The organism is Quadrisphaera sp. KR29 (genome assembly GCF_052644995.1).
Genome location: NZ_JBQXXG010000020.1, coordinates 1 through 57671 on the forward strand (window position 1 = coordinate 1; position 57671 = coordinate 57671).

Genomic DNA, 57671 nt, shown 5'->3' on the forward strand with positions numbered 1-57671 from the left:
CGGGGTGAGGGGGTCGACCCCCGGGCGGGGGCGGTCTACGCTGGGCCGGTCGCGACTGGCGAAGGTGGGCAACCACCGGGGAGCGGCGGGGAAGCAGCCGATCGGGTCGTCCGCCTGGGCCCGCTCGCCACGAGTGCAGACCGCCCGCAGACCGCCAGAACCCGCGAGGAGCGCCCCGTGACGCAGACCGCCCTGCCCGCCCAGTCCCTCACCGACGCCCCGCTGGCCGAGGTGGACCCGGAGATCGCCGCCGTGCTCGACGGCGAGCTGCGCCGCCAGCAGGACACCCTCGAGATGATCGCGAGCGAGAACTTCGCCCCGCGCGCGGTCCTGCAGGCGCAGGGGTCGGTGCTGACCAACAAGTACGCCGAGGGCTACCCGGGCCGGCGCTACTACGGGGGCTGCGAGCAGGTCGACATCGCTGAGGAGCTCGCGCGCGACCGCGCCAAGGCCCTCTTCGGCGCCGAGCACGCCAACGTGCAGCCCCACTCCGGCGCCACCGCCAACGCCGCGGTCATGCACGCGCTCATCCGCCCCGGCGACACCATCCTCGGCCTGGAGCTGGCGCACGGCGGGCACCTGACGCACGGCATGAAGGCCAACTTCTCCGGCCGCCTGTTCGACGTGGCCAGCTACGGCGTGGACCCCGAGAGCTTCCTCGTGGACATGGACGTCGTGCGCCGGGTCGCGCTGGAGCGCCGCCCCAAGCTCATCATCGCCGGCTGGTCGGCCTACCCCCGCCACCTCGACTTCGCCGCCTTCCGCGAGGTCGCCGACGAGGTCGGCGCCCTGCTCATGGTCGACATGGCGCACTTCGCCGGCCTGGTGGCCGCCGGGCTGCACCCCAGCCCGGTGCCCCACGCCGACGTCGTCACCACGACGGTGCACAAGACGCTGGCCGGCCCGCGCTCGGGGCTCATCCTCAGCCGCGCCGAGCACGCCAAGAAGATCGACTCCGCGGTGTTCCCCGGCCAGCAGGGCGGCCCGCTCATGCACGTCGTCGCCGGCAAGGCGGTCGCCTTCAAGATCGCCGCCAGCGAGGCGTTCCGCGAGCGCCAGGAGCGGACCCTGGAGGGCGCGAAGATCATCGCCGACCGGCTCATGCAGCCCGACGTCGACGCCGCGGGGGCCTCGGTGCTCACCGGCGGCACCGACGTCCACCTCGACCTGGTGGACCTGCGCCGCTCCGAGCTCGACGGCCAGCAGGCCGAGGACCGCCTCCACGCGGCCGGCATCACCGTCAACCGCAACGCCGTCCCCTTCGACCCGCGCCCGCCGATGGTCACCTCCGGCCTGCGCATCGGCACCCCCGCGCTGGCCACCCGCGGCTTCGGCGCGAGCGAGTTCACCGAGGTCGCCGACATCATCGCCGGCGCGCTCGACCCGCGGGCCGACGTGGCGCCGCTGCGCGAGCGCGTCCGCACCCTGACCGAGGCCTTCCCCCTCTACCCCGAGCTGCCCCCGGCCAGCGCCGCGCCCGCCGGCGCCGGCGCCTGATGCCGGCGCAGCTGCTCGACGGCAGGGCCGCTGCGGCGGCGGTCAAGGCCGACCTGCGCGAGCGGGTGGCGCGCCTGGCCGCCGCCGGGCTGCGCCCGGGCCTCGGCACGGTGCTGGTGGGTGAGGACCCGGGCAGCCAGGTCTACGTCGCCGGCAAGCACCGCGACTGCGCGGAGGTGGGCATCACCTCCCTGCGCGAGGACCTGCCCGGCGATGCGACCCAGGCCGACGTCGAGGCCGCCGTCGCGCGCCTCAACGCCGACCCGGCGTGCACCGGCTTCATCGTGCAGCTGCCGCTGCCGGAGGGGCTCGACGAGCAGCGGGTCCTCGAGCTCGTCGACCCCGCCAAGGACGCCGACGGGCTGCACCCCACCAACCTGGGGCGCCTCGTGCTGCGGCTGTCCGGGCCGCTCGACTCACCGCTGCCGTGCACGCCGCGGGGCTGCCTGGACCTGCTGGAGCGGGCCGGCGTGCCGCTGCGCGGCGCGCACGTCGTCGTCATCGGGCGCGGCACCACGGTGGGGCGCTCGATCGGGCTCCTGCTGACCCGGCGCGGCGTCGACGCGACCGTGACCCTGACGCACACCGGCACCGAGGACCTCGGCGCGCACGTCCGCCGCGCCGACGTCGTGGTGGCCGCCGCTGGCTCGCCGCACCTGGTGACCGCCGACGTGGTCAGGCCCGGTGCCGCCGTCCTCGACGTGGGCGTCACCCGCGTCCTGGACGGGGAGACGGGGAAGACCCGCCTCCTGGGCGACGTCCACCCCGACGTCGCCGAGGTCGCCGGGCACCTGTCCCCGAACCCCGGTGGCGTGGGCCCGATGACGCGGGCGCTGCTGCTGGCCAACGTCGTGGAGTCCGCCGAGAGGGTGCTCGCCGCCCGCTCCTGACCCCGGCCCCCGTCCGTGATCATGGTCCCCCGCACGCGGGAGGTGCCCCCAGATCGGCCACCCCGGCGGTGGCCGATCGCCCATGATCACGGGGAGGTGGGGGAGGGGCGCCACCAGGCGGTGGTGTCCGGAGGCAGGACGACGGCGGGCCCGCCCGACCGGCCGGCGTCCTGCCCGGTGCTGGAGAGCTCCGGGCGGGAGGTCAGCAGCACCTCGGCGCCGGCGGGCAGCTGCGCCGGCCCGTCGAAGGCCACCCAGCAGCGCAGGTCCTCCCCGGCCGCTCCGCGGCGGCGGAAGGCCAGCACGGCGGCGGGCGCGTCGTCGTCCCACTCCAGCGGCCCGGCGCCGGCCCACAGCCGGCGGCGCAGGGCGAGCGAGGCCCGGTACAGCGACAGCACCGAGCCCGGGTCGCCCTCCTGCACCGCGACCGCGAGCCGCCCCCAGCCCTGCGGCTGGGGCAGCCACGTGCCGGCGACCGGCTCGGCGCCCGTCCACGGCAGCGGGACGCGGCACCCGTCGCGGCCCGGGTCGGTGCCCCCGGAGCGGTGGAAGATCGGGTCGACGCGGGCGGCGGCCGGCAGGTCCTCCACCTCCGGCAGCCCCAGCTCCTCGCCGAGGTAGACGTAGAGCACCCCGGGCAGCGCCGCCACCAGCAGGTGCGCCGCTCGCGCCCGCCACCGGCCGAGCTCCAGGTCGGGCACCGAGTGCGGCCACCGGGCCCGCTCCCACTCGTTGCCGCCCTTCTCCTCCGGCTGCTCGCGGGCGTACCGGGTCACCTGGCGCACGACGTCGTGGTTGGTGAGCACCCACGAGCTCGGCGCGCCCGAGGTGGCCGAGAACGCCAGCTCGCGCTCGACGACGCGGCGCCACGGGCCCTCGCGCCAGGCCACGTGCAGCGGCTCGAAGGCGAACGCGGAGTGCAGCTCGTCGGGGCGCACGTACAGCGGCAGCCGCTCGCGCCGCGCCACCCACGCCTCGGCCACGAAGACCCGCGGCGGGTCGTAGGAGTCGGCCAGCGCCCGCCAGGCGCGGTAGACCTCGTGCACCTCGTCCTGGTCCCAGCCCGGGTGGGCCTCGGTGCGCCGGTCGGCGCCCTCGGCGTCGGGCAGGCCGGGCGCCTTGGCCAGGCCGTGCGCGACGTCCACGCGGAACCCGTCCACGCCCCTGTCGAACCAGAACCGCAGCACGCCGAGCAGCTCGGCGCGCACCTCGGGGTTGCCCCAGTCCAGGTCGGGCTGCTCGGGGGCGAACAGGTGCAGGTACCACTCGCCCGGCTCGCCGGTGGCCGGGTCGAGCGAGCGGGTCCACGCCGGCCCGCGGAAGGAGGAGTCCCAGTCGTTGGGGGGCTCGGTGCCGCCCTGTCCGCGCCCGGGCCGGAAGAGGTAGCGCGCCCGGGCCCGCTCGTCGCCGGCCAGGGCCGCGCGGAACCACGGGTGGGCGTCGGAGGTGTGGTTGGGGACGACGTCGAGCAGCACCCGCATCCCCAGCGCGTGCGCCTCGTCGACGAAGGCCTGCGCCTCCTCCAGCGTCCCGTAGGCGCTGTCGACGTCGCGGTAGTCGGCGACGTCGTAGCCGGCGTCCACGCCCGGGGAGGGGTACCAGGGGTTCACCCACACCGCGTCGACGCCGAGCGCCGCCAGGTGGCCCAGGCGCGCGCGCAGGCCCGCGAGGTCGCCGACCCCGTCGCCGTTCCCGTCGGCGAAGCTGCGCAGCAGCACCTGGTAGACGACCGCCGTGCGCCACCAGCCGTCCTCCGCGGCGGCCCGGGCGCCGGTCTCCGCGCGGCTCACGAGGCCGGGCCGAAGAAGGCGTCGAGCACCCGCTCGGTGGCCCGGCCGTCCTCCAGCGAGCACCACCGCTCGCGGAACGCCGCGTACTGCGCCTCGAACGCCGCGGCCACGCCCGGCAGGTCGCCCAGGGCCTCGGCGAGCTCGTGCGGCTGCGCCAGCAGGGGACCGGGCCCCTCGCTGCGCAGGTCGAAGGTGAACCCGCGCAGCACGTCGCGGTACCTCTCGAGGTCGTGGGCGTAGAGCACCACCGGGCGCCCGGTGACCGCGAAGTCGAACATCGCCGAGGAGTAGTCGGTGACCAGCGCGTCGGCCGCCAGGTACAGCTCGGCGACGTCGGGGTAGGCCGAGGCGTCGACCACCCGCGGGTCGCGCGAGAGGGTGAGCCGGTCGGCGACGTAGTAGTGCAGCCGCAGCACGAGCACCACGTCGTCGCCGAGGGCGTCGAGCAGCTCGGGCACGTCGAAGCCCAGCGGCAGGTCACCGGTGCCACCCGCCTCGTCGTCGCGGTAGGTCGGGGCGAGCAGCACCGCGGTTGCGCCCTCGGGGATGCCGAGCTGGGCGCGCACGGCGCCCCGGCGCTCGCCGGCGTCGGGGGCCGACAGCACGTCGTTGCGCGGGTAGCCGGTCTTGAGCACCTCGCCGTCGTAGGCGAACGCCTCCCGCAGCAGCCGCGTGGCCTCCGGGCTGGGCGTGACGAGCGCGTCCCAGCGGGCGATGTCGGCGTCGAGCTCGGCCAGCACCTCCTCGGCGGGCAGCCAGGCGGCGCTGCGGTGGATGCGCTTGAGCGGCGTGCCGTGCCAGGTCTGCAGGAAGCGCGGCCCGCCGCCGGGGCGGCCGGTCGGCCAGGGGTCGAGGGTGATGTGGCAGTTGGCGACGACGACGTCGGCGCTGGCGAGGGCCTCTTCGCACGCGGCGCTGCGGACCGGCACGGTGCGCACGCCCTCGGGGAAGGCGCTCGCGTGGCGGGGGTCGGCCATCCACACGTGCTCCCAGCCGGCGGACTCGTCGAGGCCGCGGGCCAGCAGGCCCTCGTGCAGGGCGCGGGGGTTGTCGGCGTAGCGGCCGTTGAAGGCGTTCCACACGACGGTGGTCGCGGCGGTGGCGGGTGGCACCCCGCGATGCTGCCCTGGTGGGCCGGTGACCGCTCCGCCAGCCCCCTCCTCCTCCCGTGATCATGGGCCTCCGCCACCCCCGGGGGTGGCGGAGGCCCATGATCACGGTAGGAGGAGGGTCAGGTGGCGGCGCCGCCGGTGACCTTCCAGGAGGCCAGCCGCAGCGCGGGGACGACGACGCGCGCGGTGCCCGCCGCCCCGAACGTGAGCGCCCGCGGCAGCGCCTCGGCCTCCGACCCGACGGTCACCGCCCCAGGAGCCAGCGCCTCCAGGTAGGACTGCGTGAAGCGCAGCACGCCCACCGGTCCGACCACCTCGCCGTCGCGCACGAGGAAGGTGCCGTTGCGCGTCAGGCCCGTCCACACCGACCGCTTCGCCTCGGCCAGGCGGGTGTACCAGAGGTCGCACACGAGCAGCCCGTGCTCCAGGCCCGCCACGAGGTCGTCCACCGAGCCCCCGCCGCCGGGGGAGAGCACCGGGGCGTGGGCCACCGGGCCCCAGGTGTCGCTGGCGTCGTGCGCGCCCGCCGTCGCGGGGAGCCCCGGGTGGCGGGTCCCCAGCGCCGCCGCGGTGCGCCGGTCGGTGGTGACGGCCTGCGGCACGCCGTCGCGCACGAGCTCCGTGCGCCGGGCGGGGGTGCCCTCGGTGTCGAACGGCAGGGCCGTGGAGGCGGGGTCGAGGGGGTCGTCCAGCAGGGTCAGCGCGGGGTCGAGCTGCTGCTCGCCCAGGCGCACCCCGCTGGTGCCCTCCACGAGGCCGCGCCCGCTGAAGGAGGAGCTCAGCAGCCCGGCGACGACGTCGAGCACCGCGGAGGCCTCCAGCACCACCGGCAGCTCACCGCGCCGCAGCGGCTGGGCGGGAGCGGCCTGCGCCCGCGCCCTGCGCGCGGCGCGGGCGCCGAGGGCGGCGGCGTCGAGGTCGGCCAGCGAGCGGGCGGCGGCCCGGCCGACGCCGTCGGCGCGGAAGGACGCGTCTCCTGCGCGCCCGGGGGCGCCGTCGAGGGCGGGGGCGGGCAGGGCGCGGGCGATGCCGTCGACCACGGCCCCCGTGGACGCGGCGCGGGCGTGCAGCCCGGCGGTGTCGGCGACCGCGCTGGTCAGCAGCGTCGTCTGGGCGTAGCCGGCGGTCTCCAGGCCGCCGGCCGCCTCGACGAACGCGGCCACGAGCGCGGCGCGCTCGGCCGGGCCGGCGCCGGCGGTGGCGTCGTCGGGCCCGGCGCCGGTGGCCGCGGGGACCGGTCCGGTCAGCCCGGGCCAGGTGGCGTCGCGCGGGCTCAGCCGCGCGGCGGCCAGCGCCGCGGACACCAGGTCCGCGAGCGCCGTCGTCGTCGTCCTCGTGGTGGAGACCGACGCGCTGCGGCCGCCGTCGAGGGCCACGCGCAGGTGGACGGTGGTCCTGTCGTCCTCGGTGTTCTGGTGGATCCCGGACCCGGCGAAGCGGGTCAGGGCCAGGCGGTGGTGGTCGGCGCGGACGGTCGCCTCCACCGGCCCGGCGGCCGCGCCGCCCTGCTCGCGGACCTCGCCGAGCACCCTCTCGACGACGGCGTCCAGGTCGTGCCGGCCACCCGTGCGCTGGGCGCTCATCCGCGCACCCCCACCCGCACGCCGGTGAACCGGGCGGGGGCGGCCCCGTGGCCGGTGTGCCCGACCTGGCCGGGCTGGCCCTTGCCGCAGTTGGGCGTGCCCCAGGCGCGCCACTCGCCGGGCTCGCGGCCGGCCAGCATGTCCAGGCTGTTCCAGAACACCGGGCCGGTGCCCGTGTAGGAGGGGTTGCGCAGCATCCGGCCGCGCTTCCCGGCCTTCACCTCCCAGCCGACCTCGCAGCCGAACTGGAAGTCGAGCCGCTTGTCGTCGATCGACCAGGAGCGGTTGTGCTCCATGAGCACGCCGTCGTCGGTGGCGGCGATGATCTCCTCCAGCGAGTGCGGCCCGGGCTCCAGGCCGACGTTGGTCATCCGGACCATGGGCAGGCGGCCGTAGCCGTCGGCGCGCACGGAGCCGGCGTGGTCGTAGCCGGCCAGCGCCGCGGAGTCGCGCCCGGCCAGCACGCCCGTCCAGATGCCGTTCCGGACGGCGTCGCGCGGTGCGGCGGGCGTGCCCTCGTCGTCGTACCCGAAGGAGCCGAGCGCCCCGGGGATGGTCGGGTCGATGGTGATGGTCATGAGCTCGGAGCCGAAGCGCAGGTCGCCGAGCCGTGACAGGTCCAGCCAGGAGGTGCCGGCGTAGGCGGCCTCCCACCCGAGGATGCGGTCGAGCTCGATGGCGTGGCCCACCGACTCGTGGATCTGCAGGCTCATCTGCTCCCCGCCGAGCACGAGGGTGGTCTCCCCGCTGGGGCACAGCGGCGCGGTGAGCAGGGCCGCGGCCTCCTCGGCGATGCGGTCGGCGTGGGCGGGCAGGTCGAGCTCGTCGACCAGCTCCCAGCCCCGGGTGCCGTACTGCCCGCGGAAGGCGGGGTAGGAGCGGCGCTGCACCTCGTGCTCGCCGAGGGCCAGGCAGTGCATGCCGGCGCCGGTCTCACGCACGTGCTGCCCCACGCGGGCTCCCTCGGAGGAGACGTAGGCGGTGCGGGTGTCCCACGCCGCCGACAGGGCCTCGGCCACGCCGATGGCGGGCCCGCCGGCCTGCTTCATCGTCCGGGTCACGCCCACGAGGAGGTCGGCCTTCTCGGCCAGGGAGACCTCGAAGGGGTCGCGCGCGCAGCCGCTGGCCCAGCCGCCGCGCTGCGGCGGGACCGGCAGCAGCTCGACGCCGCGCTGACCGGCGCCCGGCGCGCGGACCGCGGCGCTGGCCCGGGCGACGGCGACGGCGCGCTCGCCGGTGGCGCGGGCGTCGCGCTCTCCGGTCGGGTCGGCCAGTGCGGCGAAGCCCCAGCCGTCACCGACCAGCGCCCGCACGCCGAGGCCGGCCTCGGTGGTCTGGGACAGCTGGCGCAGGTCGCCGTCGCGGGCGGTCAGCGCCTCGTGGCGGCGGTCGACCACGCGGGCGTCGGCGAAGCGCGCGCCCGCGGCGAGGGCGGCCTCGACGGCGGCCGCGGCCAGGTCGAAGGCTGCCGAGGGGACGGCGGCGGGCGGGTCAGCGGTGGCGGTGGGCGGCGGCGTCGCCGTGGTCGAGCCGGCGGGGCCGGACGGGCTGGCTGTGCTGAGCATCGCGCTCCACCCTGCCCCCGCGGTCCCGGCGCGGCACCCCCGCCCCCACCCGCACGCCCACCGTGATCATGGCCGATCGGCCACCCGGCGAGGTGGCGGACCCGGGGGCACCTCCCGCGTGCGGGGGACCGTGGTCACGGAGGGGGGAGGGTGGTGCAGGGGACGGCGAGCCGGTACGGCTGGTGGGCCAGCAGCGGGCCGAGGGCCCGCCGCAGCCGCGACAGCTCGGCCCGCACGGTCACCGTGCGGCCCGCGTCGCCGAAGACCTCCGCCGCCAGCTGCGCGGCGCTCAGCCCCTCCGGGTGCGCCGCCAGCGCCGCCACCAGCTCCGCGTGCCGCGGGGTGAGCCGGTGCTCCCACGCGCCGTCGTCGCCGGCGACCCGCAGCCGCGCGGGGCGCGAGCGCAGGTCGAGGACCACCGACGCGGCGCTCCCGCCCTCGCCGTCCTCGACGCCCCCGCCTCCCGGGCGGCCCGCGGGCCGCAGCAGCCACCCGCCCGGCAGCGCCTCGGCGCTCCAGCGGCCCAGCGCGGGCAGCCACAGCTCACCGGGCTCCAGCCCGGCCGGCAGCCACACCCGGCCCGGCACGTCCACCCCGCGCGCCGCCGCCGTCGCGCCGTCGGGGGCGACGACGACGGCGGGCCCGCCCACGCGCGCCAGCACCGGACCCGCCACCTCGCGCAGCACCGCCAGGCGGGCGTCGGACTCGGCGCGCAGCTCCAGCTCCACCAGGCGCGCGACGGCGTCGACCAGCGAGACCGTGCTCTGGTGCACGGTGTGCGCGGGCCCCGACAGGTCCACGACGCCCAGCGGCGCGCGGGTGACGGGGTCGTGCAGCGGCGCCGCCGCGCACGTCCACGGGGTGTGCGACTCGGCGTAGTGCTCCGGGCCGAAGACGTGCACCGCCTCACCGGTGACGATCGAGGTGCCGATGGCGTTGGTGCCCACGCTGGACTCGTCCCACGCCGAGCCCTCGACGAAGCCGAGCCTGTCGGCGCGGTGCCGCACGTCCGGGCCGCCCTCGCGCCACAGGACCCGGCCCTCGTCGTCGGCGACCACCATGATCTGGCCGGCGGCCTCCGCCGCGGGCAGCAGCCGCGTGCGCAGCAGCGGCATGAGGGGCTCCAGGCCGCTGGCGGCGCGGCGCCGGGCGAGGTCGCCGCCGCCCAGCGGGGGCACCTCGGGCGCGTGGCCGGGGTCGAGCCCGCGCCGGCGCGCCCGCCGCCACGACGCGCCGATCACCGTGCGCACCGCCTGCGGCGGCTCGGCGCCGGACAGCGCCCGCAGCCTCACGCGGTGCAGCGCCCGGGCGTGCTCGCGCGGGTCGCTGCCGGCGGGCAGCGCGCTCTGGCCAGCGGTGTGCGTCACGGGACCTCCGGTGCGGCGCGCCAGCTCCTCCTCGACCCGGCCGCGCAGCAGCACCAGCCTGGGGCCGGGGGCCGCCGCGCGTCCAGGGGCTGCACGCGGGGCTGCAACCCCCGCTGCAACCCCTGCGCCGCGCACCGCGGCAGGAGCAGCCTGCCGGTGTCGCCGCCGGCAGCGGAGCCGGCGGCAGCCCACCCCCGGGAGGCGCTCACCGATGAGCCAGACCCTCGACCGCCCCGAGCTCGACGTCAGCGAGCAGGCCGCCCCCGCGGCACCGAGCGCGCAGCAGCGCGCCGAGGCCTGGCTCGCCGCCTTCGAGGAGGCGCTCGGGCGCGCCGACGCCGACGTGGTCGCCGCGCTGTTCGCCACCGACTCCTACTGGCGCGACCTGGTGGCCTTCACCTGGAACATCACCACCGCCGAGGGCCGCGGCCAGGTGGCCGAGCGGGTGCGCGCCACGGCCGAGCGCACCGGCGCCCGCGGCTTCGCGACCAGCGAGCCCGCCGCCGACGCCGCCGCGCCGGACGGCCGCCCGACGGTGGAGGCGTGGATCACCTTCGAGACGGCGGTCGGCCGGGGCAAGGGCCTGCTGCGGCTCGTGGAGGAGGACGGCGACGACGGCGCCCGGCACGACGTGGCGTGGACGCTGCTCACCACCCTGCACGAGCTCAAGGGCTTCGAGGAGCACCAGGACGGCCGGCGCCCGCGCGGCGCCGAGCACGGCGTGCAGCGCGACAGGTCCAGCTGGCGCGAGCGCCGGGAGGCGAGCGTGGAGGGCTGGGGGAAGGACCGCCAGCCGCACGTCCTCGTCATCGGCGGGGGACAGGGCGGCATCGCGCTCGGCGCGCGCCTGCGCCAGCTGGAGGTGCCCGCGCTCGTCGTCGACGCCCACGAGCGGCCCGGCGACCAGTGGCGCGGCCGCTACAAGAGCCTGTGCCTGCACGACCCGGTCTGGTACGACCACCTGCCCTACCTGCCGTTCCCGCGCAACTGGCCGGTGTTCGCGCCCAAGGACAAGATCGGCGACTGGCTCGAGATGTACGTGCGGGTGATGGAGGTGGACTACTGGGGCTCCACCCGCGTGGTCTCCGCCGCCCGCGACGAGGAGTCCGGCACCTGGGAGGTCCACCTCGAGCGCCGCCACCCAGCCGCCGACGGGACCGGTGAGCAGACCGAGCACCTCGTCCTGCGGCCCACCGAGCTCGTGCTCGCCACCGGCATGTCCGGCAAGCCGAACGTCCCGTCCTTCCCCGGCGCCGAGACCTTCCAGGGCGACCAGCACCACTCCAGCGCCCACCCCGGCCCCGACGCCTACCGCGGGAAGAAGGCGGTGATCATCGGGGCCAACAACTCCGCGCACGACATCGCCGCCGCCCTGTGGGAGCACGGCGCGGAGGTGACGGTGGTGCAGCGGTCCTCCACGCACATCGTCAGGTCCGACTCGCTCATGGAGGTGGGGCTGGGCGCGCTGTACTCCGAGGAGGCGCTCGCGAACGGCGTCACCACGGAGAAGGCCGACCTCGTCTTCGCCTCGCTGCCCTACCGGATCATGCACGAGTTCCAGATCCCGCTGTACCAGGAGATCGAGCGGCGCGACAGGGACTTCTACGACCGGCTCGAGGCCGCCGGGTTCTGGCTGGACTTCGGCGACGACGGCTCGGGCCTGTTCATGAAGTACCTGCGCCGGGGCTCGGGCTACTACATCGACGTGGGCGCCAGCGAGCTCATCGCCGACGGCAGCGTGGCCGTGGTGCACGAGCCGGTGCGCGAGCTGGTCGAGGACGCCGTGGTGCTCGACGACGGCACGCCGGAGGGGAAGCGGCTCCCGGCCGACCTGGTCGTCTACGCCACCGGGTACGGGTCGATGAACGGCTGGGCGGCCGACCTCATCTCCCCGGAGGTCGCCGACAGGGTCGGCAAGGTGTGGGGCCTCGGGTCGGACACCACCAAGGACCCCGGCCCGTGGGAGGGCGAGCAGCGCAACATGTGGAAGCCCACCCAGCAGGAGGGGCTGTGGTTCCACGGCGGCAACCTGCACCAGTCGCGGCACTACTCGCTGTACCTGGCGCTGCAGCTCAAGGCTCGCTACGAGGGGCTGGACACCCCGGTGCACGAGCTCGCGCCCGTGCACCACACCCGCTGATGCGGGCCGCGCGCTGGCACGCCCGCGGCGACGTGCGCGTGGAGGAGGTGCCCGATCCCGAGCTGGTGCCCGGGTCGGTGGCCATCGACGTGGCCTGGTGCGGCATCTGCGGCACCGACCTGCACGAGTACACCGAGGGGCCGATCTTCATCCCGCCGCCGGGGCACCCGCACCCGGTCTCGGGGGAGAGCGCCCCGCTGGTCATCGGCCACGAGTTCTCCGGGGTGGTCTCGGCCCTGGGCGACGGCGTGGACGACCTGCGCGTGGGGGAGTCGGTGGTGGTCGAGCCGTACATCCTCCGACCCGGCACCCCCACCGGCGACGACGACAGCTACCAGCTGAGCCCTGACATGAACTTCATCGGGCTCGGCGGGCGCGGCGGCGGGCTGGCCGAGCGCATCGTGGTCGAGCGCCGCTGGGTGCACCCCGTCGGCGACGTCCCGCTGGACCAGGCGGCGCTCGTGGAGCCGCTCGCGGTGGGCCACCACGCCTACCGCCGCAGCGGCGCGCGCGCCGGCGACGTCGCGCTGGTGGGCGGCGCCGGGCCGATCGGGCTGCTGCTCGCGGCGCTGCTCCAGGCGGAGGGGCTGAGGGTGCTGCTCACGGAGGTCAGCGAGGCCCGCAAGGCCAGGGCTCGCGACACCGGGGTGGCCGAGGAGGTGCTCGACCCGCGGGAGGGGTCCGTGGCCGAGCGGGTCCGCGAGCTCACGGGCGGGCGCGGCGCTGACGTGTGCTTCGAGTGCTCCAGCGCCCAGCCGGTGCTCGACACGCTCATCGACGCCGTCAAGCCCGGCGGGGTGGTGGTCAACGTCTCGATCTGGGGCCACCGCGCCGAGCTCGACATCCAGTCGCTCGTGCTCAAGGAGGTCGACCTGCGCGGCACCATCGGCTACGCGGGAGACCACCCGGCCACGATCCGGCTGGTGCAGGAGGGCAGGGTCGACCTGGCGCCGTTCATCACCCACCGCATCGGTCTGGACGAGCTGGTGGACGTCGGCTACGACACCCTGCTGCACCGCACCGAGACGGCGGTGAAGATCCTCGTCAGCCCCACCTCCTGACACTCCCTCGTGATCATGGGCGACCGGCCACCAGGTGGCCGACCGCCCATGATCACGGTCGGAGGGAGAGCCAGGCGTCAGGCGGCGGGGGCGGGGGTGAGGGAGCGGGCCACGGCGGCGTCGACGGGCTCGTCGCCGGCCATGACCTCCAGCACCGGGCCCTCCTCGGCCGGCAGCAGGGAGGTCGCGCGCAGCAGCGCGGCGAGCACCGCGGCGACGTCGTCCCGGGAGACCTGCCCGCGCGGCAGGGAGCGCTCCAGGGAGACGGTGCCGGTGCCCGGCTCGTCGGTCAGGCCCCCCGGACGCAGCACGGCCAGCTCGAAGGCGCCCGAGGAGGCCCGGGCGAGCAGCTCCTCCTCGGCGGCGAGCTTGGCGCGCAGGTAGGCCGTGAAGACCTCGTCGACCCCCTCGGGCGCCGCGCCGTCGCGCACGGCGTCGACCCCGTAGGAGCTCACCAGCACGTAGCGGCCCACGCCCGCCGCCTGCGCGGCGTCGGCGAGCAGCACCGCGGCCGCCCTGTCGACGGTGTCCTTGCGCTCCACGCCGCTGCCCGGGCCCGCGCCCGCGGCGAAGACGACCGCGTCGGCGCCGCGCACGGCGCCCGCCACCTCCGCCACCCCGGCGGACTCCAGGTCGACGACGACGGCGCGCGCGCCGTCCGCCTCGACGTCCGCGGCGTGGTCGGGGTTCCTGATGAGGCCCACCACCTCGTCGCCACCGGCGACGAGCAGGCGGGTGAGGCGGCGGGCGATCTGCCCGTGGGCTCCGGCGACGGCGACGATCACCCGGTCAACCCTGCCCCGGCGGCCGCGCTCCCGCCTCTCAGGCGAGGGCCCGCAGGAAGGCCTCGGCCACCGGCACCGCCGTGCTGCCACCGCTGGCGCCGTCCTCCACGAGCACCGCGAACGCCAGGTCGCCCTGGAAGCCGATGACCCACGCGTGCGTGGGCGGCGGGTCTCCGGAGCCGTACTCCGCCGTGCCCGTCTTCGCGCTCACGGGGGCGCCGGGCACGTCCGCGAGCGCGCTGGCGGTGCCGGAGGTGGCCACCTGGCGCATGAGGTCCCGCACGACGGCGAGGCGCGCCGCGTCCGGCTGCGGCGCTGCGCCGGCCGGGGCGTCGGCGGCGTCGGGGGCGGGCGCCGGGTCGAGCACCAGCCGCGGCGCCGTCCAGCTGCCGCGCGCGATGGTCGCGGCGGCCACCGCCATCGCCGCGGGGCTGGCCAGCACCGTGCCCTGCCCGATCGAGGCAGCCGCCCGGGCGACGTCGTCCTCGTCGGCGGGCACGGACCCGGTGAACGCGCTGACGCCGAGCCCGGCGTCCCAGCCGCCCCCGAGGCCGAGGGAGGCCGCCGCGGTCGGCAGGTCCTGGGCGCCCAGGCGCTCGGACAGGGCGACGAAGGCGGTGTTGCAGGACTGGGCGAAGTCGGTGGAGAAGGGGACGTCGCCGAGGGCCCCGCCCTCGAAGTTGCGGAAGCTGCGCCCGTCCACGGTGGCCGTGGCCGGGCAGGGCACCACCTCGGACGGGTCCAGCCCGCCCGCCAGCAGCGCGGTGGTCGTGACGGCCTTGAAGGTCGAGCCGGGCGGGTACTGCCCGTCCAGCGCCCTGTCCGCACCGGTCGCGGGGGTGTTGGCGACCGCGAGCAGGTCACCGGTCGGCACGTCGACGGCCACCAGCGCCGCCGCGGGCTCGGGGTCGCTGCTGCGCGCGGTGGCCAGCGCGCCGTCGGCGGCCTGCTGCACCCGCGCGTCCAGGGAGAGCTGCACGGCCCGCCCGGCCACCGGCTCGGAGGTGAAGAGCGGCCGCGGCCCGCCCTGCCCGCCCTCGGCGGGCACCGCCTGCACGGTGGACCCGGCCGTGCCGGCCAGGCGCTCGTCGTAGGTGCGCTGCAGGCCCGACAGGCCGGTGGTGTCCCCGGCGGCGACCCGCCCGCCGCTGGCCTCGACGAGCTCCTGCGTGGCCGGCCCCACCCGGCCCAGCAGGGCCCGGGCGAACGCCGGGGTGGGCGCCAGCGGCAGCGTCGACTCGCGGAACACCGCGCCCGGCAGCGGGCGCAGCTGGGCGCTCACGGCGTCGTAGTCGGCCCGGCGCAGGGTGATGACGGGCACGAAGGCGTCGGGTGCGGCGCTGGTGACCCGCTCGGCCAGGGCGGCGCCGTCCACGTCGAGCAGGTCCGCCAGCTGCGCGGCCAGCCCCGCGGGGTCGGTCGTGCGGCTGGGCTGCACACCCACCTCCACCACGGGGGAGTCCGCGACGAGCGCCGAGCCGTCGCGCCCCAGCACCTGTCCGCGCGCCGCGGCGGTGCGCTGCAGCGCGAGGCGCTCGCCCGCGGCCAGGGTCGGCTCCACCGCGGAGGGCGCGAAGACGGCCCCCCAGGCGCCGTCGTCGTCCTCCGCGGCGGTGGGAGCGAGCTCGGCGCGGGTGGTCGAGGTCCAGCCCTCCCCGACGTCCCAGGTCACCGACAGCTGGGCGGTGGGCGGCTGCGCGCCGGCGTCCACCGCCGTCACGGCGACCCGCGGCCGCAGGCCGTCCATGCCGGCGACCACCGCCGCGTACTGCTCGGCGGCCTCGGGCGCCGGCGCGCCGGCGGCGTCCACGAGCACCGCGCCGCTGAGGTCACCGGCCGCCATGCCGTCCGCCAGCGCCTGCGCGGCGGTGCGGGCGGCCTCGTCGCGGGCCCGCTCGCGCCCCTGCTGCACGACGACGGCGGTGGCGGCCCCGGCCGCCACGAGGGCCGCGGCCACCCCGGAGGCCACCAGCGCGGTGCGCCCGCGGGGACGCCGGCCGGCGCCGGGCCGGCGCTCGCGTCGGGCGGGGTCGGCGGCGGGGTCGGCGGCGCGTCGTCCGGGCACCCGGCCAGTCAACACGGCCACCCGGGCGCCGCGACGGGCTTCGCGGGCACGTGTGGCCCGCGCCCGCAGGGGTAGGGAGGACTCATGACCACCGTGACGAAGAGCATCGACGTCGACGTCCCCGTCCGCCGCGCCTACGACCAGTGGACCCAGTTCGAGTCCTTCCCTGCCTTCATGGGCGGCATCGAGTCGATCCGCCAGGTCGACGACACCCACAGCCACTGGACGACGAAGGTCGGCGGGGTGCAGCGGGAGTTCGACACCGTCATCACCGAGCAGCACCCCGACGAGCGGGTCGCCTGGAAGACCACCGACCCCGACGGCCCCACCCACGCCGGCGTGGTGACCTTCCACCGCCTCGCGGAGTCCCAGACGCGGGTCACCGTGCAGATGGACTGGCAGCCCGAGGGCCTGGTGGAGAAGGTCGGCTCGGCCTTCAACGTCGACGACCACCAGGTCCAGGCGGACCTGAAGAGGTTCAAGGCGTTCATCGAGGACCAGGGCGCCGCCACCGGCGCCTGGCGCGGCGACGTGCCCGCCGGCAACGAGAGCTGACAGCAGCACCGCCCAGGAGGGCCGGTCCCCGAGCGCGGGGACCGGCCCTCCTGGCGTGATCACGGCGTGGGGGAGGATCGGGCGGTGCCCCTGAGCCTCGCCACCGTGAACGTCAACGGCATCCGCGCGGCGGTGCGCCGCGGGATGCCGACCTGGCTGGAGCAGCGCCGCCCCGACGTCCTGGCCCTGCAGGAGGTCCGCGCCGACGACGCCACCCTGGCCGGCCTGCTGGAGGACTCCCTCGGCGGTGGCTGGCACGTGGCGCACGTGGAGCCCACCGACGCGGGCAGCAAGGGGCGGGCCGGTGTCGCCGTCGCCACCCGGCTGCCCGCCGGCGAGCAGCGCACCGCCATCGACGGCCGCTTCGACGGCACCGGGCGCTGGGTGGAGCTGGACGTCGAGACGCCGGCCAGCCCCAGCGGCGTGCTCACCGTGGTGTCGGTCTACGTCCACTCCGGGGAGGTCGGCACCCCCAAGCAGGACGACAAGATGGCCTTCCTGGAGGCCGTCAGCGCCCGCATGGGCGCCCTGCACGCCGCGGCCGAGGCCGGCGGGCCCCAGGCCGTGGTCTGCGGGGACCTCAACATCGCCCACACCGCCCTGGACATCCGCAACGCGAAGGGCAACCGCGGCAAGGCCGGCTTCCTGCCGCAGGAGCAGGCGCACCTGGACGCCTGGGCGGCGCAGGGGTGGGTCGACGTGGCCCGGCACCTGGCCGGCCCGGTCGACGGCCCGTACTCCTGGTGGAGCTGGCGCGGCCAGGCCTTCGACAAGGACACCGGCTGGCGCATCGACGCCCAGTGGGCCACCCCGGGCCTGGCCGGGCGCGCCACCGCCTGCGAGGTGGACCGCGCGGCCACCTACGCCGAGAGGTTCAGCGACCACGCCCCCGTCGTGGCCACCTACGCCGGCTGAGCGGCCCGCTCCGGGGGCCGCCCGGTCCGGCGCGGCGGCGGATGTCGCCCGTCGCTGGGCGCGGCGGCCCCAGCGGGGCTACCGTCGTCGCCATGCCTGAGCGGGCAGCGCGGGGCGGACTGGCGCCGGTCACCCTGCTGGCCGGCGGAGCGCCGGTCGCAGAGCTGACCATGGCGCGCGTCCCGGCCTCGGTCGGGCACGTCCGCCTGCTGGTCGACGACGCGCTGTCCGACCAGGGCGTCACCGACCGGTCGCTGATCGACGCCGCGGTGCTGCTGGCCTCCGAGCTGGCCACCGACGGGGTGCGCCACGGCGCCGGGGAGGACCTCCACGTGGAGCTGTCCCTGGGGCCGCGGCGCGTGCAGCTGACGGTGACCACCGCCGCCGAGCGCCGGCCCGGGGAACCGGTGCCGGCCATCGCCGGTCACAGCCAGCAGCTCCTCGACATGCTCACCAGCGCCTGGGACGTGCGCTGCGGCGCCGGCCAGCGCGTCGCCTGGTACCGCCTGGACCGCTGAGCCACCCGCTGTCCCGGTCCGCCCGGGCGGACCGCCGAGCACGGCGGACATCGCCCGACCGGCTGGCGCTCCCGGCGCGGGCGCGGTTGGGTGCTGGGGGTGTGCGGACTCTCCGGTGAGCTCAGGTTCGACGGCGCCGCGGCCGACGCGGGCGCCGTGCGCTGCATGTCGGAGGTGCTCGCGCCGCGCGGTCCCGACGGCGAGGGGGAGTGGGCCCGCGGCCCGGTGGCCCTCGCGCACCGCCGCCTGGCGATCATCGACCTGTCCGAGGCGGGCGCCCAGCCCATGGTCGACGGGCCGGGGGGCGCCAGCGCCGAGGACGAGCTCGTCGCGGTCTTCAACGGCTGCATCTACAACTACCCCCAGCTGCGCGAGGAGCTGGCGGCGAAGGGGCACCGCTTCCGCTCCACCTCCGACACCGAGGTGATCCTCAAGGCCTACCGCCAGTGGGGCGACGACTTCGTCGACCACCTCGTGGGCATGTTCGCCGTCGTCCTCCACGAGCCCCGCACCGGGCGCGTGGTCATGGCGCGCGACCGGCTCGGCATCAAGCCCCTGTACCTGGCCGAGAGCCGCGGGGCGGTGAGGTTCGCCTCCAGCCTGCCGGCGCTGGTGGCCGCCGGGCGCCGCGACGGGACGCTGGACACGAGCATCGACCCGGTGGCGCTGCACCACTACCTGTCCTGGCACGCGGTGGTGCCCGCCCCGCGCACCGTGCTCACCGGGGTGCGCAAGCTGCCCCCGGCCACCGTGCGCGTCTACGAGCCCGGCTGCGGGCCCGACGGCTTCCGCGACCGCGTCTACTGGCAGCCGACCTACGAGCGCGACCCCGCCAAGGCCGGCTGGTCGGCGCGCGACTGGGAGGACGCCGTGGAGGAGGCGCTGCGCACGGCGGTGCGGCGCCGCCTGGTGGCCGACGTGCCGGTGGGCGTGCTGCTCTCCGGCGGCCTCGACTCCAGCCTCATCGTCGGGCTGCTCGCCGAGGAGGGGCAGAGCGGCCTGGCCACCTTCTCCATCGGCTTCGACGCCGCCGGCGGCCGCGAGGGCGACGAGTTCCAGTACTCCGACGTCATCGCCGCCCACTACGGCACCGACCACCACAAGATCGCGGTCGACAGCCCGTCCCTGGCCGACGCGCTCGGGCACACCGTCGGCGCGATGAGCGAGCCGATGGTCAGCCACGACGTCGTCGCCTTCGACCTGCTGTGCCAGCGGGTCGCGCAGGAGATCCGGGTGGTGCAGTCCGGGCAGGGCGCCGACGAGGTCTTCGCCGGCTACCACTGGTACCCGCCGATGGCGCAGGTGCCGGGGCTGCCGGGCGGTGGCTTCGACGTCGAGGCGGCCACCGACAGCTACGCGCGCGCCTTCTTCGACAGGGGCCCCGACGGGCCCGGCGGGATGGCCTGGCTGGTCGGCGACGGCGTGCTCGACGCGCTGCGCCCGGCGCCCGGCGCGGCCCCGGCCGACCCCTCGCGCGCCTTCGTCGCCGCCCACCTCGGCCGCCCGGGCGCCGCCACGGCCGTCGACGCCGCCCTGCGCCTGGACACCGAGGTGATGCTCGTGGACGACCCCGTCAAGCGGGTCGACAACACCTCCATGGCGTGGGGCCTGGAGGCCCGCGTGCCCTTCCTCGACCAGGACCTCGTGGCCCTCGCCGCCCAGGTGCCCCCGGAGCTCAAGCTCGCCGACGGCGGCAAGGGCGTGCTCAAGGCCATCGGGCGGCGCACCATCCCCCGCGAGGTCATCGACAGGCCCAAGGGCTACTTCCCCGTCCCGGCGCTGACGCACCTGGAGGGCGGGGTGCTCGACCTCGTGCGCGACGCCCTCACCTCCGAGGCCGCCCGCGACCGCGGCCTGTTCCGCGCCTCCGCCGTGGCCGAGCTGCTGGACGCCCCCAACGCCGAGCTGACGCCCCTCAAGGGCAACCGCCTGTGGCAGGTGGGCCTGCTGGAGCTCTGGCTGCAGACGCACGGGGTCCGCTGATGGCGGCCCCCCCGGCGGCGCGCCGCCGCCACCCGGTCGCCGGCCTGCGCACCCGTCCGCGCGGCGGCCACCCGCGCCACGGGACGGACCCCGACGTCGTCCTGGACATGGGCTGGGGCCGGCTGGTGTTCGGCAACACCTTCGCCGAGCCCGGCGGCGTGCTGGAGGCGCTGCGCGACGAGGCCAGCGGCCAGCGCGACATCGCCTGCTACGTGCCCGACCCGCAGGTGCTCGTGGGCACCTCCCCGCACGAGCTGTTCGTCGACCCCTCCTACACCTACCGGCTCGACCTGCACTCCTACCGCCAGCGCCGCGACGCCGTCCGCGACGTCGAGGTCCGCACGGTGCAGGCCCGCGAGGAGCTGGCGCAGGTGAACCGCATCTACGCGCTGGCGCGGATGGTCGAGGCCGACGTGGACGTCATGTGGGCCAACCAGCGCACCCGCACCTTCACCCACCTCGTGGCCCTGGACCGGCGCGCGGGCGGGAGCGCCCGGGTGGTGGGCACGGTGACCGGCGTCGACCACGTCCTGGCGTTCGGCGACCCCGAGGGCGGCGCGAGCCTGTGGTGCCTGGCCGTGGACCCCGACGCCGCGCCGCCGGGCACCGGGGAGGCGCTCGTGCGGCGGCTCGCCGAGCGCTACGCCGCCCGCGGGCGGGCCCACCTGGACCTGTCGGTGCTGCACAGCAACACCGGGGCCATCGCGCTGTACCGCAAGCTCGGGTTCACCCCGACCACGGCCGTCTGCGTCAAGCGCAAGAACCCCATCAACCAGGCGCTGTACTCCCCGCGGCCCTCGGGCCTGGACGAGGTCAACCCCTACGCGCGGATCATCGCCGACGAGGCCCTGCGCCGCGGGCTGCGGGTGGAGGTCACCGACGCGCCGTCGGGGGAGCTGCGGATCTCCTCCGGCGCGCGCAGCGTGCTGACCCGCGAGTCGCTCTCGGAGCTGACCAGCGCGGTGGCGATGAGCCGCTGCGACGACAAGCGCGTCACCTCCCGGCTGCTGGCCCGCGCCGGGCTGGCCGTGCCGCGCGCGGCAGAGGCCACCGGGGACGGCGAGGAGGCGCTGCGCGCCGCGCGCGAGCTGCTCGCCGCCACCGGCGACGTCGTGGTCAAGCCCGCCCGCGGAGAGCAGGGGCGCGGCATCACCGTCGGCGTCACCGACGACGACGCCCTGGTGGCGGCGGTGCGGGCGGCGCTGGCGCACTGCCCGGACGTGCTGGTCGAGGAGCGCGTGGAGGGGGAGGACCTGCGCGTCGTCGTCATCGACCACGAGGTGGTCGCCGCGGCGGTGCGCCGCCCCGCCCAAGTGGTCGGCACCGGCCGGGACACCGTGGCGGAGCTGGTGGCGCGGCACTCGCGGCGCCGCGCGCAGGCCACCGGCGGGGAGAGCACCATCCCGCTCGACGCGACCACCGAGGCCATCGTCGCCGACGCCGGGCACGCGATGACCGACGTCCTGCCCCGCGGGCAGGTGCTGCGGGTGCGCCGCACCGCCAACCTGCACACCGGCGGCACCATCGAGGACGTCACCGACAGGCTGCACCCGGTGGTCGCCGAGGCGGCGCGACGCGCGAGCCGGGTGCTGGGCATCCCCGTCACGGGCCTGGACCTGCTGGTGCCCGACGTCGAGGGGGAGCGGTACGTGGTCATCGAGGCCAACGAGCGCCCCGGGCTGGCCAACCACGAGCCGCAGCCGACGGCGGAGCGCTTCGTGGACCTCCTCTTCCCCGAGACCAGGCGCTGACCGCTCAGGTCCGGTGATCCACAGGCCGAGGGCACGGGGGAAGCCGACCCGAGGTCTCGGAGGACCACACCATGAGCAGGCGCCTGACCGACACCAGCATCACCACGCGGCTCGTGGGCGCCTTCAGCGCCGTCATCGCGCTCTTCGTGACCCTCGCGGCCCTCAGCACCGCCGAGCTCGGCCGGGCCCAGGAGCGGCTCACCGAGGTCGCCGAGGGCGGCGTCGAGGCGCTGATCACCGTCGACCGCGTCTACGCCGGCCAGACCGCCCTCGCCCGCGACCTGCAGGCGCTGCACGTGGCGGTGGTCCGCGAGGGCGCCCGCCCCGGCGGGACCGCGCTGGCGGCCGCCGCGGTGGCCGACAGCGAGCGCGCCCTGGCCGAGGAGTGGGAGGCCTTCCTGGAGGCCGGGCCGGCCGCCCACCCGGTCACCGTCGCGACCGTGGGGCACACCCTCGACGCGTGGGCGGTGGTCCGCCCCGGCGTGCTGGAGGCCGCGGCCGCCGGTGACGCCGCGCTGACCGGCGACCGGCTGCAGGCGACCGGTGCCCTGGTCGCGCTGGTCGGCGAGTTCGTCCTGCAGCTGCAGGACGCCGAGGTGCAGCACGCCGCCGAGCAGCACCGCCTGGGCGTCGAGGCCACCGCGAGGTCCCGCTGGGCGGTGCTGGCCCTGTCCGCGCTGGCCGTGGCCGCCGCCGTGGTGATGGTCGTGGTGCTGACCCGCAGCACCGTCAGGCCGCTGTCGCGGGTGCTGGAGGTGGTCCAGGGGCTCGCGCAGGGCCGGCTCGACCAGCGCACGGGCATCACCGCCAAGGACGAGGTCGGCCGCCTGGCCGCCGCCACCGACGCCTCAGTGGAGCAGCTGGCGCAGGTGGTGCGGGGCATCACCGGTCGCGCGGACGCCGTCAGCGCCGCCTCCGCGGAGCTGGCGGGCGTGGCCGGGGAGCTGTCCGCCGGCGCCGGCGAGTCCGCTGCGCAGGCGCAGGTGGTGGCCGGGGCCTCCCAGCAGATCTCCGCGTCGATGTCGACCATCGCCGCCGCGGGGGAGCAGATGACCTCCGCCATCGGCGAGATCGCCTCCTCCACCTCCACCGCCTCCCGGACCGCCGCCGACGCCGTCGCCACCGCGCACGCCGCGGGCGCCACGGTGGAGCGGCTGGGCACCTCCAGCCGGGAGATCGGCCAGGTGGTCAAGCTCATCACCTCCATCGCCGAGCAGACCAACCTGCTGGCGCTGAACGCCACCATCGAGGCGGCCAGGGCCGGGGAGGCGGGCAAGGGCTTCGCGGTGGTGGCCGGGGAGGTCAAGGACCTGGCCGGGCAGACCGCCCGCGCCACCGAGCAGATCGTGGCCCGGGTGGCCACCGCCCAGGCCGACGCCGCTGACGCGCGCTCGGCCATCGAGCAGATCAGCGAGGTCATCGGGCGCATCGACGCGCTGCAGGCCACGGTGGCCTCGGCGGTGGAGGAGCAGTCCGCGACGACGGCGGAGATGGTCCGCTCGGTCAGCGAGGTCTCCTCCGGCACGCAGGACATCAGCGACGGCATCGCCGGCGTGGCCAGCGCGGCGGGCCGCACCACGGACAGCGCCGGCGCCGCCACGCACACCGCGGACGCGCTCGCGCGCACCGCCCGCGAGCTGCACGAGGCGGTGAGCGCCTTCAGGCTCTGACGCCGTCGGGTCGCCGTCGGGTCGCCGTCGGGTCGCCGTCTGGTCGCCGTCGGGCGTCCTGGCGGCGGCCTCGGCGCGACGCGGCCCGCGGGGCGCCCTAGCGTGGCCGGGCGTGACCGCTGCACCCGCACCGGCAGGCGCTGACGGGCAGCCCCCGCGCGACCTGCCCGTCGACGTCGACCACCTGCGCTCCACGATGCTCGACCTGCTGCTCACCCCGAGCCCGTCGGGACGCACCGACGCGGTGATGCAGCTGGTGGGTGACCACATCAAGGAGCTCGGGCTGCCCTTCGACCTGACGCGCCGCGGGCTGCTGCGGGCGCGCCTGGGCGCGGAGGGCGGCGGCGGTGCGGGGACGGTGCGCCGCGCCGTCGTCGTCCACGCCGACACGATCGGGTGCATGGTCAAGCGGCTCAAGGAGAACGGGCGCCTGGAGGTGGTGCCGGTCGGCACGCACAGCGCGCGCTTCTCCGAGGGCGCGCACGTCACGGTGATGACCGACGACCCCGAGTGCGTCTACACCGGCACGGTGCTGCCGCTGCTGTCCGCGGGGCACGCCTTCGGCGACGACATCGACACCCAGGGCGTCGGCTGGCACCAGGTGGAGGTGCGCATCGACGAGCCCGTCACCGACCGGGAGGGGCTGGAGGCGCTCGGGGTGCAGGTCGGCGACTTCGTCGCGCTCGACGCCGACCCGAGGATCACGCCCGGGGGGTACGTCAAGAGCCGCCACCTGGACGACAAGGCGGGACTGGCGGCGTGCCTGACCGCGCTCAAGGCCCTCGTCGACGCCGGGGTGCGGCCCCGCGTCGGCGCGCAGCTGCTGGTCACCATCGGCGAGGAGGTCGGCTTCGGCGCCACGCACGGCCTGGACCCCGACATCTCCGAGCTCGTCGCGGTCGACAACGCCGTGGTCGCGGCGGGCCAGGCCAGCTCGGAGCACGCGGTCAACGTCGGGATGATGGACATGACCGGCCCGTTCGACTACCACCTCTCGCGCAGGCTGCTGGCCCTGGCCGCCGAGCACGACGTGCCGGTGCGCCGCGACGTGTACCGCCACTACAGGTCTGACGCCGCGCCCGCGCTGGAGGCCGGCATCGAGGCGCGCGCCGCGCTGGTGGGCGCCGGGGTCGACTCCGGGCACGGCCACGAGCGCACGCACCTCGACGGGCTCGTGGCGCTGACGCGGCTGCTGGTGCTCTACCTGCAGACCGACCTCGTGTTCGCCGACTGGGACCGGCACGCCGCCGGGCCGCTGGACGAGTTCCCCTCGGAGTCGGTGCAGCCGGCGCCGCGCGAGCCCGCGCGCGAGGACGCCACCGGCGCCTGACCCGCCCGCCGCTCTACCGCAGCCGAGCGCACGGTTGCGGTTCCGGTGGGGGTGCTAGGCGCAACCGGGCGCCCGGTTGCGATGTCGGTGAGGGCGGGAGGCGCAGACGGGCGCCCGGTTGCGATGTCGGCGAGGGCGGGAGGCGCAGCCGAGCCCCCTGGTGCGGTCATCGGACCGGCTCAGGCGGCCGTCCGCCCCGCGACGGCTCGACGGACGGCGTCCTCCACGGCGCCCGGCTGGCGCATCAGCTCGGCGGTGACGTGCACGACGACCCACCCCGCTTCGCGGAGGGCGTCGAGCCGCAGCCGGTCCTGGGACAGCTGCCCCTCCAGGAGCGTCCGCCACCGGCCTTCGTACTCGATGGCGATCCTGAGGACGACGAGGGCGAGGTCGACGCGTGCGACGAAGCGACCGCCGACGCGGACGTCGTGCTGCGGTGTGACGTCGAAGCCGGCCCGCACGAGCCGCACCCGCACCGCCGACTCCGGCAGGGACTCGGCGCGCGGGTCCACCAGCGCAGCAGCTTCGCGGACGTGCACGACGTCGTCGTCGTGCTGGTCGACCAGCCAGCGACGGAGCCGGGCGACGTCGACGAGCCGTGCCCGCGCCACGGCGTCCAGGTGCCCGACGGCTGCCTCGAGGGGGTGGCGGGCGGCGAGGTCGAAGGCCATGCGTTCTGGCGTGGCGACCCGGAGGCCGCGCCAGGTCGACGAGCCGAGGTGGCCGCTGCTCACGCCGCGCACGAGCACCCCGCGGGGTCCTGGGCGCCGCTGCGCCTGGGGGACCACCACCTCGACAGCATCGCCGCCCTTCAGGAGCGGCACGCCTCGCGCGGTGGCGAGGGACCGGCCGGTCAGGCGCGCCGTGTCCGGCAGCACGAGGAGGGCGGCGCGGCAGTCGAGCACGTGGTCGTGCGTGACGTACCGCGGTGAGTACGCGTCCACGAAGTGGCGGCGCAGGCGCGGGTCACGCAGCTGGGCCGGGGTGAGGACGCCGTGCCCGACGAGCTCGGAGCCCAGGAACACGTCGGGCAGCGCATCTGGCCAGGAGCGACGACGGGGCATGCGCCCACCGTGTCGGCGTCGTCGGTCCCGGTGAGGGGGCGACCGCCTCGCCTGTGGACACCGCCCCCGGCCGCGCTGCCTGTGGGCGGCTCGCAACCAGGCGCCCGGCTGCGGTCCCGGAGGGTGCCCGAACCGCAACCAGGCGCCCGGTTGCGGGAAGGGAGGGGTCCTGAAACGCAACCGGGCGCTCGGTTGCGGGAAGGGAGGGGTCCCGAAGCGCAATCAGGCGCTCGGTTGCGGGAAAGGAAGGAAGCGGAAGACGGCGACCGGGGTCAGCGCAGGCGACGGGCACCGGGGGAGGCCAGCGCCCGCAGGAACGCCGGCTCGGGGTGCCCGGCCTCCAGCGCCGCCGCGCGCACCGCTGCGGCCACGGCCTGCTCGGTGCCGGCGCGCACCAGCGCCACCGCCGAGCCTCCGAAGCCGCCGCCGGTCATCCGCGCGCCCAGCGCGCCGGCGGCCTCGGCCGCCGAGCACACGACGTCGAGCTCGGGGCAGGAGATCTCGTAGTCGTCGCGCATCGAGGCGTGCGAGGCCGACAGCACCGGCCCGACGTCGTCGATGCACGCCACCGCCCCCACGCCGCTGAGCCCCACGCAGCTGCCCTCCGCCGCCGCGGTGAGCAGCGAGACCACCTGGTGCACGCGGGCGGTCTCGGTGAGGACGTGGCGGGTGCGCCGCACCAGCTCCTCGACGCGCTCGGCGCCCTCGCCGGCCTGCGCCGCGGCCGTCCGCAGCCGCGACAGCACCGCCTCGGCCCCCGCCGCCGTCCCGCCGGCCTCGTCCACCGCCTGGGCGAGCAGCCCGTGCCCGAGCAGCTGCGCCGCCCGCTCCGACGCCGCCCGCCGGGAGCCGTACTCACCCCCGGAGTGCCGGTGCGGGGCGCGGGTGTCCATGACCAGCAGCGCCCTGCCGTGCTCGGCCAGCGGCAGCGGCACCTGCGTGACGGCGCCGGTGGCGCTGTCGAGCAGCAGCGCGTGCTCGGCGGTGCACCGCAGCGAGGCCGCCTGGTCCATGCCGCCGGTGGAGGCGCGCGCCACCTCGTTCTCCGCGCGCACGCAGGCAGCGGCCAGCTCGGCGCGGAAGGCGTCGGCGGAGGTCTCCCCGAGCGCCGCCAGGTCGGCCACCGCGAGCGCGACCACGCACTCCAGCGCCGCGGAGCTGGACAGGCCCGCGCCCAGCGGCACCGTGGAGACGACGGCGGCGTCGAGGCCGCCCACGTCGTGACCTGCCTCGCGCAGCGCCCACAGCACGCCGGCGACGTAGGCGGGCCAGCCCTCGGGAGCGCCCGGGCCGACCTCGGACAGGTGGCCCTGCCACACCGACGCCTCCCCGCCGAGGTCCGCCGAGGAGACCACGCGCAGCACGCCGTCGGTGCGGGTGCGCACCGCGGCCACCGTGCTGTGCGGCAGCGCCAGCGGCAGCACCGGCCCGCCGTTGTAGTCCAGGTGCTCGCCGATGAGGTTGACCCGCCCGGGAGCCGACCACACGCCGTCGGCCGCGCCCTCCCAGTGCTCGGCGAACAGCGCCGCCGCCGCCTCGGCGGCCCGCGACGGCGGTACCGCCTCCAGCCAGGTCGGGCCGCCCGACGTCGTCGTCACGAAGCCACCTCCCGCAGCCGGTCGGCGATGCGCTCCGGCGTCGTGTCGTTGATCCAGGCGCCGGCCCCGGACTCCGAGCCGGCCAGGTACTTGAGCTTGCCGGGCTGGCGCAGCACGGAGAAGGCCTGCAGGTGCAGCCGGCCCAGCTGGCGCTCGGGGCCGAGCGGCGCCTGGTGCCAGCCGGCGATGTACGGCAGGGCGTCGACGCCGTCGAAGTACCTGTCCAGCCGCCCCAGCATCTCCGAGTACACGACCGCCAGCTCGTCGCGCTCGCCGTCGTCGAGGGCGGCGAGGTCGGGCACGTCGCGGTGCGGCGCGAGGTGGAACTCCACGGGCCAGCGCGCAGCCGCCGGGACGTAGGCCGTCCAGTGCTCCCCGCGCAGCACCACCCGGGTGCCGGCGCGCTGCTCGGCGGCCAGCACGTCGGCCAGCAGGGAGGTGCCGTGCGCGCGCCGGTGGCGCTCGGCCTGCACGAGCAGCTGCGACGTCCGGGGCGTCGGCGCTGGGTAGGCGTAGACCTGCCCGTGGGGGTGCTGCAGCGTCACCCCGATCTCCTTGCCGCGGTTCTCGAAGACGAAGACCTCACCGGAGCCCGCCACGCCGGACAGGGACGACAGCTCCGCGGTCCGCTCGGCCCACGCCTCCACCACCGTGCGCACCCGTGCGACGGGCAGCGAGGCGAACGTGGCGGAGTGGTCGGCGGTGAAGCACACGACCTCGCAGCGGCCCACCGCCGGGCGCACCGGCCACAGCGCCTCGCCGTCGACGAGGGCCGTCGGCTCCTCGGCCAGCGCCGTGCCGGCACCGGCGTAGGAGGGGAAGCGGTTGGCGAAGACGACGACGTCGTAGTCGGTCTCGGGCACCTCCCCGGGCTCGCGCCCCGGGCGCGCCGGGCACAGCGGGCACAGGTCGGCGGGGGGCATGAAGGTGCGGTCCTGGCGGTGGGCGGCGTGCGCCACCCACTCCCCGGTCAGCACGTCCCAGCGCATCGTCGAGGTGGTCGCGACCGCGGGCAGGTCGCGGGTGTCCACGGCGGTGCGCTCGCGGGCGCCGGACACCCACGGCTCGGTGTCGTCGTAGTAGTGGATGGGCCGCCCGTCGGCCATCCGCCGGTCGGTGCGCCGCACCTGCGCCATCGCCGTCCTCCTGTGGTGGGCCGACGCGCGCCGACCTGCTCGGGCACGCTACTCGTGTTCGGTTCTGCGCGGAAGTGCTCGATCCTGGTGGTCTGACTGCGCATGCACCGCGGGGCCGCCGCGGCCGCCGAGGACGACGACGAGCGCCCCCTCAGGCCAGCGCGGCGTCGCGCTCGGCGATGACCAGGCGCCCCACGCGCGCCGCCAGCAGCTCGCGCGCGGCCGGCGGCAGCCCGTCGTCGGTGACCAGCACGTCGACCTCCTCCAGCCGGGCGATGCTGGCCAGCCCCACCACGTGCCACTTGGAGGAGTCGGCGACCACCACCACGTGGCCCGCGGCGGCCACCAGCGCCCGGTTCGTCTCGGCCTCCGCGAGGTTGGGCGTGGTCAGCCCGGCCTCGGCGTCGACCCCGTGCACCCCGAGCAGCAGGACGTCGACGTGCAGCGAGCGCAGCGCCGCGACCGCCACCGGCCCCACCAGGGCGTCCGAGCGCGTGCGCTCCCCGCCGGTCAGCACCACCGTGCCGCCGCCCCCGCCCAGGGAGCCGCCCGCGCCCAGGCCGCCGCCCGCGCCGTGCCCGCCCGCCGCCCACGCCTCGTGGAGCACCTGCGCCACCGGCAGCGAGTTGGTCACCACCGTCAGGCCCGGCACGTCGACCAGCGCGGAGGCGACGGCGTGCGTCGTCGTGCCCGCCGAGACGGCCACCGAGGAGCCGGGGGCCACCAGCGACGCGGCCGCGTGCGCGATGGCCTCCTTCTGCGGCAGCGCCATCCGCGACTTGGCGGAGAAGCCCGGCTCCTCGGCGCGCGCCGACAGCGCCGTGGCCCCGCCGTGCACCCGGGCCACCAGGCCCTGCCCGGCCAGGATGGTGATGTCGCGCCGGACCGTCATCTCCGATACCCCGAGCGCGCTCACCAGGTCGCTCACGCGCGCCCCGCCGTGGGCGCGCACCTCCTCCAGGATCCGCTCCTGGCGCTGCCGGGCGAGCACCCCCGCAGGCTACGGCCGCCGACCCCGCCCCGCACCGCTCGCGCGCCGCACCGGCGCCTGATCGGCCGCCGTCCGCCCTGGTGGTTCACTGGGACCGTGCCAGCCCGCCTGTTCTCCGGCATGCAGCCGACCGCAGACTCCCTCCACCTCGGCAACTACCTGGGGGCGCTGGTCAACTGGGTGGCGATGCAGGAGACCTACGAGGCGACCTACTGCGTGGTCGACCTGCACGCGCTGACCGTCTCCCCGGACCCGCAGGCCCTGCGCCAGCGCACCCGCGTCACCGCCGCCCAGTACCTCGCGGCGGGCATCGACCCGGAGCGCTCCACCCTGTTCGTGCAGAGCCACGCCCCCGAGCACGCCCAGCTGGCGTGGCTGCTCAACTGCCTCACCGGCTTCGGCGAGGCCAGCCGCATGACGCAGTTCAAGGACAAGACGGCCCGCTTCGGCACCGACGCGCAGAACGTGGGGCTGTTCGCCTACCCGGTGCTGCAGGCCGCCGACATCCTCGTCCACGACGCCGACCGGGTGCCGGTGGGCGAGGACCAGCGCCAGCACCTGGAGCTCACCCGCGACCTCGCCCAGAGGTTCAACAGCCGGTACGGCGACGTCTTCGTCGTGCCCGACGTCCACATCGTCGCGGCCACGGCCAAGGTGAACGACCTGCAGAACCCCGGCGCGAAGATGAGCAAGAGCGCCTCCTCGCCCAACGGGATCATCGAGCTGCTCGACGACCCGAAGAGGACGGCCAAGAAGATCCGCTCCGCGGTCACCGACACCGGCACCGAGGTCCGCTTCGACCCGGTGGCCAAGCCCGGCGTGTCCAACCTCCTGACCATCCACTCCGCGCTGTCGGGCGAGAGCATCCCCGCGCTGGAGGACAGGTTCGCCGGGAAGGGCTACGGCCACCTCAAGGTGGAGGTGGCCGACGTCGTGGTCGCCGCCCTGTCCCCGGTGCGCGAGCGCGCCCTGGAGCTGCTGGCCGACCCCGCCGAGCTCGACGCGCTGCTCGCCCGCGGGGCGCAGCGCGCCCGCGAGCGCGCCTCGCAGGTGCTCGCGCGCGCCTTCGACGCGGTGGGCCTGCTGCCCGCCCCCCGCTGAGGACCGCCCCGGGTGACGACGACGAGGTCAGCGGACGGCGCGGCGCCCCCTGCGGGCGCCGCGGCGCTGACCGGCGTCATGCCCGTGGTCCCGGCCGCGGGGGAGGTGCTCATCGGCGTGGCGATCGCCGTCCCCCAGCCGTGGGCGGCGGAGCTGGAGGGCTGGCGCCGCCGCTTCGGGGACCCGCTGGGCGCCACCGTCCCCGCGCACGTCACGCTCGTGCCGCCCACGGCCCTGCCCCGCGCCGACCTGCCGCGGGTGCGCGAGCACCTGGCGCGCGCCACCGCCGCCACCCACCCGTTCCGCATCGCCCTGGACGGCACGGGCACCTTCAGACCGGTCTCCCCGGTGGTCTACGTGCGCCTGGCCGCCGGGTCGGGGGAGTGCTCCGCGCTGGAGGAGCGGGTGCGCGCGGGCGTGCTGGGCACCCGGCGCCGCTTCCCGTTCCACCCGCACGTCACGGTGGCCCAGCAGCTCGAGGACGACGTCCTGGACCGGGCCTGCGCCCAGCTGTCGGGCTTCGACGCCTCCTTCGACGTCGCGCAGGTCGACCTGTACGAGCTGGGCGCCGACGGCCGCTGGCGCTCGGCGCACACCTTCCGCCTGGGCGGCTGAGGCCCGGCGGGCGCCGCGGCGGGGCCTGGGCCACGATCGACGGCGTGCTTCCCCGCCCCCCGCACCTCCCGCAGCCTGACGAGGCCCGCCCGGCGCGGGCGGTGCTCTGATGGGGGCGGTGCTCGGGCTGTGGCAGCGCTACCAGGCCAGCCACCTGGGACGGGCGCTGGCCCACTACGGCCGCGAGCGCGGGCAGATCCTCGCCGGCGGCCTGGCGTACGTGGCGCTGTTCTCCCTCTCGGCGATCCTCGTCCTGCTCTTCACGGTCTCGGGCAGGGTGCTCGCGGCCAACCCGATGCTGCTCGAGACCGTGGTCGACACCATCAACGGGTACGTGCCCAACCTGCTGGGAGACCCGCAGGCCGGTGCGGCGATCGACCCGCGGAGCCTGCTCGACACCAGCGCGCTGTCGTGGGCCGGGGCGATCACCCTCGTCGTGGCGCTGGTGGCGGGCACGGGCTGGATCGACGCGCTGCGCGAGGGCGTGCGCGCCATGTTCGGGGTGGCCACCGACCAGCGCGCCATCTGGTGGCAGAAGCTGCGCGACCTGGGGATGCTCATCACCCTCGGCCTGGCGGTGCTCAGCTCGGCGGTGGCGTCCATCCTCGTCAACGCCGCGACGCCGTGGGTGCTGGGTCTGGTGGGGCTGAGCCAGACGGGCCTGACCAACGCCCTGGTGCGGGTGCTCGGCATCGCCGTCGTCTTCGCCGCCGACTGGGTGATCTTCGTCATCCTGCTGCGCGTGCTGAGCCGCCTGGCCATCCCGTGGCGCCACCTGCGCTCGGCGGCGCTGCTCGGCGCCGCGCTGTTCGGCGTCCTGAAGGTCCTCGCCGGGCAGGGCCTGGGCTTCCTCACCGGGACCTCCAACCCGCTGCTGGCCACCGCCGGCGTCATCGCCGGCCTGCTGGTCTGGCTCAACATCCTGTTCCGCGTCGTCCTGACGACGGCGGCGTGGGCGGCCACCGACCCCGTCGTCGTCGCGCACCTCACCGCCGACCAGGGCGAGCCGGTGATCGGCCCGCCCGTGGGCCCCGCCGCCGACGCCGCGCTGGCCCGCGCGTCCCTGCCGCACCACCGGCCCTCCTACACCGAGCGGGCCGCCGACCGGGTCCAGGTGGCGGCCGGCGTGGTGCTCGGGGCCTCGGCGGCCACGGGGGCCGCGCTGCTGCTCAGCGGTGCACGGGGCGTGGTTGGTGCGCTGCGCGCGGGCCGCGGGAGCACCCGGTCGGGCTAGGGTGCGCGCGTGGCCTCCGCCCTGACGCTCGGCGCCGAGGAGGAGCTGCACCTGATCGACCTGGAGACGCTGCAGCTCTCCGCCCGGGCCCCCCAGGTGCTCTCGCGCCTGCCGCGGGAAGGCTACTCCGCGGAGATCCAGCGCACCACGGTGGAGACCAACACCGCCGTCGTCGACGGCCTCGACGGCCTGCGCGCCGAGCTGCTGCGGCTGCGCGCCCAGCTGGTGGAGGTCGCGGGGCGCGAGGGCCTGGGGGTGGCGGCGGTGGGCACCGCGCCGCGCTCGACGCCCCCGGACTTCGAGCTGACCGCCACCGGCCGCTACGGCCGCATGCAGGAGCAGTACCGGCTGCTGGTCGACGAGCAGCTGATCTGCGGCACGCAGGTGCACGTGGGCGTGGCCGACCGCGACCTCGCCGTCGACATCGCCCAGCGGATCGCCCCGGACCTGCCGGCGCTGCTGGCCCTCTCGGCCAGCTCGCCGTACTGGAACGGGCAGGACACCGGCTACGCCAGCATCCGCACCACCGTGTGGCAGCGCTGGCCCACCGCCGGGTCCACCGGACCGCTCGCCTCGGCCGCCGCGTACGACGCGCTGCTGGCCGACCTCATCGGCTCCGGCGTCATCGCCGACGCCAAGATGGCCTACTTCGACGTCAGGCCCTCGGCCCACGCCCCCACCCTGGAGCTGCGCGTCTGCGACGCCTGCCCGCTGGTCGACGACGCCGTCCTGGTCGCCGGGCTGTTCCGGGCGCTGGTCCGCGAGGCCGAGCTGTCCGTGGAGCGGGGCGTGGTGCGGCGCGACAGGCCCGTCCCGCTGCACCGCGCCGCCATCTGGCAGGCCGCCCGCGGGGGCCTGCGCGGGCGGCTGCTGGACAGGTCCGAGCACCCGCGCCCGGTGCCCGCCGCCGACGTCGTGCGGGCCCTCGTGGAGCGGCTGGCGCCGGTGCTGGCCGAGCTCGGCGACGAGGAGCAGGTGCGCGCGCTGGCCGAGCGGGCGCTGGCCCGCGGCAACTCCGCGGACCGCCAGCGCGCCGCCCTGGCCGAGACCGGCGACCTCGACGACGTCGTCAGGCTCGTCGTGGAGGAGACCCACGGCCCGGCCGGCGGCCGCCCACCCAGCGCCGCCGCCCTGCACCGCTACCGGGTGCGCGCCGGGGACGAGGCCGTCGCCTCCTCCGCCGAGCCCCGCCCGCTGTACGCCCCGGTGCTGCAGGTGCTGGAGCAGATGGGCGCCGAGGAGCTGCGCCGGCGCGAGCACGCCCGCGACGCCTGGGCCGACGCGCACGGCCTCGGCTCCCGGGTGGACGGCCACCAGCGGCGCTTCTCGGTCGACCTCGTCCCGCGGGTGCTCGGCCGCCACGAGTGGGCCCAGCTGCGCACCGGACTGGAGCAGCGCGCGGTCGCCCTGGAGCGCTTCCTGCGCGACGTGTACTCCGAGCAGCGGGTGCTGGCGGACGGGGTACTGCCGGCCTCGGCGGTGGTCGGTGCGCCGGGCTGGCGCGAGGAGGGCCGTCAGCTGCCGCCCGGCGCCGTGCGGGCCGCCGTCATCGGCTTCGACCTGGTCCGCGGGGAGGACGGCGGCTGGCGGGTGCTGGAGGACAACCTGCGCGACCCCAGCGGTGCCGCCTTCGCCGTGGCCGCGCGCGACCTGCTCGACGCCGTGGTGCCCGAGCTGCCGCGCCCGGAGGGGCTGGCCGCGCCCGCCGCCTACGACGAGCGGCTGCGCGCCACCCTGCTGGCGCGCGCCCGCCCGGGCACCCGCGCCGCGCTGCTGTCCAGCGGCCCGGGCTCGGGCGCCTGGTACGAGCACCAGGCGCTGGCCAGCGGGGCCGGGCTGCTGCTGCTCGGCGCCGGTGACCTCGAGGTGGTCGACGGGCGCGTGCTGGCCACCAGCACCCGGCGGCGGCCCGAGCACGTCGGCGCGCTCTACCTGCGGCTGGACGGCGACCTCGCCGACCTCGTCGACGGCGCCGGCCGCCCGGTCGGCGCGATGCTGCTCGACGCCGCCGCGGCCGGCGCCGTCGTCCTGGCCAACGCCCCCGGCAACGGCGTCGCGGACGACAAGGCCGTCTACCGCGCCGTCCCCGAGCTCATCGCCTACTACCTCGACGAGCGCCAGCTCGTCGAGCAGGTGCCCACCTACCTGCTCGCCGACGCCGGGGAGCGCCGGGCGGCGCTGGAGCGCATCGGGGAGCTGGTCACCAAGCCCGTCGACGGGCACGGCGGCGCCGGCGTGATGATCGGACCCGCCGCCAGCGCCGCGGAGGTGGTCGCCCGGCGCGCCGAGGTGGCCGCCCAGCCGCAGCGGTGGGTGGCGCAGGAGCTCGTGCAGCTCTCGTCGCTGCCCTCGGTGGTCGACGGCGCGCTCGTGCCCCGGCACGTGGACCTGCGGGTCTTCGCCCACGTGGTCGGCGACGGCCGCGACGACGCCCGGGTGGCCGACCTCGCCCTGACCCGCGTGGCTCCCGAGGGCAGCCTCGTGGTCAACTCCTCGCGCGGCGGCGGCGCCAAGGACACCTGGCTGGTGACCGGGCCGTGAGCAGGACGACGACGAGCGCGACGCCCGGGACGGCTGCCGGGGTGCCGGCGGGCGGGGCCGGCGCCGTCGAGGCGGCCGTGGCGCTGGCGGAGGACCTCGTCGGCGCTTGGGGCAGCTGGGCCCCGGTGATGACCCCCGACGCGCGCCGCGTGGCGTTCGTCTCCGACAGGTCGGGGACCCCGCAGGTGTGGGTGCAGGACGTGGTCACCGGGCTGCCCGAGGGCGCCGCCCTGCCGCGCGCGCACCACCTGCCGCTGGGCACCCCCGACCCCGTCGTCGGGGTCAACTGGGCTGCCGACGGCCGCTGGCTGGGCGTGGAGGTGGCCACCGGCGGCGGCGTGCGGACCGAGGTGTGGGTGGCCAGGCCCGACGGGACCGACGCGCGGCGCATCGCCGGCGGCGCCGGGGCGGGGGACGCCGAGCACGCCGCGCTGGGCCCCTGGACCCGCAGCGGTCACCGGCTCGTGGTGACCCTGCCCTCGCCGGGCGCGGGCAGGCCGACGCGCTCCTTCCTCGCCGACCCCGCCACCGGGCGCCTGGACCCGCTGGCCGAGGGCGCCAACACCACCGTGCTCGACGTCTCCCTCGAGGAGCGCTTCCTCGTGCTCAAGGACGGCGAGCGCGGCCACCAGTTCTGCGTGGCCGTGGACAGGCTGGAGGACTCCTCCTTCCCCCTCCTGCAGCCCGGCGCCACCGGCTCGACCGACCGCGCGGTGCTGCGGCCGGCCCCCGAGGGGGACTCCGGGCCGCTGTGGGTCTACCTCGCCTCCGACGTGGGGCTGGCGCGCCGCCAGCTCATCGGGACGGCGCTCGGCCCGCACGGCTTCACCGGCGAGCCGCGGGCGCTGGCCGTGCGCGACGACGCCGAGCTGGAGGGCCTGGACGCCGACGACGCCGGACGCCTGCTGCTGCTCGTGTGGAACGCCGCCGGGCGCAGCGAGCTGGAGCTCTTCGACACCTCCACCCACGCGCGCACGCCGATCACCGGCATGCCCGGACAGGTGGCGGCCGACCCGGTCCTCTCCCGCGACGGCTCCTCGGTGGTGCTCGGCGTGGAGGGCCCGCGCCGTCCCCGCGAGCTGTGGCACGTCGACGTGGCCACCGGCGCGTGGTCGCGCATCACCCACGCCCCCGAGCTGCCCGAGTCCTCGCTGGTGGAGCCGGAGCTGGTGCGCTTCGCCGGCAGGGACGGGCTGCCGCTGACGGGGTGGCTCTACCGGCCGCACCCCTCGTCGTCGTCCTCCTCTGGTGCCTCGACGCACCCGGGACCGGCGGCGCTGTGGCTGCACGGCGGCCCGGAGGCCCAAGAGCGGCCCACCTTCAACCCCCAGCACCAGGCCCTGGCCGCGGCGGGCATCGCGGTGCTCGCCCCCAACGTCCGCGGGTCGTCCGGGTTCGGGCGGGAGTTCGTGCACGCCGACGACGTGGAGAAGCGCTGGGACGCGTTCGCCGACGTCCTCGCCGCGGCCGACCACCTGGTCGCCACCGGGGTGGCCGACCCCGCGCGCATCGCTGTCACGGGGCGCTCCTACGGCGGGTACCTCGTGCTGGCGTCGCTGGCCTTCTCCCCGGGCGCCTTCGCCGCCGGGGTGGACGTGTGCGGCATGAGCGACCTCACGACCTTCTACCGCGACACCGAGCCGTGGATCGGCGCGGTGGCCGTCACCAAGTACGGCCACCCCGAGCGCGACAGGGCGCTGCTGGAGGCGCTCTCACCGCTGCGCGCGGTGGACGCCGTCGACGCGCCGCTGCTCGTCGTCCACGGGGAGCACGACACCAACGTGCCCATCGGGGAGGCCCGGCAGGTGGTGGCGGCGCTGCGGGAGCGGGCGGCCGTCGACGAGTCCGCGCCGCCGGTGGAGTACCTGGAGCTGGCGGGGGAGGGGCACGACTACCGCCGCGCCGACTCGCGCCGCACGCTGCACGCCGCCGTGGTGAGGTTCCTCGCCGAGCACCTCGGCCCCCTCTGACCGCCCCTCTGCATCGCAGCCGAGCGCTCGGTTGCGGTTCTGGAGGGGGTGCGAACCGCAACGAGGCGCTCGGTTGCGGTTGGGGCGGGGATGACGAAGGGCCGCGGCCTCCGGCGAGCGGAGGGCGCGGCCCTGTCGTGCGTGCCCGGCTGAGCGGGCGTCAGACCTTGCGGGTCAGCAGCGCCTGCTTCACCTCGGCGATCGCCTTGGTGACCTGGATCCCGCGCGGGCAGGCCTCCGAGCAGTTGAAGGTGGTGCGGCAGCGCCACACGCCCTCGCGGTCGTTGAGGACCTCCAGGCGCAGGTCGGCGCCCTCGTCGCGGCTGTCGAAGATGAAGCGGTGCGCGTTGACGATCGCCGCCGGGCCGAAGTACTGCCCGTCGGTCCAGAAGACCGGGCAGCTCGACGTGCACGCGGCGCACAGGATGCACTTGGTGGTGTCGTCGAAGCGCTCGCGGTCGTGCGCGGACTGCAGGCGCTCGCGCGTCGGCTCGTGCCCGGAGGTGATGAGGAACGGCATCACCTCGCGGTAGGACTGGAAGAACGGCTCCATGTCGACCACGAGGTCCTTCTCCACCGGCAGGCCCTTGATGGGCTCGACGGTGATGGGCTTGCTCGGGTCGAGGTCCTTGAGCAGCGACTTGCACGCCAGGCGGTTGACGCCGTTGATGCGCATCGCGTCGGAGCCGCACACGCCGTGCGCGCAGGAGCGGCGGAAGGTCAGCGACCCGTCCTGCTCCCACTTCACCTTGTGCAGGGCGTCGAGGATGCGGTCGGTCCCGTGCACCTGGACCTTGTAGTCCTCCCAGTGGGGGGCCTCGTCGCGCTCGGGGTCGTAGCGGCGGATGCGCACCGTGACCTCGAAGCTGGGGACCGCCCCGGGCTTGGACTCCGGGGCGGCGTCGGTCTCGCGAGCCATGCTGCTCAGTACTTCCGTTCCATCGGCTGGTAGCGGGTGGTGACGACCGGCTTGGTGTCCAGCCGCACGCCCTCGTGGCCGTTCTCGTCGACCGCGCGGTAGGCCATCGTGTGGCGCATGTGGTTGGCGTCGTCGCGGTTCGGGTAGTCCTCGCGGAAGTGCCCGCCGCGGCTCTCGGTGCGGTGCAGCGCGCCGGCGCAGATGACGTTGGCCAGCTCCAGCAGGAAGCCCAGCTCCACGGCCTCGAGGAGGTCGGTGTTGTAGCGCAGGCCCTTGTCCTGGACCCGCACGCGGGCGTAGCGCTCGCGCAGGGCGTCGATGTCGGCCATCGCCTGCTTCAGCGTCGCCTCGGTGCGGAAGACCTGGGCGTTGGCGTCCATGGTCTCCTGCAGCTCGCGGCGCAGGACGGAGACGTTCTCGGTGCCGGTGGAGGAGCGCAGGCCCTCGACCATGGCGACGACGTCGGCCTCGGGGTTCTCCGGCAGGTCCGCGAAGGTGTCCGTGGCCAGCGCGTGCGCCGCCGCGGCGATGCCCGCGCGCTTGCCGAAGACGTTGATGTCGAGAAGGGAGTTGGTGCCCAGGCGGTTGGACCCGTGCACCGAGACGCACGCGACCTCGCCGGCGGCGAACAGGCCCGGCACGGCGGTGTCGTTGTCGGCCAGCACCTGGGAGGTGACGTCGGTCGGCACGCCGCCCATGGCGTAGTGCGCGGTCGGGTACACCGGCACCGGCTCGGTGTAGGGCTCCACGCCCAGGTAGGTGCGCGCGAACTCGGTGATGTCCGGGAGCTTGGCGTCGATGTGCGCCGGCTCCAGGTGCGTGAGGTCGAGCAGCACGTAGTCCTTGTTGGGGCCGGCGCCGCGGCCCTCGCGCACCTCGTTGGCCATGGAGCGGGCCACGATGTCGCGCGGGGCGAGGTCCTTGATGGTGGGGGCGTAGCGCTCCATGAAGCGCTCGCCCTCGCCGTTGCGCAGGATGCCGCCCTCGCCGCGGGCGGCCTCGGACAGCAGGATCCCCAGGCCCGCCAGGCCCGTCGGGTGGAACTGGAAGAACTCCATGTCCTCCAGCGGAAGGCCGCGCCGGTAGGCGATGCCCATGCCGTCACCGGTGAGGGTGTGGGCGTTGGAGGTGGTCTTGTAGACCTTGCCGGCGCCGCCGGTGGCCAGCACCACGGACTTGGCGCGGAAGACGTGGATCGTGCCGGTGGCCAGCTCGTAGGCGACCACGCCCGCCGTCGTGCGCACGCCCTCGACGTCGGTGAGCAGCAGGTCCAGCACGTAGAACTCGTTGAAGAACTCCACCTCGTGCTTGACGCACTGCTGGTAGAGCGTCTGCAGGATCATGTGGCCGGTGCGGTCCGCGGCGTAGCAGGAGCGGCGCACGGCGGCCTCGCCGTGGTTGCGGGTGTGCCCGCCGAAGCGGCGCTGGTCGATGCGGCCCTCGGGGGTGCGGTTGAACGGCAGCCCCATCTTCTCGAGGTCCAGGACGGCGTCGATGGCCTCCTTGCACATCACCTCGGCGGCGTCCTGGTCGACGAGGTAGTCGCCGCCCTTGACGGTGTCGAAGGTGTGCCACTCCCAGTTGTCCTCCTCGACGTTGGCCAGGGCGGCGCACATGCCGCCCTGCGCCGCGCCGGTGTGGGAGCGCGTGGGGTAGAGCTTGGTGAGCACGGCGGTGCGGGCGCGCTGGCCCGCCTCGATCGCCGCGCGCATGCCGGCGCCGCCGGCACCGACGATGACGACGTCGTAGCTGTGGACCTGGACCTCAGCCATGGGGAGTCCTCCTCGAGCGGTGTTCAGCGAGCGGTCAGCGGGCGGGGCAGAACTCGGGCAGCAGCGACGGGTCGGCGCCGACCGGGCACGGGTCGAAGGTGAAGATCACCAGCGTGCCGAGCACCACGGTGAGCGTGAACGCCGTGTACAGGCCCATCTTCAGCCAGAAGCGGGTGCCGTTGCGCTCGGCGTAGTCGTTGATGATCGTCCGGACGCCGTTGGTGCCGTGGAGCATGGCCAGCCACAGCATCGCCAGGTCCCAGACCTGCCAGAACGGGGAGGCCCACTTGCCGGCCACGAAGGCGAAGTCGACCTGGTGGATGCCGTCGCCCAGGACCAGGTTGACCAGCAGGTGGCCCAGGATCAGGACGACGAGGAGCACGCCGCTCATGCGCATGAACAGCCACGCGTAGAGCTCGAAGTTGGTCCGGGTGGGCTTGCTGCGCCGGTAGGGCGAGCGCGGCGCGTCGATCGCCTCGGCCGGGCCGGGGGTGGACTGCAGTGCGGTCATCGCGAGGACCCCTCTCTCAGCCGTTGACCGGGGAGAAGATGACGATCATGTGCCGGACCATGAAGGGCACGAACAGCAGCACCCACACCGCCACGACGCCCCAGAAGAGCTGGCGGTGGTAGCGCGGGCCCTTGGACCAGAAGTCGATGAGCATGACGCGGATGCCGTTGAACGCGTGGAACAGCACGGCGGCCACCAGGCCGGCCTCGCCGAGCCCCACGACGGGGTTCTTGTAGCTGTCGATCACCGCGTTGTACGCCTCGGGGGAGACGTTGACCAGGGCGGTGTCGAGCACGTGCACCAGCAGGAAGATGAAGATGAGGACACCGGTGATGCGGTGCCCGACCCACGACCACATGCCCTCGCGGCCCCGGTAGAGGGTGCCTGTGGGCCCTGAGACCGTCGGCATCAGCGTGCGTGCCACGACAGTGCGCCTCCCTGTTCCCTGCCTGGTGGTGGACGGCGCCCCGGCCGGCAGGTCCTGAGCGCTGGCTGGTGCCTCGCTGGGGTCGTGCCGTGACTGCGGCGTCGCTCGCCGAGCCTAGCGCCGCAGGGGGACCGCACCGCGTGGACGACGCCCCGAGGTGACCTACGCCTCACCCCGTTGTGCCAGGCTGGCGGCGTGACCACCAGTGACGCCTCCCACCGCCGGGGCCGCCGCATCGAGGGCTTCGCCGCCGTCGTGCCCGCCGGTGGCGCGGGCACCCGCCTGTGGCCCCTCTCGCGCGCCGGTGCGCCCAAGTTCCTCCACGACCTGACGGGCTCGGGGCGCTCGCTGCTGCAGGCCACCTGGGACCGCCTGGAGCCGCTCGCCGGCGCCGAGCGGGTGCTGCTGGTCACCGGCCGCTCCCACGCCGCGGCGGTGCGCGCCGCGCTGCCGGGGCTGCCGCCGGAGAACCTCCTGCTCGAGCCCTCCGCGCGCGACTCGATGGCCGCCATCGGCCTGGCCGCCGCCGTCCTGGAGCGCCGCGAGGGCCCGCAGGCGGTGCTCGGCTCCTTCGCGGCCGACCACGTCATCGACGACGACGAGGCCTTCGGCGAGGCCGTGGCCCAGGCCGTCGCCGCGGCCCGCACCGGCGAGGTCGTGACCATCGGCATCACCCCCAGCGGGCCCGCCACCGGCTTCGGCTACATCCGCAGCGCCGGGCCGCTGGCCGTCGAGGGCGCGCCCGACGCGCTGCGCGTCGCGGAGTTCGTCGAGAAGCCCGACGCCGCCACCGCCGCCGCGTACGTCGCCGGGGGCCAGCACCGCTGGAACGCCGGCATGTTCGTCGTCGGCGCCGGCCGGCTGCTCGACCACCTGCACGGACAGCTGCCCGCCCTGGCCGAGGGGCTGCGCGAGGTCGCCGCCGCCTGGGACTCCCCGCGCCGCGAGGAGGTCACCGCCGCCGTCTGGCCCGGGCTGGTCAAGATCGCCATCGACCACGCGATCGCCGAGCCGGTCGCCGCCGCCGGCGGGGTGGCCGTGGTGCCCGGCTCCTTCGGCTGGGACGACGTCGGGGACTGGGACTCCCTGGCGACCCTGCTGCCCGGCGCGTCCTCGGGCGTGGCGGTGCTGGGCGAGGAGGCCGGCGTGCTGGGCCTGGCCGCCACGGGCGTGGTGGTGGCCGGCAGCGGCGTGCCCGGGCGCACCGTGTCGGTGCTGGGCGTGCCCGACGTCGTCGTCGTCGACACCCCGGACGCCCTGCTCGTCACCACCCGCGAGCACGCGCAGTCGGTCAAGGGCCTCGTCGGCGCCTGGCGCGAGCGCGGGCGCGAGGACCTGCTGTGACGCGCGCGTGATCCTGCGGTGACCTACCACGTCCGCCGGTCCCCGGAGCGCGAGCCGGCGCGCCCCCGCTCCCTGACCGAGCTCCTCGCGCCGCGCCTGGAGGCCCTGGTCGCCTTCCGGCGGGACGTGCACGCCCACCCCGAGACCGCCCACGCCGAGCACCGCACCACCGCCCGGGTGGCCGAGCAGCTGCGCTCGGCGGGCCTGGAGCCGCGGCTGCTGCCCGGCACCGGGCTGGTGTGCGACGTGGGCGAGGGCCCGCGCGCCGTCGCGCTGCGCGCCGACCTCGACGCCCTGCCGCTCGCGGACGAGACCTCCAGCCCCTGGGCCTCCCGGGTGCCCGGCGTCGCGCACGCCTGCGGGCACGACGTGCACACCGCCGCGGTGCTGGGCGCCGGCCTGGTGCTGGCCGACCTGGCGCGCGCCGGCCACCTGCCCGGCCGCGTCCGGCTGGTCTTCCAGCCCGCCGAGGAGGTCACCCCCGGCGGGGCGCTGGGGGTGGTGGCCGCCGGCGCGCTCGACGGCGTGGAGCGCATCTTCGCCGTGCACTGCGACCCGCACACCGACGTCGGCAGGGTGGGCCTGCGCGTGGGCGCCCTGACCTCGGCCTTCGACCAGGTCAAGGTCGAGCTGCACGGGCCCGGCGGGCACACCTCGCGGCCCCACCTCACCGGCGACCTCGTCTTCGCCCTGGCCAAGGTGGTCACCGAGGTGCCCGCGGTGATGTCGCGCCGGCTGGACCCGCGCGCCGGGGTGTCCCTGGTGTGGGGCCGCGTCAGCGCCGGCGGCGCCGCCAACGCCATCCCGCGCGTCGGGGTGGTCGAGGGCACCCTGCGCTGCGTGCGCCAGGACGCCTGGCAGGACGCCGGGGACCTGCTGCCGCAGGTGGTGCGCGAGGTGGTGGCCCCCTACGGCGTGCGCGCCGACGTCGACCTGCAGCGCGGCGTGCCGCCCGTGGTCAACGAGGCCGTGAGCACCGGGCTGCTGCAGCGCGCGGCCGAGGAGCAGCTGGGCGAGGGCGCCGCCGTGCCGACCGACCAGAGCCTGGGCGGGGAGGACTTCGCCTGGTACCTGCAGCACACCGCCGGGGCGATGGCGCGCCTGGGCACCCGCACCCCGGGCGGTCCCACCCACGACCTGCACCGGGGCGACTTCGAGGCCGACGAGCGCGCCATCGCCCACGGCGCCCGCCTGCTCGCCGCGGCGGCGCTGGAGGGCCTGCGGCTGCCGCCGGCGTGAGGCGCCCGGGTCACGGAACGGTTGCGATCCTCACCCCGGGGCTCGTCGCGGGGGGCGGCGCCCCCCTAGGGTTCCGGGCGACACCGCCCCCCGACGGAGGACAGATCTCGTGAAGAAGAAGCTCGGCTCCCTCGCGGCCGTCGGGGCGATCGCCCTGCTGGCCGCCGGCTGCGGCGAGGCGCCGACGTCGGAGACCGGTGGGGGCGCTGCCTCCGGCAGCGCGTCCGGCGGCGCCTCCGACTTCAAGGCCTGCATGGTCTCGGACGCCGGCGGCTTCGAGGACCAGTCCTTCAACCAGGCCGGCCTGGAGGGCCTGGAGGAGGCCGCCAGCGAGCTCGGCGTGCAGACCGCCACCACCGAGTCGAGCAGCAACGCCGACTACGCCCCGAACATCGCCAGCCTGGTGCAGCAGAACTGCAACCTCGTCGTCGCGGTGGGCTTCCTGCTCGCCGACGCGACCGGCCAGGCCGCCGACGCCAACAAGGACACCCAGTTCGCCCTGGTCGACTCCCAGGTCGACCCGGCCCGCGACAACGTCAAGCCGCTGCTGTTCGACACCGCGCAGGCCGCCTACCTCGCCGGCTACGTCGCGGCGGGCACGTCCCAGACCGGCACCGTGGCCACCTACGGCGGCATCCAGCTGCCCTCGGTGACGATCTTCATGGACGGCTTCGTGGACGGCGTCGCGAAGTACAACCAGGACAACGGCACCGACGTGAAGGTCCTGGGCTGGGACAAGGCCGCGCAGACGGGCTCCTTCACCGGCGACTTCGAGGACGCCAGCAAGGGCCAGAACACCACCCAGAACTTCATCGACCAGGGCGCGGACATCATCCTGCCGGTGGCCGGCCCCGTCGGCGCCGGCACGCTCGCCGCTGCCCGCGCCGCCGGTGACGTCAAGGTCATCTGGGTCGACTCCGACGGCTACAACACCCAGCCCGACTACCGCGACATCATCCTCACCACGGTGGTGAAGGAGATCGGCGCGGCCGTCAAGGACGCGGTGCAGACCGAGGTCGACGGGCAGTTCACCTCCGAGCCCTACGTCGGCACGCTGGAGAACGGCGGCGTCAGCCTGGCGCCGTACCACGACCTCGACGCCGAGGTCCCGCAGGAGGTCAAGGACGGCGTGACCGCCCTGCAGCAGCAGATCATCGACGGGTCGATCACGGTGGAGTCCCCCTCCACCCCGTGACCCGCCCCTGACCGCCCGCCTCACCGCGGGAGGTCGCACTCGGGCCCCCCGGTAGCGTGCCGGGGGGCCCGAACCGTGCGGCGACGTCGCAGGACGGCAGCGGACCGGCAGGCCCACGGGGGCCGGAAGGAGGTGCGGGCGTGGAGCTCGCGCTGGAGGGGATCACCAAGCGCTTCGGGTCGCTGGTGGCCAACGACGCCATCGACCTCGTCGTCGCCCCCGGCGAGGTGCACTGCCTGCTGGGGGAGAACGGCGCCGGCAAGAGCACCCTCATGAACGTGCTCTACGGGCTGTACCGGCCCGACGCGGGCCGCATCCTCGTCGACGGGCGGCCCCTGGAGCTGACCGGGCCCGGGGACGCCATGGCCGCGGGCATCGGGATGGTCCACCAGCACTTCATGCTCGTCCCGGTCTTCACCGTCGCCGAGAACGTCGTGCTCGGCAACGAGCCCACGAAGAACGGCCTGCTCGACCTTGCGACCGCGCGCCGACGCGTGCGCGAGCTGTCGGACCGCTACGGCCTGGCCGTCGACCCCGACGCCCTGGTGGAGGACCTGCCGGTCGGGGTGCAGCAGCGCGTGGAGATCATCAAGGCGCTCGTGCGCGACGCGGAGGTGCTCATCCTCGACGAGCCCACCGCCGTCCTGACCCCGCAGGAGACCGACGAGCTCATCACGATCATGCGCCAGCTCACGGCGGCGGGGACCTCCATCGTCTTCATCACCCACAAGCTGCGCGAGGTGCGGGCCATCGCCGACCGCATCACCGTCATCCGCCGCGGGAAGGTGGTCGGCAGCGCCGACCCCACCGCGCCGGAGAACGAGCTGGCCGCGCTCATGGTCGGGCGCAGCGTCTCCCTCGGCGTCGAGCGCGCCCCCGCGCGGCCCGGGGAGGTCACCGTGCAGGTGCGCGGCCTCGTGGTGCGCGACGCCACCGGCGCCCGCGTGGTCGACGGGGTCGACCTCGACATCGCCCGCGGGGAGGTCCTCGCCGTCGCCGGGGTGCAGGGCAACGGGCAGACCGAGCTCACCGAGGCGATCGTGGGGCTGCAGCCCGACGTCAGCGGCTCGGTCCGCCTCGTCGGGCAGGAGCTGGTGGGCCGCTCCACGCGGCAGGTGCTCGAGGCCGGCGTCGGCTTCGTGCCCGAGGACCGCACCCACGACGGGCTGGTCGGCAGCTTCTCCATCGAGGAGAACCTCGTGCTCGACCGCCACCGCGACGGCGCCTTCGCGCGGGGGCCCGCGATGGACCGCGCCGCGCTGCGCCGCAACGCCACCGAGCTCATCGCCCAGTACGACGTGCGCGCCTCCGGCCCGTCGGTCGCCGCCGGGACGCTCTCGGGCGGCAACCAGCAGAAGGTCGTGCTGGCCCGCGAGCTCAGCCGCCCGCTGCAGCTCTTCATCGCCTCCCAGCCGACGCGCGGCCTGGACGTCGGCTCCATCGAGTTCGTCCACCGGCGCATCGTCGCCGAGCGCGACGCCGGCACGCCGGTGCTCATCGTGTCCACCGAGCTCGACGAGGTGCTCGCCCTGGCCGACAGGATCGCCGTGATGTACCGCGGCAAGGTGGTGGGCGTCGTGCCCGGCGGCACCGACAGGGACGTGCTCGGCCTCATGATGGCCGGCGTCCCCGCCGCCGAGGCCGCGCAGCAGGCCGCCGAGCACCCCAGCGAGGTCGAGACCGCCGCCGCGGAGGCCGACGCCGCCGCCGACCACCCGGACGGGACGCCCACCCGATGAGCAGCACCCAGCCCACCCCGCCCACGGGCGCCACCCCTCCGGCAGCGGCAGGGGGGCCGCCCGCGCCCTCGGCGCCGGACCAGCCGGCGCGCGCGGGCAGCGCCGCCGCCTGGCTGGCCGACGCCCGCTCCAGCACCTGGCTGGTCTCGCTGCTGGCCGTGCTGGTCGCCTTCGTGCTCGGCGGCCTGCTCATCGCCGTCACCGACGAGTCCACGCGCGAGGCGTCGGGGTACTTCTTCGCCCGGCCCACCGACACCCTCGTCGCCGGCTGGGACGCCGCCGTGCAGGCCTACGCCGCGATGCTGCGCGGCGCCGTCATCGACTGGCAGGCGCCGAGCTTCGTGCGCGCCGTGCGCCCCCTGACCGAGACGCTCACGGTCGCGACCCCGCTGATCGCGGCGGGCCTGGCGGTGGCGCTCGCCTTCCGCGCGGGCCTGTTCAACATCGGCGCGCAGGGCCAGATCATCATCGGCGCGCTCTTCGCCGGGGCCGTGGGCTTCGGGATCGACGCGCCCCTGGTGGTGCACCTGCCGCTGGCGGTCCTCGCCGGCGTGGTCGGGGGTGCGCTGTGGGGCGGCCTGGTCGGCCTGCTGCGCGCCCGCGCCGGGGCGTCGGAGGTCATCGTCACGATCATGCTCAACTACGTGGCCCTGCAGCTGCTGAGCTACCTGCTGACCACGCCGTCCTTCCAGCGCGGGGGCTCGGCCAACCCCATCTCGCCGCCGGTGGCCGACTCGGCCGTCTTCCCGCTGCTCCTGGGCTCGCAGTTCCGCCTGCACCTGGGCTTCCTGGTGGTCCTGCTGGCCGCGGCCGCCGTGTGGTGGCTGCTGGAGCGCAGCACCGCCGGCTTCCGCTGGCGCGCCGTCGGCGCCAACCCGGCAGCGGCCCGCACTGCGGGCATCTCGGTGTCGTGGGCCTTCGTCGGGGTGATGCTCGCCTCCGGCGCGCTGGCGGGCCTGGCCGGCTCGGCGCAGCTGCTGGGCACCGAGAAGTCCCTCACCGCCGGCATCGCCGGTCAGATCGGCTTCGACGCCATCACCGTGGCGCTGCTCGGGCGGTCCCGGCCGCTCGGGGTGGTCCTGGCGGGCCTGCTCTTCGGCGCCCTGCGCGCCGGGGGCGTGCTCATGCAGGCCTCCACCGGCACGTCCATCAACATCGTCCTCGTCGTCCAGTCGGTGATCGTGCTGCTCATCGCAGCGCCGCCGCTGGTGCGCACGGTGTTCCGGCTCGACCCGGGCCGCCGCGCCCGCAAGGGGCGGGGCCGCTCCGGCGCCGCCCAGACCTCGCAGGCCGGGAGGGCCGCCGCGTGACCGCCGCACCGACCACCTCGCCCTCTCCGGCCACCGGGCCCGCCGCCGGGCGCAGCGCGCCCGCCGTCGACAGGCCCAGCGCCCGCCCGGTCATCACCTACGCGGTGCTGTCGGCGGTCGCGGTGGCGCTCTTCGCGATCTCCGCCCCCGACGGCACCTCCCGGTTCCGCCTCTCGGGCCGCAGCGACGCCGTCCAGCTGCCCGAGCTGCCGCTGCCGGGCGCGGCGGCCGGCTGGGTGGTGGCGCTGGTCTGCATCGCCATCACCGTGCTGGTCGAGCGGGACCGGCGCGCCGGCCGCCGCACCGGGTGGTGGGCGCCCGCCGTCTTCGGGCTGTTCTGGCTGGTCGGCTTCCTCGTGTGGGTGGTCGCCGGGCAGACGATCAGCCTGGTCGGGCTGCTCGGCGGCGGCCTGGTGCTCTCGGTGCCGCTGGTGCTCGGAGCGCTGGGCGGCGTCGTCAGCGAGCGCGCCGGCGTGGTGAACATCGCCATCGAGGGGCAGCTGCTGGCGGGCGCCTTCGGCGCCGCCGTGGTGGCCAGCGCCGCGCAGAACGCCTACGCCGGCCTGCTCGCCGCACCGCTGGCCGGGGCCCTGGTGGGCCTGCTGCTGGCCGTCTTCGCCATCCGCTACGTCGTCAACCAGATCATCGTGGGCGTCGTGCTCAACGTGCTGGTGGTGGGCCTGACCAGCTACCTGTTCAGCACCGTGCTGTCCGGCAGCTCGGGCCTGAACTCCCCGCCCGGCCTGGCGCCGGTGCGCATCCCGCTGCTCGCCGACATCCCCGTGGTCGGCTCGGTGCTGTTCAACCAGTCCGTGGTCGTCTACCTCATGTACGTGCTGGTGGCCGTCGTGCACGTGGCGCTGTTCCGCACCCGCTGGGGGCTGCGGGTACGCGCGGTGGGGGAGCACCCCAAGGCCGCCGACACCGTCGGCATCGACGTCAACCGCACCCGCTTCACCAACGTCATCCTCTCCGGGGCGCTGGCCGGCCTGGGCGGCGCGATGCTCACCCTCGGCGTGGGCCTCGCCTTCGGCCAGGAGATCAGCGCCGGGAAGGGCTACATCGCCCTCGCGGCGATGATCTTCGGCCGGTACACGCCGGTCGGGGCGCTGGTGGCGGCGCTGCTGTTCGGGCTGGCGACCAACCTGCAGGACATCCTGGCCTCCATCGCGACACCGGTGCCCTCGCAGTTCCTGCTCATGGCGCCCTACCTCGTCACCGTCTTCGCCGTCGCCGGGCTGGTCGGGCGCGTGCGCCCGCCGGCCGCCGACGGCGAGCCCTACGTCAAGCAGTGAGGGAGCCCGCCGTGGCCGGAGCACCGCAGGAGCAGGACGTCGACTGGGACGGCCTGCTGGCCGCCGCCCGCGAGGTCCAGCAGCACGCCTACGCGCCGTACTCGCGCTTCCGCGTGGGCGCTGCCGCGCTGGTCGACGACGGGCGCGTGGTCACCGGGTGCAACGTCGAGAACGCCGGCTACGGGGTGACGCTGTGCGCCGAGTGCGGCCTGGTCTCCTCCCTCGTGGCCGGCGGGGGCGGGCGGCTGGTGGCCTTCGCGTGCGTGGGGGGCGACGACGCCCGGTCGATCATGCCGTGCGGGCGGTGCCGCCAGCTGCTCTACGAGCACGGCGGGCGGACCCTGCTGGTGTCCACGCCGGAGGGCGTGCAGACCATGGCCGAGGTGCTGCCGCAGGGCTTCGGCCCCGAGGAGCTCGAGCGCGGCTGACCGCCGTCGCCGTCGTCCTCCTCGACCGCAACCGGGCGCCCGGCTGCGGTCCGCAGGGGCGCCGGAGCCGCAACCAGGCGCCCGGCTGCGGTTCGCAGGGGCGCCGGAGCCGCGACCAGGCGCCCGGCTGCGCTCAGCAGGGGCGCCGGAACCGCAGCGGGGCGCTCGGTTGCGGGCCGGGCGGGCGCCAGTGGCAGGGTGAGCGCCGTGAGCCAGCCCGCCGACCACCAGCCCGCCCAGCCGTCCGCCCCGAAGGCCGAGCCGCACGACGCCGTCGAGGTCATCGCGGCCAAGCGCGACCGCCAGCAGCTCACGGACTCCCAGATCGACTGGGTGGTCGACGCCTTCACCCGCGGCGTGGTGGCGCCCGAGCAGATGAGCGCGCTGGCGATGGCGGTGCTGCTCAACGGCATGGACCGGCGCGAGACCGCCCGCTGGACCGCCGCGATGATCGCCTCCGGTGAGCGCCTGGACTTCTCGGGCCTGAGCCGGCCCACCGCCGACAAGCACTCCACCGGCGGCGTCGGCGACAAGATCACGCTGCCCCTGGCGCCGCTCGTGGCGGCCTGCGGGGTCGCCGTCCCGCAGCTCTCCGGCCGCGGCCTCGGCCACACCGGCGGCACCCTCGACAAGCTCGAGGCGATCCCGGGGTGGCGCGCGGCGCTGAGCAACGAGGAGATGCTCGCCCAGCTCGAGGACGTCGGGGCCGTCATCTGCGCCGCCGGCTCCGGCCTGGCCCCGGCCGACAAGAAGCTCTACGCGCTGCGCGACGTCACTGGGACGGTGGAGGCGGTCCCGCTCATCGCCAGCTCCATCATGAGCAAGAAGATCGCCGAGGGGACCGGCGCGCTGGTGCTCGACGTCAAGGTCGGCACGGGTGCCTTCATGAAGACCCGCGCCGACGCCGAGGAGCTCGCGCGCACCATGGTCGACCTCGGCACCGACGCCGGGGTGCGGACGGTCGCGCTGCTCACGGAGATGTCCACGCCGCTGGGCCTGACCGCCGGCAACGCGCTCGAGGTCCGCGAGTCCGTCGAGGTGCTCGCCGGCGGCGGCCCGCGCGACGTCGTCGACCTCACCCTCGCCCTGGCCCGCGAGATGCTCGCCGCCGCCGGCCGGGGGGACGTCGACCCCGCCGACGCCCTCGCCGACGGCCGGGCCATGGACGTGTGGCGGCGCATGATCACCGCCCAGGGCGGAGACCCGTCCGCTGAGCTGCCCGTCGCGCGCCACACCCACGAGGTGCGCGCCGGCGCCGACGGCGTCCTGACCCGCCTCGACGCCATGGCCGTGGGCCTGGCCGCCTGGCGGCTGGGCGCCGGCCGCTCGCGCCCCGGCGAGCAGGTGCAGGCCGGCGCCGGGGTGGAGCTGCGCGCCAAGCCGGGCGACGCGGTGCGCGCCGGCGACGTGCTCGCGGTGCTGCACACCGACACCCCGGAGCGCTTCGAGCGGGCGCTCGCCGCGCTCGAGGGCGGCTGGGACGTCGGTGCGGCGGGGACGTCCGCGGCGGCGGCCACCGACGTCGTCCTGGACCGCATCGGCTGAGCGGCTGTGGCTAGCCTGGCGCGCGTGAGCGAGACCGACCCCCTCCCCGCCGAGGCGGACCCCGCCGACCTGGCCGAGCAGCAGCGCGCCGTGGCGCCCAGCGAGGACGCCGACGAGGTCGGCCCGCTGGGCGACGTCGAGGCCTCCGAGGCCGACGTCGTCGAGCAGCGCCTGGCCGTCCCCGACGCCGACGACGACGAGGAGCCCCGCGCGTGAGCGAGCTGCGCGAGCGCCTGGCCCGGGCGCCCAAGGTGGTCCTGCACGACCACCTCGACGGCGGCCTGCGCGCCTCCACCCTGCTGGAGCTGGCCGACGAGATCGGGCACGACCTGCCCGAGTCCACCCCGGAGGCCCTCGCCGCCTGGGTGCAGCGCCAGGCCGACTCCGGCTCGCTGGAGTCCTTCCTGGAGCCGTTCTCGCACACCACGGCGGTGCTGCAGACGCCCCACGCCCTGGAGCGGGTGGCGCGCGAGAGCGTGCTCGACCTGGCTGCGGACGGCGTCGTCGTCATGGAGAGCCGGTTCGCCCCGGAGCTGTCCACCGCAGGAGGCCTGAGCATCGAGGAGGTGCTCGACGCGGTGCTCGCCGGCCTGCACGCCGGTGCCGCCGAGGCCGCCGACGCCGGCCGCCCGATCCGCGTGGGCGCCATCGTCTGCGCGATGCGCCAGGCCGACAGGTCGCTGGAGGCGGCGCGGGCGGCGCTGTCGCGGCGCGACGCCGGCGTGGTCGGCTTCGACATCGCCGGGCCAGAGATCGGCTTCCCGGCCACCGACCACGCGGAGGCGTTCGCGCTGCTGCGCTCGGAGCTGCTGCCCTTCACCGTGCACGCCGGAGAGGCCGTGGGCCCGGAGTCCGTGGCGCAGGCGCTGGCGGTCGGCGCCAGCCGCCTCGGGCACGGCGTGCGCGTGCTGGAGGACGTGACCGTGGGCGACGACGACGGCGCGGGTCACGCCTCGGCGCGCCCGCGCTTCGGCCGGGTGGCGTCCTACGTGCGCGACCGGCAGGTCCCGCTGGAGGTGTGCCCGCGCTCCAACACCCAGACGGGCACGTCGCCGTCGATCGCGGGCCACCAGGTGACCGCCCTGCGCGACCTCGGCTTCACGATCACCCTGTCCAGCGACGACCGGCTGTGGACGGGCACCACGCTGACCGACGAGATGGTGCTGCTCGCGGAGGAGGCCGGCTGGGGCTGGGACGACTTCCGCCAGGTCACCCTCGACGCCCTCGACGCGGCCTTCATCGGCCAGGACGAGCGGATGGCGCTGCTGGAGCACGTCGTCCTGCCCGGCTGGGCGGACTGACCCACCCCCGTCCGTGATCATGGGCATCCGCCACCCCCTCCGGTGGCGGGCGCCCATGATCACGAGGGGTGGGGGGGTTCCGGGGTGTCGGTGGGCGGTGCCACGCTGCGGTGGCATGAGCAGCACGAGCGACGCCCAGACGGCTCCCCGGAGCACCCTCGTCTCAGGCGACCCGATGGAGACCCCGGCCACGAGCACCCTGCGCACCAGGCTGGAGCTGGTCATGGTCGGCGTCTCCGACGTCGACGCGGCGAAGCACTTCTACGCCGAGGTGCTCGGCTGGGGCTGCGACCACGACCAGCGCGTCACCGACGACCTGCGCTTCGTCCAGGTCACCCCGCCCGGGTCGGCGTGCTCCATCGCCTTCGGGCAGGGCATCACCCCGGTGCGCCCCGGTGACCAGAAGGGCCTGCAGGCGGTGGTCGACGACGCCGACGCCGCCCGCGCCGACCTGCTGGCGCGCGGCGTGGAGTGCACCGAGGTCGACGAGATGGCGTGGGGCCGGTTCGTCTTCTTCACCGACCCCGACGGCAACGCCTGGATCCTCCAGCAGGTCCCCGCCCGAGGCTGAGGCGCGCGCCCGACCTAGCCTCGTGCGGTGAGCACCACCGCACTGCCGGACCCGACGTCACCGCCGGGCGAGCGAGCCGTCGAGGAGGCGCTGCGCAGCGCGGAGTCCGGCGCGTCCCTCGAGCCGCACGAGGCCGAGGCGCTGCTCGCCGCGCGCGGCCTCGGCGACGGCGACCCGCTGGACAGGCTGCTGCGCGTCGCCTCCGCGGTGCGCGACGCCGGCCTGGCCGCCGCCGGCCGTCCCGGCGCCGTCACCTACTCCCGCAAGGTGTTCGTCCCGATCACCACGCTGTGCCGCGACCGGTGCCACTACTGCACCTTCGTCGACACCCCGCTGCAGCTGGCCCGCGCCGGCCGGGCGCCCTTCATGAGCGAGGAGGAGGTGCTCGCGCTCACCCGCGACGGCGCCGCCCTGGAGTGCAAGGAGGCGCTCTTCACCCTCGGTGACCGCCCCGAGGCGCGCTGGCCGGAGGCGCAGCAGTGGCTGGACGCGCACGGCTTCGCCTCGACGCTCGCGTACGTGCGCCACCTCGCCGTCCGGGTGCGGGAGGAGACCGGGATGCTCCCGCACCTCAACCCCGGCGTCATGACCGCCGCGGAGCTCGCCGACCTGCGGCCGGTCGCGGTGTCGATGGGGATGATGCTCGAGACCACCAGCCGCGACCTGTTCGAGCGCCGCGGCGCCGCCCACTTCGGCAGCCCCGACAAGGACCCGGCCGTGCGGCTGCAGGTGCTCGAGGACGCCGGCGCCGCCGCCGTCCCGTTCACCACCGGCGTGCTGCTGGGCATCGGGGAGACGCCCGCGGACCGGGTGGAGTCGCTGCTCGCCGTCGCGGCGACGGCGCGGCGCCACGGGCACGTGCGCGAGGTCATCGTCCAGAACTTCCGCGCCAAGCCGCGCACGGCGATGCGCGGCGAGCCCGACCTGGCCCTGCAGGAGTACGCCGCCGCGCTCGCCGTCTCCAGGCTCCTCCTGGGACCGGACCTGCGCGTGCAGGCGCCGCCCAACCTGTCCGACCCCGCCGAGCTCGCGCTGCTGCTGCGCGCCGGCGTGGACGACTGGGGCGGCGTCAGCCCGCTCACGCCCGACCACGTCAACCCCGAGCGGCCGTGGCCGCACCTGGACGACCTCGCGCGCTGGTCGGCCGGCAGCGGCTTCGAGCTGCGGGAGCGCCTCGCGCTGCAGCCCGAGCACGCCCTGGACGCCGAGCGCTGGCTCGACCCGGCGGTGCGCCCCGCCGTCGCGGCGCTCGCGGGCGCCGACGGGCTGGCCGTGCAGGGCCGCCGCCCGGTCGGGCTCGCCCCCCGCCGCCCCGCCGCCTGAGCCCCGCCCCTCCCGCTGCGCACTTGCCGCGGAAAGCGCGGTACCCGCGCTGTCAGGAGCGCACTTGCCGCGGAAAGTGCGACAGGGGTGGTCGTCAGAAGCGCACTTGCCGCGGAAAGTGCGGAAGGAACGGGGTCAGCTGGCGGCGTCGCGGGCGTGGTGCGCCCCGTACGCCGCGGGGTCGAACCGGGCGTTGCGCGCCCGGAACTCCGCCGCCGACGCCGGCCACAGCAGCGCCAGGCGGCCGCTGCGGTCGTCGCGGTACCAGCTGGAGCAGCCGCCGTCGTCCCAGACCGTGCCGGCGGCCATCGCGTCGACCTCGCGCAGGTAGGACGCCTCGGCGGCCTCCCCGACCTCCAGCGGCGCCGCCGCGGGCCCGAGGCGGCGCAGGTGCTCCAGCGCCCCGAGCACGTGCTCGACCTGGGCCTCCAGCACGTCGATCGCCGAGGAGTGCCCCAGCACCGCGTGCGGCCCACCGAGCAGGAACAGGTTGGGGAAGCCCGGCACCGCGGTGGAGGCGTAGGCCGCCATGCCACCGGCCCACCGCTGCGCCAGGGTGCGCCCGCCGCGCCCGCGCAGCCGCTCGGCGATGGGCGGGCGCGTGGTGGTGAACCCGGTGGCCAGCACGAGCGCGTCCAGGTCGTGCCGCGCCCCGGAGCCCGCCACCGCCGTCCGCCGCTCGGGCCCGGCCACGCCCACCAGCGCGCTGGGCTCCAGCGAGACGTCGTCGCGCAGCAGGGCGGGGTAGAAGTCGTCGGAGAGCAGCACCCGCTTGCAGCCCACCTCGTAGGCCGGCGTCAGCGCCCGGCGCAGCTGCCCCTCCGGCACCTGGGAGGCCAGGTGCTCGAGCGCGCGGGCGCGCAGCGCGTCCAGCGCCGGGCGCTCGCGGCGGCGGGCGGCGATGCCGGCGTCCAGCTCGGCCAGCAGCTGCGCGCGCAGGGCGGCGACGGCGCCCGGGTCGCGCTGGAGCGCCGTCCGCTCGCCCGGCAGCACCTCGGCGTCGCCGCGCGGCACCACCCAGGGGGCGCTGCGCTGGAAGACCACCACCTGCCCGGCCACCCCGGCCAGCTGCGGCACCACCTGCACCGCCGACGCCCCCGTGCCCACGACGCCCACGCGCAGCCCGCGCAGGTCGAGCCCGGCGTCCCAGCGCGCCGTGTGCACCACGGGTCCCTCGAAGGCGTCCAGCCCCGGCACGTCGGGGGTGCGCGGCTCGGCCAGCCGGCCGACCGCCGTCACCAGCACCCGCGCGCTGACCCGCAGCTCCCCGTCCGGCGTCGCGGCGCTCACGCGCCAGCGCCCGCCGTCGTCGTCCCAGGTGGCGTCGCGGACGTCGGCGCGCAGCCTCAGGTGCGGCGCCAGGTGCTCCTCGCGCGCGCTGGTGCGCAGGTACTCCTGCACCTGCGCACCGCGCGCGTAGCGGTGCGTCCACGCCGGCTGCGGGCGGAACGTGTAGGCGTACAGCGGCGCCGGCACGTCGCAGGCGACGCCGGGGTAGGTGTTGTCGCGCCAGGTGCCGCCGACGTCGTCGCCGCGCTCGAGCACCACGAAGGTCTCGCGCCCGCGCCGCCGGAGCTGGATGGCCGTCGCCAGGCCGGCCACCCCGGCGCCGACGACGGCGACGTCGACGGCCAGGTGCTCGACAGCCGGGTGCTCGACGGCCGGGTGCTCGCCCGCCGCCGCGCGAGGTGGCCGATCGTCCACGATCACGGCAGGGGGAGGCGGCGGTCGGGGGGGACGTCGGCGTAGGTGGTGGTCCGCTGGCGCGGCGTGCGGCCCAGGCGCCCCGCGACGGCGACGACGTCGGCCGCGGTGAGCTGCAGCCCCGCCTCCGCGCCGGCGTCCGGGCGCACCGAGCCGTCGAGCAGCAGGCCGCCGAGGTCGTCAGCGCCGCCGGCCAGCACCTGCTCGACCAGCGGGCTCGTGCCGCCGCCGAGCTTGGTCCACGCCACCTGCTGGTGGACGATGCCGCCCGGGCCGCCCCCGCCCAGGAGCAGCCGGGCCACCGCGTGCAGCGCCCGCACCTCGCGCGCGGACGGACCCGGTGAGCGCCGCGGCAGGCCGGCGGGCAGCGGGTCGGGCAGCGGTCCGGTGAGGGAGGGCACCCACGGCATGAGGATGAGCTCGGTGAAGCCGCCCGTGCGCCGCTGCACCTCCTGCAGCCGGCGCAGGTGCGCCACCTGCTGCGCGGGGGTCTCGAGGTGGCCGTGGACGAGGGTGGCCGTGGAGGGCAGGCCCACCTCGTGGGCGGTGGTGACGAGGTCCACCCACTGCTGGGAGGTCAGGTCCGGCTGGCCGGGCGGGGCCAGCCGCGGGCGCAGCGCGTCGTCCAGCACGCGCGCGCCCGTCCCCGGCACCGAGCCCAGCCCGGCCTCGCGGGCGGCCGTCAGCCACTGCCGCGGCGTGCGGCCCGAGCGCGCGGCCGCGTCGAGCACCTCCGCGGGCCGGAAGGCGTGCAGGTGCAGCTGCGGCGCCCGCTCGTGCAGCGCGCGCAGCAGGTCGAGGTGGCCGTCGTCCCTCCCGCCGGCCGCCGCGCCGGACGGCGGCAGCGGCCCCTGCACGCACAGCTCGGTGGCGCCCAGCGCGACGGCCTCGTCGACGAGGGCGTCGCGCAGCTCCGCCTGCGCGGAGCCGGGAGGCCCGGCCACCGCCGCCGTCGTGAGGTTGCGGTTGACCACGAACGTCAGCGCCTCGTCGCCGCCGCCGGCGGTCAGGGCCCCGGCGCGGACCGCGTCGGCGGCCGCGCACAGCGCCTCGAGGTCGTCGCCGTCGGCGCCCAGCAGCTGCGCCCACCCGTCGTCGTCGAGCGCCGGTCCCTCCTCCACGGCCCGGCCGAGCAGCTCGGTGCAGGACCGGCGCTGCGGGGTCACCAGATGCGCACCCGCTGCTCCAGCGGCGTGAACAGGGCGTCGCCCTCCACCACGCCGAACGCCTCGTGGAAGGCGTCGAGGTTGGTGACGACGGCGTTGCAGCGCAGGTCGGCGGGGGAGTGCGGGTCGATCGCGAGGCGGCGGCGGACCTCGGCCTCGCGGGTCTTGGTCCGCCACACCTGCGCCCAGCCGATGAGCACGCGCTGGGTGGCGGTGAAGCCGTCGAGCTCGGGGCGCTCGGCCAGCCCCGCCTCCTCCAGCGCGATCCGGTACGCCTTCAGCGCGATGGTCAGCCCGCCGAGGTCGCCGATGTTCTCGCCCACGGTCAGCTCGCCGTTGACGTGCGCGTCCGGCGCCTCGCGCGGTGAGAGCGCCGCGTACTGCGCGATGAGCGCGCCGGCGCGGCGCTCGAACTCCTCGCGGTCGGACGGTGTCCACCAGTCGACGAGGTTGCCCGAGCCGTCGTACTTGGAGCCCTGGTCGTCGAAGCCGTGGCCGATCTCGTGGCCGATGACCGCGCCGATGCCGCCGTAGTTGGCGGCGTCGTCGGCGTCGGCGTCGAAGAAGGGCGGCTGCAGGATCGCCGCGGGGAAGACGATCTCGTTCATGACCGGGTGGTAGTAGGCGTTGACGGTCTGCGGCGTCATGAGCCACTCCGACCTGTCGATCGGCTGCCCGATCTTGGCCAGCTCGTACGCGGTCTCCCACGCACCGGTGCGCCGCACGGTGCCGACGAGGTCGGTCCCGTCCACGACGAGGGAGGAGTAGTCCTTCCACCGGTCGGGGTAGCCGATCTTCGGGGTGAAGGCCTCCAGCTTGGCCAGGGCCTTCTGGCGGGTCTCGGGGCCCATCCAGTCCAGCGCCGTGATGGAGCGGCGGTAGGCCTCCACGAGGTGGGCCACCAGCTCGACCATCCGCTCCTTGGCGCGGGGCGGGAAGTGCCGCTCCACGTACAGCTGCCCGACGGCCTCCCCGAGGGTTCCCTCGACGAAGGAGACGCCGCGGCGCCAGCGCTCGCGCAGCTGCGGGGTGCCCGACAGGGTGCGCCCGGAGAA

The 57671-nt window shown here is 76.2% G+C and carries 46 protein-coding genes and 1 riboswitch (1 of these 47 running past the window's edge); of the genes, 28 read left to right on the top strand and 18 right to left on the bottom strand.

The genetic code is table 11. The features are described from left to right. Positions 1–41 precede the first annotated feature (41 nt). Positions 42–127: riboswitch (ZMP/ZTP riboswitch) on the top strand. Positions 128–177: 50 nt separating this feature from the next. Beyond that, positions 178–1497 (top strand): serine hydroxymethyltransferase, encoded by a 1320-nt coding sequence (gene glyA, locus ACUN9U_RS15630; protein WP_445485937.1) that lies wholly within the window; start codon positions 178–180, stop codon positions 1495–1497. Then, complete coding sequence (locus ACUN9U_RS15635; protein ID WP_445485938.1) at positions 1497–2387, top strand: bifunctional methylenetetrahydrofolate dehydrogenase/methenyltetrahydrofolate cyclohydrolase; 891 nt, start codon at positions 1497–1499, stop codon at positions 2385–2387. The genes glyA and ACUN9U_RS15635 overlap by 1 nt, the downstream gene beginning before the upstream one ends. 86 nt (positions 2388–2473) lie before the next feature. Here ACUN9U_RS15635 and ACUN9U_RS15640 read toward each other — a convergent pair whose 3' ends face one another. The 5 genes from ACUN9U_RS15640 to ACUN9U_RS15660 all read right to left on the bottom strand — a co-directional run bounded on the left by ACUN9U_RS15640 (position 2474) and on the right by ACUN9U_RS15660 (position 9804). Continuing rightward, positions 2474–4177: a glycoside hydrolase family 13 protein gene (locus ACUN9U_RS15640; protein ID WP_445485940.1), complete on the bottom strand. Its 1704-nt coding sequence runs from the start codon at positions 4175–4177 to the stop codon at positions 2474–2476. Continuing rightward, entirely contained in the window at positions 4174–5289 is a 1116-nt protein-coding gene (locus ACUN9U_RS15645; protein ID WP_445485941.1) for a CDP-glycerol glycerophosphotransferase family protein, read from the bottom strand. The genes ACUN9U_RS15640 and ACUN9U_RS15645 overlap by 4 nt, the downstream gene beginning before the upstream one ends. 119 nt (positions 5290–5408) lie before the next feature. Next, positions 5409–6872: a metallopeptidase TldD-related protein gene (locus ACUN9U_RS15650; protein ID WP_445485942.1), complete on the bottom strand. Its 1464-nt coding sequence runs from the start codon at positions 6870–6872 to the stop codon at positions 5409–5411. Beyond that, positions 6869–8437 (bottom strand): TldD/PmbA family protein, encoded by a 1569-nt coding sequence (locus tag ACUN9U_RS15655; protein ID WP_445485943.1) that lies wholly within the window; start codon positions 8435–8437, stop codon positions 6869–6871. The genes ACUN9U_RS15650 and ACUN9U_RS15655 overlap by 4 nt, the downstream gene beginning before the upstream one ends. Before the next feature lie 134 nt (positions 8438–8571). After that, positions 8572–9804, bottom strand: coding sequence for a GAF domain-containing protein (locus ACUN9U_RS15660; protein WP_445485944.1), 1233 nt, complete (start codon positions 9802–9804; stop codon positions 8572–8574). A gap of 211 nt (positions 9805–10015) precedes the next feature. Between ACUN9U_RS15660 and ACUN9U_RS15665 the strand changes: the two genes are divergently transcribed. Further along, positions 10016–11944, top strand: a complete 1929-nt coding sequence (locus ACUN9U_RS15665; protein ID WP_445485945.1) for a flavin-containing monooxygenase — start codon at positions 10016–10018, stop codon at positions 11942–11944. Then, positions 11944–13005 carry a 2,3-butanediol dehydrogenase gene (locus ACUN9U_RS15670; RefSeq protein ID WP_445485946.1) on the top strand — a complete coding sequence of 354 codons (1062 nt, stop codon included), beginning with the start codon at positions 11944–11946 and terminating at the stop codon, positions 13003–13005. Before ACUN9U_RS15665 ends, ACUN9U_RS15670 begins: the two co-directional genes overlap by 1 nt. Positions 13006–13082: 77 nt before the next feature. On the opposite strand, the gene ACUN9U_RS15675 is transcribed toward ACUN9U_RS15670, so the two are convergent. Together ACUN9U_RS15675 and ACUN9U_RS15680 are read right to left on the bottom strand one after the other, a co-directional pair. Further along, entirely contained in the window at positions 13083–13790 is a 708-nt protein-coding gene (locus ACUN9U_RS15675; protein WP_445485947.1) for an NAD(P)H-binding protein, read from the bottom strand. 37 nt (positions 13791–13827) lie between these two features. After that, on the bottom strand, positions 13828–15855 hold the full coding sequence (locus ACUN9U_RS15680; protein WP_445485948.1) for a penicillin-binding transpeptidase domain-containing protein: 2028 nt from the start codon (positions 15853–15855) through the stop codon (positions 13828–13830). Positions 15856–15939: 84 nt separating this feature from the next. On the opposite strand from ACUN9U_RS15680, the gene ACUN9U_RS15685 reads away from it, so the two are divergent. The 7 genes from ACUN9U_RS15685 to ACUN9U_RS15715 all read left to right on the top strand — a co-directional run bounded on the left by ACUN9U_RS15685 (position 15940) and on the right by ACUN9U_RS15715 (position 24577). Continuing rightward, positions 15940–16410 carry an SRPBCC family protein gene (locus tag ACUN9U_RS15685; RefSeq protein WP_445485949.1) on the top strand — a complete coding sequence of 157 codons (471 nt, stop codon included), beginning with the start codon at positions 15940–15942 and terminating at the stop codon, positions 16408–16410. A gap of 90 nt (positions 16411–16500) precedes the next feature. Next, positions 16501–17325, top strand: a complete 825-nt coding sequence (locus ACUN9U_RS15690) for an exodeoxyribonuclease III (RefSeq protein WP_445485988.1) — start codon at positions 16501–16503, stop codon at positions 17323–17325. 92 nt (positions 17326–17417) lie between these two features. Further along, the gene (locus ACUN9U_RS15695; RefSeq protein ID WP_445485950.1) at positions 17418–17843 is read left to right on the top strand and encodes a hypothetical protein; all 426 of its coding nucleotides are present in this window, start codon (positions 17418–17420) and stop codon (positions 17841–17843) included. 99 nt (positions 17844–17942) lie between these two features. Continuing rightward, positions 17943–19826, top strand: coding sequence for an N-acetylglutaminylglutamine amidotransferase (locus tag ACUN9U_RS15700; protein WP_445485951.1), 1884 nt, complete (start codon positions 17943–17945; stop codon positions 19824–19826). Next, entirely contained in the window at positions 19826–21577 is a 1752-nt protein-coding gene (gene ngg / locus ACUN9U_RS15705) for an N-acetylglutaminylglutamine synthetase (RefSeq protein ID WP_445485952.1), read from the top strand. Before ACUN9U_RS15700 ends, ngg begins: the two co-directional genes overlap by 1 nt. A 71-nt stretch (positions 21578–21648) precedes the next feature. Next, a complete protein-coding gene (locus ACUN9U_RS15710; RefSeq protein WP_445485953.1) occupies positions 21649–23247 on the top strand; it encodes a methyl-accepting chemotaxis protein in 1599 nt (532 codons plus the stop codon). Positions 23248–23359: 112 nt separating this feature from the next. After that, the gene (locus ACUN9U_RS15715) at positions 23360–24577 is read left to right on the top strand and encodes an osmoprotectant NAGGN system M42 family peptidase (protein ID WP_445485954.1); all 1218 of its coding nucleotides are present in this window, start codon (positions 23360–23362) and stop codon (positions 24575–24577) included. Between the two features lie 179 nt (positions 24578–24756). Here the strand turns inward: ACUN9U_RS15715 and ACUN9U_RS15720 are convergent, their stop codons facing one another. From ACUN9U_RS15720 to ACUN9U_RS15735, 4 genes are all read right to left on the bottom strand, one after another. Beyond that, positions 24757–25641, bottom strand: coding sequence for an endonuclease domain-containing protein (locus ACUN9U_RS15720; protein ID WP_445485955.1), 885 nt, complete (start codon positions 25639–25641; stop codon positions 24757–24759). A 272-nt stretch (positions 25642–25913) separates the two neighbouring features. Further along, positions 25914–27239 carry a galactokinase gene (gene galK / locus ACUN9U_RS15725; RefSeq protein WP_445485956.1) on the bottom strand — a complete coding sequence of 442 codons (1326 nt, stop codon included), beginning with the start codon at positions 27237–27239 and terminating at the stop codon, positions 25914–25916. After that, positions 27236–28375, bottom strand: coding sequence for a galactose-1-phosphate uridylyltransferase (gene galT, locus ACUN9U_RS15730; RefSeq protein WP_445485957.1), 1140 nt, complete (start codon positions 28373–28375; stop codon positions 27236–27238). The genes galK and galT overlap by 4 nt, the downstream gene beginning before the upstream one ends. A gap of 151 nt (positions 28376–28526) precedes the next feature. Further along, positions 28527–29366, bottom strand: a complete 840-nt coding sequence (locus ACUN9U_RS15735; RefSeq protein ID WP_445485958.1) for a DeoR/GlpR family DNA-binding transcription regulator — start codon at positions 29364–29366, stop codon at positions 28527–28529. A 96-nt stretch (positions 29367–29462) separates the two neighbouring features. Here ACUN9U_RS15735 and trpS point away from each other — a divergent pair, with 96 nt between their 5' ends. The 5 genes from trpS to ACUN9U_RS15760 all read left to right on the top strand — a co-directional run bounded on the left by trpS (position 29463) and on the right by ACUN9U_RS15760 (position 36827). Then, positions 29463–30467, top strand: a complete 1005-nt coding sequence (gene trpS / locus ACUN9U_RS15740) for a tryptophan--tRNA ligase (RefSeq protein ID WP_445485959.1) — start codon at positions 29463–29465, stop codon at positions 30465–30467. A gap of 12 nt (positions 30468–30479) precedes the next feature. Next, complete coding sequence (locus ACUN9U_RS15745) at positions 30480–31082, top strand: 2'-5' RNA ligase family protein (RefSeq protein WP_445485960.1); 603 nt, start codon at positions 30480–30482, stop codon at positions 31080–31082. 109 nt (positions 31083–31191) lie between these two features. Next, entirely contained in the window at positions 31192–32316 is a 1125-nt protein-coding gene (locus ACUN9U_RS15750) for a YihY/virulence factor BrkB family protein (protein WP_445485961.1), read from the top strand. A gap of 9 nt (positions 32317–32325) precedes the next feature. Then, on the top strand, positions 32326–34857 hold the full coding sequence (locus ACUN9U_RS15755; protein WP_445485962.1) for a glutamate--cysteine ligase: 2532 nt from the start codon (positions 32326–32328) through the stop codon (positions 34855–34857). Beyond that, the gene (locus ACUN9U_RS15760) at positions 34854–36827 is read left to right on the top strand and encodes a prolyl oligopeptidase family serine peptidase (protein ID WP_445485963.1); all 1974 of its coding nucleotides are present in this window, start codon (positions 34854–34856) and stop codon (positions 36825–36827) included. The genes ACUN9U_RS15755 and ACUN9U_RS15760 overlap by 4 nt, the downstream gene beginning before the upstream one ends. Before the next feature lie 160 nt (positions 36828–36987). Here ACUN9U_RS15760 and ACUN9U_RS15765 read toward each other — a convergent pair whose 3' ends face one another. Genes ACUN9U_RS15765 through sdhC form a run of 4 tightly spaced genes read right to left on the bottom strand, consistent with a single transcriptional unit; the run spans position 36988 to position 40438 of the window. After that, entirely contained in the window at positions 36988–37746 is a 759-nt protein-coding gene (locus ACUN9U_RS15765; RefSeq protein WP_445485964.1) for a succinate dehydrogenase iron-sulfur subunit, read from the bottom strand. Positions 37747–37751: 5 nt separating this feature from the next. Further along, positions 37752–39518: a succinate dehydrogenase flavoprotein subunit gene (sdhA, locus tag ACUN9U_RS15770; RefSeq protein WP_445485965.1), complete on the bottom strand. Its 1767-nt coding sequence runs from the start codon at positions 39516–39518 to the stop codon at positions 37752–37754. 34 nt (positions 39519–39552) lie between these two features. After that, the gene (locus tag ACUN9U_RS15775; RefSeq protein ID WP_445485966.1) at positions 39553–40029 is read right to left on the bottom strand and encodes a succinate dehydrogenase hydrophobic membrane anchor subunit; all 477 of its coding nucleotides are present in this window, start codon (positions 40027–40029) and stop codon (positions 39553–39555) included. Positions 40030–40045: 16 nt separating this feature from the next. Continuing rightward, positions 40046–40438: a succinate dehydrogenase, cytochrome b556 subunit gene (gene sdhC / locus ACUN9U_RS15780; protein WP_445485989.1), complete on the bottom strand. Its 393-nt coding sequence runs from the start codon at positions 40436–40438 to the stop codon at positions 40046–40048. 213 nt (positions 40439–40651) lie between these two features. Between sdhC and ACUN9U_RS15785 the strand changes: the two genes are divergently transcribed. The 12 genes from ACUN9U_RS15785 to cofG all read left to right on the top strand — a co-directional run bounded on the left by ACUN9U_RS15785 (position 40652) and on the right by cofG (position 53746). After that, positions 40652–41800, top strand: a complete 1149-nt coding sequence (locus tag ACUN9U_RS15785) for a mannose-1-phosphate guanylyltransferase (RefSeq protein ID WP_445485967.1) — start codon at positions 40652–40654, stop codon at positions 41798–41800. Positions 41801–41818: 18 nt separating this feature from the next. Beyond that, complete coding sequence (locus tag ACUN9U_RS15790; RefSeq protein ID WP_445485968.1) at positions 41819–43039, top strand: amidohydrolase; 1221 nt, start codon at positions 41819–41821, stop codon at positions 43037–43039. Between the two features lie 109 nt (positions 43040–43148). Beyond that, on the top strand, positions 43149–44234 hold the full coding sequence (locus ACUN9U_RS15795; RefSeq protein WP_445485969.1) for a BMP family lipoprotein: 1086 nt from the start codon (positions 43149–43151) through the stop codon (positions 44232–44234). Positions 44235–44374: 140 nt separating this feature from the next. After that, complete coding sequence (locus ACUN9U_RS15800; RefSeq protein WP_445485970.1) at positions 44375–45973, top strand: ABC transporter ATP-binding protein; 1599 nt, start codon at positions 44375–44377, stop codon at positions 45971–45973. Further along, on the top strand, positions 45970–47283 hold the full coding sequence (locus ACUN9U_RS15805) for an ABC transporter permease (RefSeq protein ID WP_445485972.1): 1314 nt from the start codon (positions 45970–45972) through the stop codon (positions 47281–47283). The genes ACUN9U_RS15800 and ACUN9U_RS15805 overlap by 4 nt, the downstream gene beginning before the upstream one ends. Next, complete coding sequence (locus ACUN9U_RS15810) at positions 47280–48578, top strand: ABC transporter permease (protein WP_445485973.1); 1299 nt, start codon at positions 47280–47282, stop codon at positions 48576–48578. The genes ACUN9U_RS15805 and ACUN9U_RS15810 overlap by 4 nt, the downstream gene beginning before the upstream one ends. An 11-nt stretch (positions 48579–48589) precedes the next feature. After that, positions 48590–49006, top strand: coding sequence for a cytidine deaminase (locus tag ACUN9U_RS15815; RefSeq protein WP_445485974.1), 417 nt, complete (start codon positions 48590–48592; stop codon positions 49004–49006). Positions 49007–49213: 207 nt separating this feature from the next. After that, positions 49214–50551 (top strand): thymidine phosphorylase, encoded by a 1338-nt coding sequence (locus ACUN9U_RS15820; protein ID WP_445485975.1) that lies wholly within the window; start codon positions 49214–49216, stop codon positions 50549–50551. A gap of 24 nt (positions 50552–50575) precedes the next feature. Continuing rightward, positions 50576–50767 (top strand): hypothetical protein, encoded by a 192-nt coding sequence (locus tag ACUN9U_RS15825; RefSeq protein WP_445485976.1) that lies wholly within the window; start codon positions 50576–50578, stop codon positions 50765–50767. Continuing rightward, the gene (locus ACUN9U_RS15830; protein ID WP_445485977.1) at positions 50764–51852 is read left to right on the top strand and encodes an adenosine deaminase; all 1089 of its coding nucleotides are present in this window, start codon (positions 50764–50766) and stop codon (positions 51850–51852) included. Before ACUN9U_RS15825 ends, ACUN9U_RS15830 begins: the two co-directional genes overlap by 4 nt. A gap of 175 nt (positions 51853–52027) precedes the next feature. Continuing rightward, positions 52028–52423 (top strand): VOC family protein, encoded by a 396-nt coding sequence (locus ACUN9U_RS15835; RefSeq protein ID WP_445485990.1) that lies wholly within the window; start codon positions 52028–52030, stop codon positions 52421–52423. Positions 52424–52450: 27 nt separating this feature from the next. After that, entirely contained in the window at positions 52451–53746 is a 1296-nt protein-coding gene (cofG, locus tag ACUN9U_RS15840; protein WP_445485978.1) for a 7,8-didemethyl-8-hydroxy-5-deazariboflavin synthase CofG, read from the top strand. A gap of 135 nt (positions 53747–53881) precedes the next feature. Here cofG and ACUN9U_RS15845 read toward each other — a convergent pair whose 3' ends face one another. The 3 genes in view from ACUN9U_RS15845 to ACUN9U_RS15855 are tightly spaced (each overlapping or abutting the next) and all read right to left on the bottom strand, a layout consistent with a single transcriptional unit that may run on beyond the window. Beyond that, a complete protein-coding gene (locus ACUN9U_RS15845) occupies positions 53882–55456 on the bottom strand; it encodes a flavin-containing monooxygenase (protein WP_445485979.1) in 1575 nt (524 codons plus the stop codon). Then, a complete protein-coding gene (locus tag ACUN9U_RS15850; protein WP_445485980.1) occupies positions 55453–56616 on the bottom strand; it encodes an FO synthase in 1164 nt (387 codons plus the stop codon). Before ACUN9U_RS15850 ends, ACUN9U_RS15845 begins: the two co-directional genes overlap by 4 nt. After that, positions 56613–57671, bottom strand: the 3' portion of a protein-coding gene (locus ACUN9U_RS15855) for a M13 family metallopeptidase (protein WP_445485982.1). It continues 1029 nt past the right edge of the window; the window shows 1059 of its 2088 coding nt (coding positions 1030–2088); the start codon falls outside the window, past its right edge; its stop codon occupies positions 56613–56615. The genes ACUN9U_RS15850 and ACUN9U_RS15855 overlap by 4 nt, the downstream gene beginning before the upstream one ends.

Coding starts and splice junctions, on each gene's coding strand:
- ACUN9U_RS15635 (WP_445485938.1), top strand. CDS start 1,497: ATGCCGGCGCAGCTGCTCGACGGCAGGGCCGCTGCGGCGGCGGTCAAG.
- ACUN9U_RS15650 (WP_445485942.1), bottom strand. CDS start 6,872: ATGAGCGCCCAGCGCACGGGTGGCCGGCACGACCTGGACGCCGTCGTC.
- ACUN9U_RS15655 (WP_445485943.1), bottom strand. CDS start 8,437: ATGCTCAGCACAGCCAGCCCGTCCGGCCCCGCCGGCTCGACCACGGCG.
- ACUN9U_RS15665 (WP_445485945.1), top strand. CDS start 10,016: ATGAGCCAGACCCTCGACCGCCCCGAGCTCGACGTCAGCGAGCAGGCC.
- ACUN9U_RS15670 (WP_445485946.1), top strand. CDS start 11,944: ATGCGGGCCGCGCGCTGGCACGCCCGCGGCGACGTGCGCGTGGAGGAG.
- ACUN9U_RS15685 (WP_445485949.1), top strand. CDS start 15,940: ATGACCACCGTGACGAAGAGCATCGACGTCGACGTCCCCGTCCGCCGC.
- ACUN9U_RS15695 (WP_445485950.1), top strand. CDS start 17,418: ATGCCTGAGCGGGCAGCGCGGGGCGGACTGGCGCCGGTCACCCTGCTG.
- ngg (WP_445485952.1), top strand. CDS start 19,826: ATGGCGGCCCCCCCGGCGGCGCGCCGCCGCCACCCGGTCGCCGGCCTG.
- ACUN9U_RS15710 (WP_445485953.1), top strand. CDS start 21,649: ATGAGCAGGCGCCTGACCGACACCAGCATCACCACGCGGCTCGTGGGC.
- ACUN9U_RS15720 (WP_445485955.1), bottom strand. CDS start 25,641: ATGCCCCGTCGTCGCTCCTGGCCAGATGCGCTGCCCGACGTGTTCCTG.
- galT (WP_445485957.1), bottom strand. CDS start 28,375: ATGGCGCAGGTGCGGCGCACCGACCGGCGGATGGCCGACGGGCGGCCC.
- ACUN9U_RS15750 (WP_445485961.1), top strand. CDS start 31,192: ATGGGGGCGGTGCTCGGGCTGTGGCAGCGCTACCAGGCCAGCCACCTG.
- ACUN9U_RS15765 (WP_445485964.1), bottom strand. CDS start 37,746: ATGGCTCGCGAGACCGACGCCGCCCCGGAGTCCAAGCCCGGGGCGGTC.
- sdhA (WP_445485965.1), bottom strand. CDS start 39,518: ATGGCTGAGGTCCAGGTCCACAGCTACGACGTCGTCATCGTCGGTGCC.
- ACUN9U_RS15775 (WP_445485966.1), bottom strand. CDS start 40,029: ATGACCGCACTGCAGTCCACCCCCGGCCCGGCCGAGGCGATCGACGCG.
- sdhC (WP_445485989.1), bottom strand. CDS start 40,438: ATGCCGACGGTCTCAGGGCCCACAGGCACCCTCTACCGGGGCCGCGAG.
- ACUN9U_RS15805 (WP_445485972.1), top strand. CDS start 45,970: ATGAGCAGCACCCAGCCCACCCCGCCCACGGGCGCCACCCCTCCGGCA.
- ACUN9U_RS15835 (WP_445485990.1), top strand. CDS start 52,028: ATGGAGACCCCGGCCACGAGCACCCTGCGCACCAGGCTGGAGCTGGTC.